We start from the raw sequence: 57,671 nt of genomic DNA, 5'->3' as shown, positions 1-57,671 counted from the left end.
GGCCATATCTTCCAGCTCGGCACCAAGTATTCGGAAGCGATGAAAGCGACCGTACAGGGTGAAGACGGCCGCAACCAGGTGCTGACCATGGGTTGCTACGGCATCGGGGTGACGCGCGTCGTGGCCGCTGCCATCGAGCAGAACCACGACGAACGCGGCATTATCTGGCCAGACGCCATCGCGCCGTTCCAGGTCGCTATTCTGCCGATGAACATGCACAAGTCGTTCCGCGTGCAGGCGCTGGCCGAAGAGCTGTACAACACCCTGCGCTCCCACGGCATCGACGTGATCCTCGATGACCGCAAAGAGCGCCCGGGCGTGATGTTCGCGGATATGGAGCTGATCGGCGTGCCGCACTCTATCGTTATCGGCGACCGTAACCTCGACAACGAAGAGATCGAGTACAAAAACCGCCGCGTCGGCGAGAAGCAAATGATCAAAACCGGTGAAATCGTTGATTTCCTGCTGGGCCAGATCAAACGCTAAACACCGAGCGTCAGCGAATAAAAAACCCGCCTAGGCGGGTTTTTTTATGTCCATGGGGACAGGGGAAGTTAGTTGTTGCTGCAGCTTTTACTGCGGTCGAACGCGATTTTACCGTCCGGCACCACCGCCTTCTCTATCTGCCCCTCTTCCATCGACGGCTGCACGCTGAAGTGCGCGTTGAAAGTCAGAAACACCGGCTCACCGGCATTCTTATTGGCTTTGGCGTAACCTTGCTCCAGCGCGATGTTGTTATCCACCGGGAACGTGATGCCGGTGGCGCAATCTTTGAACACCGCCGCGTCGGCCATATAGGTGTAGCTGCCTTTCATCACCATCGGCGTTTTAGGCAATGGCTTCTCGACCGGCTCCAGACGATAATTCAGCTTGGAGGCGATCGGCGCGCCGCTGCGATCCAGCATCTCAAGACTCTTGCCCACCGGGCGGAAGTAGCGTTTTTCCCCGGTGCTGTCAGTCAGCACCAGCTTATCCGCGGTGCGCGCCCATTTGCCATAGTCGGCGAAGGTCTGATCGCCGTCTTTGGTGCCGCGATAAGTTTCCTGCAGCACAAAGGTGCCGTCCTCATCCAGGAACAGCGCCGTATCCAGCCCGCCGCAATCGGCGCAAGGCAACAGCCCTTGATAACTCTGTGGCATCGCCTGCAGCGGTTGTTCCTTCGGTTGATAATGATTGTTGCATCCCAACAACGAGAGTGCGCCTGCCGCCAAGAACAGGGCTACCGTAATTTTCTTCACAGTTATTCTCCTACTGTGTTCATGTATTCCTAAGTGCGAACCTTGCCACGCAGCGCCTTGGTGGCGCCCTTACGCGCCTTGCCTTCCAAACGGCGCAATTTTGCCCCTTTGGTCGGCTTGGTCGCCTTGCGCATTTTTTCCACCACCATCGCCTGCTGAATCAGCGCGACCAATCTGGCCAACGCCGCTTCGCGATTCAATTCCTGACTGCGATACTCTTGCGCCTTGATAATCACTACGCCATCAGCGGTAATGAGATGATGATTCAGCGCCAGCAGCCTTTCCTTATAATACTCTGGCAGGCTGGATGCCCGGATGTCAAAGCGCAAATGGATCGCCGTTGAGGTTTTGTTCACGTGCTGGCCACCCGCGCCCTGCGCGCGGATCGCCGTCAATTCCAGCTCATTATCCGGTATGGCTACGTTTCTTGACAGTTCCAGCACCGGTCACACCTGTGCCTGCTGCCACTCGGCAAACTGGATTTCCAGACTATTCTGAGCATCAGACAGCCAAATAGTTCCCTCCTGCAGCGTTGCCTGCAGCGTCATGGTGCGGCTGGCCAGCGCCGTCAGGCGCGCCAGCTGTTCGTCATCGAGGAAGCGCACGCTCAGGTTCTTGTAGCCGGCCACTTTTCCCTGCATCGCCTGCCACCAAACGTGCGCGGCGCGCTCGCCGTAAGCGTACAAGACCACGCGCGGCGACTGGTTGCAGGCCTTGCGGATGCGTTTCTCGTCGGGCAATCCCATCTCGATCCACATTTCCAACCCGTTGTGGTCGTTGCGCTGCCAGATCTCCGGCTCGTCGTCGGCGCTCAGCCCTTTGGTGAACACCAGCCGCTCGTCGGCGTGACAGATCCAGGCCAACAGGCGCAGCATCATGCGCTGCTCATTTTCGGACGGGTGTTGCGCCAGCGTCAGCGTGGCGTCGTGGTAGAAGTGACGATCCATATCAGCAATATTGACCGCGGCTTTATAAATGGTTGCTTTCAGCGCCATGGGTGACCTCATTATTATCCGGCGACAGTGTACTTGATCAGGGCCAAACCCCGCCAGCGCGGCCAGGCTGCGGCAGTGCGAAAGGCGTGCCGGGGTGCTGATAACTCCATAACAGCTGTGCTATAGTCGTCTAGGATAGGATAAAACTCCGAGAGCCTGCGCCTCATCGCGATAGTAGTCTTGATGATGCAGAGGTTCTTAAGGGAGGAAACTGTGCAACAATACTGTGAGTTAGTACGCCGTACTTACGCCGAGATTGGCAGTGGAGATCTTGGCTACGTGCCTGATGCGCTGGCTTGTGCGTTAAAGGCATTGGACGATGTCGCAGCGAACCACGCGCTACCGTCCTCCGTTAGGGAACAGGCGGCCTTTGCCGCCGCTAACTTATTGGTGAGCGACTATGTTGATGAATGATGAGTACCAACCCATCAATTGCGATGACTACGACAACCTGGAACTCGCCTGTCAGCATAAACTTATTCTGAAGCTGGAGTTACGCGACGGAGAAGTGATCGAGGCCAAGGCGATCGACCTGCTGCAAAAGAAACGCGTTGAGTATCTGACCATCGAACAGAACGGCCAGCAGCGCGACCTGCGTCTGGACCATATCAGCAGTTTCAGTCATCCGGAAATCGGTACCGTGGTCGTCAGTCTGTCGGACTGAGCAGCGGTAACCCCATCCCAACAGGGCAGCCCAACGGCTGCCCTCGTCATTTAGGGCTTCAGGCTGGCGTAATAAGCCGCCAGATCGGCGATATCGTCATCCGACAATCCCGACACATAGGCTTTCATCACCTCGGCCTGGCCGCCGTTGCGTTCCCCTTTCTTGTACGCCTGCAACGCGTGCTGCAGGTACATGGCGTTTTGCCCGGCCAGATTCGGGTACATCGGCACCGTCACCTTGCCCTGCGCGCCGTGGCAGGCCGCGCACGCGGCGGCTTTGGCCTGACCGGCGGCCGCATCCCCCGCCGCCAACGCCGGCAGGCTGAACAGGCCGGCGGCCAACAGCGCGATTTCCACAAACTTCATCATTGCTCCTCACGATTATGATTTTTTTCCCAGCGCAGCCGCCACGGGCGTTCGCCTTCCGGCACCTGCCCCGCCTCACAGACGAATACGCCCAGCGCGGCGATCAGCTGCTCATCATAATAAATCAACGGGATGCGTTCACGCTGCCAGGGAGGAATACCCAGCTCCTGCCACAGTTTTTTTATCGGCCGCGAATGGGCGCGCCCCACGATGCGCACCGCGCCCTGCACGCCGCCGAAACGAATGCTAATCTGCTGCGATGGCAGCGGCGCACGCAGCGCCAGATCGCCCTCACCGGCAACCAACTGCCCCATCCCGTCCGGCAACGTCAGCGGCAGGTCAGGCTGCCAGGGCAGATGCACATCGCGCAGCGCCGCCAGCGGCGGCAACAGGTGCAATCGGCCTCGGAAGCGGCGGATCTGATAGGCGCCGAGCTGCAGCTGCGGTTCGGCATCTTCCCGGCTGAGCGCCACCTCATCCCACAGACGCTGCAACTGCTCACGCGCCGGCATGGTAACGTTGAACAATGCGATCCAGCGCCGCAACAGAGCGAAGCGCCGCACCGGCGAACAGGCCGTCAAACCGTCGATCGCCAATGAGCGATCCGCCGCCAACAGGCTTTGCAGCGGTTCCGCCAGCAGCTCGTCCAACAATTGTTCCTGTTCGGCGCACAGGCTGGCGCTACGCGCCACCGCCGAGGCGAAGTGCGGCCAACGTTGATTGAGCTGCGGCAACACCTGCAACCGCAGGAAATTGCGATCGAAGCGCGTGTCCTGATTGCTGTCGTCGTCTATCCAGGCCAAACCGTGGCGTTGCGCGTAATTTTCCAGCGTTTGACGCGAGCAGCCCAGCAGCGGCCGCAACAGCAGGTGCTCGCCCAGCGTGGCGCGCGCCGCCATCGCCGACAACCCCGCCGGCCCGCTGCCGCGCTTGAGCGCCAACAGGAAAGTTTCGCTTTGATCGTCAAGGTGTTGGGCGGTGAGCAGCGCTTCGCCCTCCGCCAATGCTGCACTGAAAGCGGCATAGCGCGCCGCACGCGCCGCCGCTTCGATGCCGCCCTGGCGGGCATCCACCTGCACGTGCGTCACCGTCAGCGGGATCCGCCACTCGGCACACCGGCTGCGGCAATGCTCAACCCAACGGTCGGCAAAGGCGCTCAGGCCATGGTGCACGTGCAACGCACGTAGCTGCAGCGCCGGACGTTGGCGGCGCAACGCCGCCAGCAGATGCAGCAGCACGCTGGAATCCAGGCCGCCGCTAAACGCCACCAGCAGCCGCTGCTGCGCGCCCAGCTGGTCCGCCACCTGCGTCGTTAATTGATCAGTATCCATCGGTAGGCTTTGTCACTTCTACATAGCTGCACGTTAACCCCGCCTACCGCCATCAATCAAGCATTAACCGTCCGGGCCTGGCGTCGCGTCAGCAGCCACCAGCCGCCCAGCACCGTGATCACCGCCAGCGCACATCCGGCCGCTCCCCAGCCGATCTGGGCGAAAATGCGGCCATACGCCTGCATCGCCGCCCCTTCGATGTGATCCTCGGCGGTCTGATTGGCGATAATGCCCGCCAGATAGTTGGCGATCGAACCGGTCGCCAACATATAGATGCCGGTCAACACGCCGGTGGCGCCGGGGATATTCAGCCGGGTGATCTGCGCCATCGCCACCGGATCGATAAACAGTTCGGCAAAGCCCATCACCGCCAAACCGGCGATCATCAGCCCCATCGATCCCGGCCCGTGCAGCCGCGTATTGAGCGCCATCAGCGTAAAGCCGACGCCGATCAACAGCAGACCGAAGGCGAACTTGCACCAGATGCGCAGCGTGCGATCGCCATCGCCGCTCGCCAGCCAGGCCAGCGCCACGCCACCCAGCATCACCGCGCAGGCGTTAACCGACTGGAACAGCGCGGTCGGCACCGTCCAGCCGAACCAGCGCCGGTCAACGAAATGATCGATAAACAGGCTGATGGAGCTGCCGCCCTGCTGGGCAAAAGCCCAGAACAGCGTGCCCAGCAGCATCAGTACGATGATCTGCCACAGCCCCCGCCGCTGGCCGGCGTCCGCGCGCAGCATAATGCGCGCCACCAGCGCCACCGCCGCCACGCACACCAACCCGAGCAAATAGCCGGCCCAGCCGCGTTCAAACAGCAGCGTGAAGAACAGCGGCGACGCCAACAGCGCCGCCAGCAGCCATCCCCAGTGCGGCAGGCCCAGGCTCCTGGCGCGCATCAGCGGTGCATTCACGCCGCGCGTGTGGCGGAAATGGCGTCCGCCCAGCAGAAAAATCACCAGGCCGGCGAACATGCCGATCCCGGCCAGCGCAAAGCCGACGTGCCAGCCATAGCGCTCGGCCGCCAACCCGCAGGCGATCGGCGCCAAAATAGATCCGACGTTGCCGGCGGCGTACAGCAGCGAGAAGCCCCCTTCGCGGCGCGAGTCCTGCGCCGGATACAGTTCGCCCAGCAGGCAGCTGATATTGGATTTGAACAGGCCGTAGCCGCAGATGATGATCGCCAGCGCCAGATAAAGCGACTGGGCGGAGACCGCGCTCAGGCCAAGCACGATATGTCCCAGGGTCATCAGCGCCGCGCCGGCGATCACCGCGACGCGGTTGCCCAGCAGGCGGTCGGCGAGCCAGCCGCCAAGAATAGGAGTGACGTAAACTAACGAAGCGTAAGCGCTGTAGAGATCGATGGCGTGGCTGTCGGTATAGCCGAGTTGGTGGGTCAGATAGAGGATCAATAACGCACGCATGCCGTAAAAGCTGAAATATTCCCAAATTTGTATCGCTACGACATAGTAGATTGCGCGCGGCTGTGAGGGTGTTTTCATGGTGGTCTCCCATCAGTCGGTGAACGACAAAGGGGAAGCGCGAGCGCCTCCCCTCTTATTGGCTGCGGTTATTTCGCCTTCAGCACTTTCACCCGATAACGTCCGTCCGCCTGGCGATAGGCGCCGTGAATGTCGGTTTCAAAGCCCGGATAATGCGCGCCGATTTCGCACAGCATCTGCAGGAACTCCAGCACCGGCCGGCTCTCTTCGGTCAGCATCTCGCCCGGCATCACCAGCGGCACGCCCGGTGGGTATGGGAGGATCATGTTGGCATTGACCTTACCGACCATCTCTTCCAGATAGACCTCTTCCACTTCGCCGTGCAGCTCTTTCTGGAACGCCTGGTACGGATTCATCACCATGGTTGGCAGCACTTCGAACGCGCGGTACATCAGGTCCGGCAAGTTGTGTTGCTCCACCAGGCGGTGAATGTTCTGCGCCAGATCCTGAATGCGCATGTTTTCATAGAAATCAGGCGCTTCCTGATACAGCGAAGGCAGCATGTTTTTCACCCGCAGGTTCAGGTCGAACGAGCGTTTGAAGTCGGTCATCGCGCGCAGCAGGCTGAGCGCCTTGGTTTTATCGATGCCGATGCTGAACAGGAACAGCAGGTTGTAAGGCCCGGTTTTCTCGACGATGATGCCGCGTTCGTCGAGGTATTTCGCCACGATGCTGGCCGGGATGCCGAACGGCTGCATCTCGCCTTCCTTGCTCATCCCCGGGGTCAGGATAGTGACCTTGATCGGGTCCAGATACATGTGTTCGTTGTCGATGTTCTTGAAACCGTGCCAGGCGCTGTCGGAGCGCAGCGGCCAGCATTCCGGCTCATCGATATGCTCCGGCTGCCAGACGTCGAAGAACCAGCCGTCGGACTCGACTTTCAGGCGTTTGATCTCTTTGCGGAACTTGATCGCGCGCTCGATAGAGCCGTTGATCAGGCGCTTGCCGGCGTTGCCTTTCATCATCGCCGCGGCGGTTTCGGTCGACGCCACGATGCCGTAGTGCGGCGAAGTGGTGGTGTGCATCATGTAGGCTTCGTTGAAGGTCTCTTCGTTGATATCGCCCTTCACATGAATCATCGAAGCCTGCGAGAAGGCCGCCAGCAGTTTGTGGGTGGACTGGGTTTCGTAGATCACCTTGCCCTCCACGCGGCCGCCGCTCATGCCGCACTTGCCTTTATAGATCGGATGGAAGTTGGTGTAAGGCACCCAGGCGGAGTCGAAATGAATCGACTTCACGTCCAGAGTGTTCTTGATAAAGTCGGTGTTGTACAGCAAGCCGTCATAGGTGGAGTTGGTGATCACCGCATGCACCGGCCAGGTGGCGTTCGGGGTCTCCTTCACGCGTTTGGCGATGGTGGCGCGCTGGAACTCGCTCTGCGGAATGCCGCCGAGGATGCCGTAGGCATTGCGGGTCGGGCGGAAGTAGATCGGCGTGATGTCGCTCATCATCATCAGGTGAGTCAGCGACTTGTGGCAGTTACGGTCAATCAGCACCGTGCTGCCCGCCGGCGCCGAATACATGCCGACGATCTTGTTGGCGGTGGAGGTGCCGTTGGTCACCATGTAGCTGCGCTCGGCGTTGAACACGCGGGAAATGTACTCTTCCGCCTCTTTGTGCGGGCCGGAGTGATCCAGCAGCGACCCAAGCTCGGACACCGAAATCGAGATATCCGACTTCATGGTGTTCGGGCCGAAGAAATCGTAGAACAGGCTGCCCACCGGGCTTTTCTGGAAGGCTGTGCCGCCCATGTGGCCCGGCGTACAGAAAGTGTATTTGCCTTCGCGCACGTATTTGAACAGCGCCTTGGTCAACGGCGGCAGGATGGTGTCGATATACTCGTCGGTATTCTGTTTGATCTTGGCGGCGATGTCGGTTGCCGCGCCGAGCGCATACTCGAAGAAGCGCACCTGCATGCGCAGATCGTTCAGGCTGACGTCCAACGTGGAATAGGTGTTGGCGAATGCGTACAGCGGCATGTATTCGTTCAGCTGGCTGATCTCTTCGCACAGCTCCAGATTGTATTTGTCCCAGTCAAAGATCACCCCGCACAGACGGGCGTTGTTCTCGATCAGTTTCAGCAGGTCTTCGCGATCGTTAGGGTAAACGATGCGGAAATCCAGACTTTCCAGCGCCTGATGCAGTTCACGGATAGGCTCTTCTTTGAAGTAGACACCCATGTGATTCATGATGGCGATAACGTTCATATGCATTTCTCCTGGCAAAGCAAGCCCCTTCCCGTCGCGGCTGACAGGTCGGAAAGAAAGGGGCTGGGTAAATTCAGTCGGTCAGCGGACGCGAATCAGTGCGCTTTGGCCGTGGTGTTTTCATCGACCGCCGCTGCATTGGCAGCCTGGCGGGTATTCATTTTCCGGGCGTAGAACATCAGGATAATCAGGCTGATGATAAAGGTGCCGGACAGTTCGAAAGAGTTGGCGCCCATCAGCGCGATGAAGCAGAAGCCGCAGCCGCACACCGAAGCGATCAGGCTCAGCAGGTTACGCACGTTGACCCCTTCGAAGCGAATCAGGTCTACGCAGGAGTAGAAGTAAGGCAGCATGGTCAGCAGCACCGCGATGCCGGTCAGCTCGCCGAACAGATCGGAAGCCTTGCCGCCGGCGGAGCTCATCAGGGTGATCAGCACCATCAGCGCGGTCATTTTGCAGCTCGCGAGCAGCAGGCCTTTTTTCGGAATGCCGTTTTTATCCAGCTCGCCGTACACTTTCGGGAAGTTGCCGTCGTTGGCGGCGCGCACCCCGGCCTGGCCGACCAGCATCATCCATGACCCGAGCGAGGTCAGGCAGGCAAAGGCGGTGAACGCGGAAACCATCGGTGCCGCCCAGTTGCCCATAATCGCCGAGGCGCTGATGGCGAACGGCGCGCCGCTGGCGGCCATTTCAGATGCCGGGAACATGCCGCTGATCACCTGGGTGGCGGCGATGTAGATGATGCCCGCCAGGCCGGTGCCAAGCATGGTCGCCAGCGGCACGGTGCGTTTCGGGTTTTTCACCATGCCGGTGCTGACCGCCGCGGATTCCACGCCGATGAACGCCCACAGGCACAGCAGAATACTTTTGATGACCGCATGGCTGTCGGTGGTGCCGGAGGTATTCCAGTTAGCCTGGTAGGTGGCGGCGTCAAACCAGTGCCAGCCGAGGGTGGCGGTTACGATCACCGGGATCAGCACCAGCACCAGGCCCAGGGTGGTCAAGCGGCTGACCCAGGTCCCGCCCAGCATGTTGACGAAGGTGAAGATCCACACGATGGCGATACAGGCGATGCCGGCAGGCACCGGGTTGTTCAACGCCGGGAAGAAGGTGGAGAGATAAGAAACGGCGGTAATGCCGATGGCCAGGTTGCCGATCCAGTTGGCATGGTAATAAAGCACGCCGGTCTGGAAGCCGAACGCCGGGGAAATTTCACCGGCGTAGGCGATAGGGCCGCCCTGCTGCGGGTTTTTGGTCGCGAGGCGGGCGTACACGTAGGCCAGCGACATCGCCCCGATAATCGAGATCACCCATCCCCAAATGGCGATGGATCCGAGACTCGCCAGGTTGGCGGGCAATAAGGCAATCCCGCTCCCCATCATATTACCGGCGACTACGCCGGTGCAGGCAATAAGCCCTATTTTCTTGGGTGAAGCCATGGTCAGTTTCTCCTGATTTACGTTTCTTATAAGCCACACCCATAAATAAAAGATTTTAATGAGCCGGCTTGATAGTCAGGATGCTAACCATCGGCAGAAATAAAGTCCTAAAGATAAAGTGAGATTACGCTCATGATCATACAAATGATAACCTGAGGTTTTTGATTAACACATCAAGATAAAAAGGTAAGCTAAAGAAAAGATAAACATCGTTAAAAAACAGGATAATAACTAGGTTAATCACGAATAACAAACGGCAGAAAAGGAACGATATTGCGCAGCAAAATAACACAATGGCGCAACATTTCTTCACCAATAAATAACGCCGCCGGAATTCCCTGAGAATAATGGCGGCGTGGTTCTGGTGAATTATTGGCGCTGATAGTTATTTAAATAAGGCACCACGTTGGTCAATGACGTCTGGAATACGCCATTGGTGATCCAATGCAAGGTATCTTCACCGGGGCGCAGGTTGAACGCGGTAATATAAGAATCCGCCGCCAAATGATTCTGCCCCTGCATTTCATACACTTTGCCCAGCAGCACATAATTCAGCCACGACATTTGCAACTCAATCCCCAGCTCGATCGCCCGGTGCGCATCGTCAATGCGTCCCTGCGCCAGCGCATCAACCGCCAGAACTTGCTGCACGATCGGCGTATTTTTCAATTCGGGGATCGTCGCCAGATGGCTGATATCGGCGCGCAATTGCGCCAGCCCCTGGCTGTCGAACGGTTGATAAGAGTTGCGCAGCACATCCACCAGCGCTTTTTCCGCCAGCAGGTAGTGGAAATTCGGCGCGCTTTTAATCAGCTCGCTCAGCTGCGCGCTGGCGCGAGTCAACGAATCGGCGTCGCCGTGGATCAACAATTGATGCGCCTGGTAGAAGCGCTGCAGCAGCGGCCCGTTATCCGGCAGCAGCTGCGCCAGACGCTGTTCCAGCTGCGGCGGCCAGGGCTGTTTCAGCGCGGCGGACAGGCTGGCGAGGAAGTCGCTTTGGATCTTCAGCTGGTTATCGGCGGTAATGAAGTAACGCTTGTCCAACATGATTGAGCTGTCGGCGTTATCCACCAGCCGCACGGACAGAAAACACTGCTGGGCGCGGTAGTGGCGCTGATTGACGAACTCGATATACAGCGACTTGCCCGAGTTGCTGGGGCCGGAATAGTTGTAATTGGTTTGGTCGTGCACCAGGAAGGTCGAGTAGGTGTTGAGCGAATCGGTGATCAGCTCGCTGACGCCCACCACATAGGAGAGCTGCGGCATCCAGTTGCTGCAGCTCTCGCCGCCCTGAATGCGGATATCGATATCGCGCGGGTTAAGCAGCACCGGCATGGTCGATACCGGCACGCGTTGCGACAACGTGGCGATGCCGACAAACGCCACGCAGACGCTGAGCGCCGCCAGAAACGCCAGCCACACCCAGAACGTCGAGCGGCGATAAAAGCGCGGCTGCTTTTCGCCGGGCGCGGCAACCGGCGTTCGGGTCCGGCTCGGCGGCACGTACGGCGTATCGTCTTCATCATCGCTGCCGTCTTCCGGCTCATGCATGATCACCGCAATCTGCGGCGCCGGCGCAGGGGCGGGCTGCGACTCCCCGTCTTCACACCAGATCACCGAAGCCGCCAACTTATACCCGCGCTTAGGCACGGTGATAATGTATTCCGGACTGTCGCTGTCGCCGTCTTTCAGGTATTTGCGCAGTTCTGAAATGCATTGGGTCACCACGTGATTAGTGACGATATTGCGCTTCCAAACGCTATCGATCAGCTCGTCGCGGCTCAACACCACATCGGGGTGCCGGGCGAAATAGCACAGCATGTCGATCAGGCGCGGTTCCAGCGTTTTCTGGCGGCCGTCACGGCTGATGGTGTTGTCGGCAGGGGTAACCAGCCACTCCCCGACGCGAAAAGCAGGCTCTTGCATGGCGGAAATAACTCTGTAGGCATGTGGGGCAAGGGCGCGATCATAGCATAATCGCCCCCGGCTGTGGCCGCCGGGAGGCGATTAAGCCGTTAACTCTCGTATAATTCTAACGGTAAACCATCGGGATCGCTGAAAAAGGTAAAACGAGATTGAGTATAAGGATCGACGCGTACCGGTTCGCAGGCGACGCCGGCCGCCTGCAGATGGGCGATGGCTTGGTCTATATCGTCAACGCTGAACGCCAGATGGCGCAGGCCGCAAGCCTCCGGGCGGCTGACGCGGGCCGGCGGCGAAGGGAAAGAAAACAGCTCGAGGGTGTATTGCCCGTTGAGCGCCAGATCCGCTTTCCAGGAGTCACGCTCCTCGCGGTAAACTTCACTCAGCAGGGTAAAGCCGAGAATGTCGCAATAGAAATGCTTACTGGCGGTGTAGTCCGCGCCAATGATCGCGATGTGATGCACCTGACGTAATGCCAGCATAGAAACCCTCTCCTGTTCATTCTGATGGTGCACGGTATCCGGCGGCGATGAGGCCGTCAATGAGGAAGCCCGGCGCATCTTTCCAAACCGCCGGGCGCATTATGGCCTTATGGCTGCGGGGCTTTCAGCACCTTCACCAGATAGCGTCCGTCCTCCGTCAGCTTGGCGCCGTGGATATCGGTTTCAAAACCGGGATAGCGCTCGCCGATCGAGCACAGCATCAGCAGGAAATCGAGCACCGCCCGGCTCTCTTCGGTGATCATTTCCCCCGGCATCACCAGCGGCACGCCCGGCGGATAAGGCAGGATCATATTGGCCGCCACTTTGCCCACCAACTGATCCAGCTCGCAGGTTTCCACATTGCCGCGCACCTGCTCCTGGAACATCTGGTGCGGCGTCAGCTTCATTTCCGGCAGCACGTCAAACGCCCGCTGCATCAGGCGCGGCAGATCGTGTTGGCAGATCAGGCGATGAATACCGGCGGCCAGCTCCTGGATGCGCATATGGCGATAGAAATCCGGATCCTCGGCGTACAGATCCGGCAGCATGTTCTTCACCCGCAGGTTGAGATCGTAGGCGCGCTTGAAGTCGGTCAGGCCGCGCAGCAGGCTCATCGCCTTGGTTTTATCGATGCCGATGCTGAACAGGAACAGCAGGTTGTACGGCCCGGTCTTCTCCACCACGATGCCGCGCTCGTCGAGGTACTTCGCCACCAGCGCCGCCGGGATCCCCTCTTCCTCCAGCGCCCCCAGCTCATTCATGCCCGGCGTCAGGATCGTCACCTTGATCGGATCGAGATACATATGATCGCGATCGGTCTGGCCGAAACCGTGCCAGTTATCGTCCGGATCCAGCGGCCAGCACTGCGCTTCATCGATCTCTTCCGGCTGCCAGATATCGAAGAACCAGCTGTCGCTTTCCTCGCGCAGCCGCTGCACTTCACGGCGAAAATGCAGCGCGCGCTCCACCGAACGGTTGATCAAGCGGCGCCCCGGATTGCCGCGCAGCATGGCGGCGGCGGTCTCCATCGACGCCACGATGCCGTAGTGCGGCGAAGTGGTGGTGTGCATCATGTAGGCTTCGTTGAAGGTGCTCTCGTCGTAGTCGCCCTTGATATGAATCATCGAGGCCTGCGAGAAGGCCGCCAGCAGCTTGTGGGTGGATTGGGTTTCGTAGAAAACCTTGCCGGGCACCCGATCGCCGCTCATGCCGCTCTTGCCGTCGTAAATCGGATGGAAGTTGGTGTAAGGCACCCAGGCGGAGTCGAAGTGGATCGACGGCACCTCCAGCGTCTGCTTGATGTAGTCGGTGTTGTACAGCAGGCCGTCATAGGTGGAATTGGTGATCACCGCATGCACCGGCCAGGTGGCGTTCGGGGTCTCCTGCACCCGGGCGGCGATGCTGGCGCGGGTAAACTCGCGCTGCGGAATGCCACCGAGGATGCCGTAGGCGTTGCGCAGCGGGCGCAGATAGATCGGCACGATATCGCTCATCATCAGCAGGTGGCACAGCGATTTGTGGCAGTTGCGGTCGATCAGCACCGTGCTGCCCGCCGGCGCTGAATACATGCCGACGATCTTGTTGGCGGTGGAGGTGCCGTTGGTGACCAGATAGCTCTGCTCGGCATTGAAGGTGCGCGCGATGTACTCTTCGGCCTCCAGATGCGGGCCGGTGTGATCCAGCAGCGACCCGAGCTCGGTGACCGAAATCGAGATGTCGGCCTTCAGGGTATTGGCGCCGAAGAAGTCATAGAACAGGCAGCCCACCGGGCTTTTCTGGAACGCGGTGCCGGCCATGTGGCCCGGCGTGCAAAAAGTGTACTTTCCTTCGCGCACGTAGTTGAACAGCGCCTTGGTCAGCGGCGGCGTAATGGTGTCGATGTATTCCGCCGTGTATTGCTGGATGCGCTGCGCGATATCGTCTGCCGCATTCAGGCCATACTCGAAGAAATAGAGCACCATGCGCATTTCATGCAGGCTGACGTCGAAGGTGGAGTGAGTATTGATAAAGGCGTACAGCGGCAGGTATTCGTTCAGCTCGTTGATCTCGCTGCACAGCTCCAGGCTGTAATCGTCCCAGTCGAAGATCACGCCGCAGATGCGGGCATTGGCTTCGATCAGCTTCAGCAGGTCACCGCTGTTTTTGGGGTATACCAGCTGGAATCCCATCGCGCCCAGCGCCGCGTGGAGCTCGCGGATCGGCTCATCTTTGTAGTAGACGCCCGTCGGGCCCATGATGGCGATGATATTCATCGGCAGCTCCTGTCAGTTAACGGCCAAGTCTCTATAACACCACGAAAATCCGGCGGTGTGTAGCCAAAAAAAAACCGCCCGGAGGCGGTTTATTACCGTGAAGATCGCAACTCAGCAGTAGCCGTAGTTCATCAGACGCTGGTAGCGACGGTTGAGCAACTCTTCGTCGTTCAGGCCATCCAGATCTTTCAGATCGGCCAGCAGCTGCGCTTTCAACGCGGCGGCCATCGCCGGCACGTCGCGGTGCGCGGAACCCAGCGGCTCCGGGATCACCGAGTCGATCAGCTTCAGCTCTTTCAGACGCGGCGCGGTGATGCCCATCGCTTCCGCGGCCAGCGGCGCCTTGTCGGCGCTCTTCCACAGGATGGAGGCGCAGCCTTCCGGCGAAATCACCGAGTAGGTGCTGTACTGCAGCATGTTCACCTTGTCGCCCACGCCGATCGCCAGCGCGCCGCCCGAGCCGCCTTCACCGATGACGGTGCAGATGACCGGTACGTTCAGGCGCGACATCTCACGCAGGTTGCGCGCGATGGCTTCCGACTGGCCGCGTTCTTCCGCGCCCACGCCCGGATAAGCGCCCGGGGTATCGATAAAGGTGATGATCGGCATTTTGAAGCGGGCGGCCATTTCCATCAGGCGCAGCGCCTTGCGGTAGCCTTCCGGCGCCGGCATGCCGAAGTTGCGGCGGATCTTCTCTTTGGTCTCACGGCCTTTCTGGTGCCCGATGATCATCACCGGGCGGCCATCCAGACGCGCAATCCCCCCGACGATCGCTTTGTCGTCGGCGTAAGCGCGATCGCCCGCCAACTCTTCGAAGTCGGTAAAGATATGTTTGATATAATCCAGGGTATAAGGACGGCGCGGGTGGCGTGCCAATTGGGCAATCTGCCAGGCCCCAAGATCGGCAAAAATCTTGCGCGTCAGCTCAACGCTCTTTTCACGCAGGCGCTGAACCTCTTCGTCCAGATTAATATCTAATTTTTCGTCTTGACGGCTGACTGCAGTCAGCGAGTCAATTTTCGCTTCCAGCTCTGCAATCGGCTGTTCAAAATCAAGAAAATTCAGACTCATAGCATTCCTATTTTAGTCAAATTCCAAGTCCACCTGCTCATTGCCTACCAACGTCCGCAAGTCTATCAACAAGCGGTCGGTGGGCGTCACGCGCCAGGTTGCGCCAAAACGCAGCTTGGCTCGCGCATCTTCCCGTTGATAGTAGAGATGCACTGGAATCGTCCCCGAGCGATGGGGTTCCAACGACTGACGGAGACGGTTCAAAAGCTGGTCATCAATTTGCCTGTCAGTCAGCGAGATAGCAAGCCCGCGAGCGTATTTTTCCCGGGCTTCACTGATGTCCATTACCTCGCGGGCCATCATTTTAAGCCCGCCGCTAAAGTCATCAAAGCTGACCTGTCCACTGGCGATAAGGATACGGTCTTTTTCCAACAAATGCTGGTATTTTTCTAACGCTTCGGTGAATAGCATCACTTCCAGACGGCCCGAACGGTCATCCAGCGTACAGATGCCGATGCGGTTGCCGCGCTTGGTCACCATCACCCGCGCGGCGACCACCAACCCGACGGCGGTAGTCATTTTGCCCCGATCCGTCGGGTGCATGTCTTTCAAACGCTGGCCACCGGCGTAACGTTCGATCTCCTTGAGGTATTGGGTGATCGGGTGGCCGGTCAGGTACAGTCCCAGCGTTTCCCGTTCACCGTCCAACACCACCTGCTCCGGCCAGGGCGCGATGTTGGCGTAGGATTGCTCCACCTGCTCCGGCGCTTCCGCCAGCACGCCAAACATGTCCACCTGGCCGATAGCTTCGGCTTTCGCATGCTGATCCGCCGCTTTCAACGCGTCGCCGAGCGAATTCATCAGCGCGGCGCGGTGTGGCCCAAGGCGATCGAACGCCCCGGACATGATCAGTTTTTCCAGAATGCGGCGGTTCAGTTTCTTGATGTCGGAGCGCGCGCAGAGATCGAACAGGTCTTTGAAATAACCTTGCTCGCCGCTGTTGCGCGCTTCGATAATGGCTTCGATCGGCCCTTCCCCCACGCCCTTGATGGCGCCGATGCCGTAAACGATCTCGCCGTCGTCGTTGACGTGGAAGTGATACAGGCCGCTGTTGATGTCCGGCGGCAGGATCTTCAGCCCCATGCGCCAGCATTCGTCCACCAGACCCACCACTTTGTCGGTGTTGTCCATATCGGCGGTCATCACCGCCGCCATAAACTCGGCCGGATAGTGCGCCTTCAGCCACAGCGTCTGGTACGACACCAGCGCGTAGGCGGCGGAGTGCGATTTGTTGAAGCCATAACCGGCGAATTTCTCCACCAGGTCGAAGATTTTCACCGACAGTTCGCCGTCGATGCCGCGCGCTTTGGCGCCGTCTTCAAAGCCGCCGCGCTGCTTGGCCATTTCGACCGGGTTCTTTTTACCCATCGCACGGCGCAGCATGTCCGCGCCGCCCAGCGTATAGCCGGCCAGCACCTGGGCAATCTGCATCACCTGTTCCTGATACAGGATGATGCCGTAGGTCGGCTCCAGCACCGGCTTGAGCGACTCATGCTGCCACTGAATGTCCGGGTAGGAGATCTCTTCGCGGCCGTGTTTGCGGTCGATGAAGTTATCCACCATGCCCGACTGCAGCGGCCCCGGACGGAACAGCGCCACCAGTGCGATCATGTCTTCGAAGCAGTCGGGCTTCAGACGTTTGATCAAATCTTTCATGCCGCGCGATTCAAGCTGGAACACCGCCGTGGTTTCCGAACGCTGCAGCATGTCGAAGCTTTTCTTGTCGTCGAGCGGGATGGCGGCGATGTCGATCGGTTCCAGCCCGGTCTTGGCGCGCCGGGCGTTGATCATCTCCAGCGCCCAGTCGATGATGGTCAGGGTGCGCAGACCGAGGAAGTCGAACTTCACCAGCCCGGCGTATTCCACGTCGTTCTTGTCGAACTGGGTCACCGGGTGGTTCCCTTCGGCATCGCAGTACAGCGGCGCGAAGTCGGTGATCTTGGTCGGCGCGATCACCACGCCACCGGCGTGTTTACCGGCGTTGCGCGTCACCCCTTCCAGCTTGCGCGCCATGTCGATCAGCGCTTTGACCTCTTCGTCGGCCTCGTAAATCTCCGGCAGCTGCGGTTCGGCGGCGAAGGCTTTCTCCAGCGTCATGCCCGGATCCGGCGGCACCAGTTTGGAGATGCGATCGACGAACCCGTACGGGTGCCCCAACACGCGGCCTACGTCGCGGATAACCGCTTTCGCCGCCATGGTGCCGAAGGTGATGATCTGCGATACCGCTTCGCGGCCGTACATCTCCGCCACGTGCTCGATTACCTGGTCACGTTTCTCCATGCAGAAGTCGACGTCGAAGTCGGGCATCGAGACACGTTCCGGGTTCAGGAAGCGTTCGAACAGCAGGTCGAATTCCAGCGGATCGAGGTCGGTGATTTTCAACGCATAGGCCACCAGCGAACCGGCGCCGGAGCCTCGCCCTGGGCCCACCGGCACGTTGTTGTCCTTCGACCACTGGATAAATTCCATCACGATCAGGAAGTAGCCGGGGAACCCCATCTGGTTGATCACTTTCAGCTCGACGTCCAGACGCTCGTCGTATTCCGGGCGGCGCTGCGCGCGCACGTCAGGATCGGGGAACAGGAACTCGAGGCGCTCTTCCAGCCCCTCTTTCGATTTGAGTACCAGGAAGTCCTCGGTACTCATATCGCCGGTCGGGAACTGCGGCAGGAAGTACTCGCCGAGGCGAATGGTGACGTTACAGCGTTTGGCGATTTCGACGCTGTTCAGCAGCGCTTCCGGGATGTCGGCGAACAGCTCGCACATCTCGTCTTCGCTGCGCATGTATTGTTGCGGGCTGTAGTTGCGCGGCCGCTTGGGATCGTCCAGCGTAAAGCCGTCGTGGATGGCGACGCGGATCTCATGGGCGTCGAAGTCATCTTCCACCAGGAAACGCACGTCGTTGGTGGCCACCACCGGCAAACCGCGCTCGGTGGCCAGCGCCACCGCCGCATGCAGATAGTTCTCTTCGTCCGGGCGGCCGGTGCGGATCAACTCCAGGTAGTAGCAGTCGGGGAAATATTGCTGGTAGAAATCCAGACACTGATCCACCTGCGCCTGGTTGCCGCGCAGCAGGAACTTGCCGACGTCGCCCTGACGCGCGCCGGAAAGCAGGATCAGCCCTTCGCGATGTTCAATCAGCCAGTCGCGATCGATGATCGGGCCGGCGGCGCCGTAGCCGCGCTGATAGGCGCGGGAAATCAGCAGCGTCAGGTTCTGGTAGCCTTCGTTGTTGCTGGCCAGCACCGTCAGCTGAGCGAGTTCGTCGCCCAAGACTTCGCTTTGCACATGGAAATCCGCGCCGATGATCGGTTTGATCCCGGCGCCGTGCGCGCTGCCGTAGAACTTCACCAGCCCGCACAGGTTGGTGAAATCGGTGATTGCCAGAGCAGGCATGGCTAACGCGGCGGCTCTTTTCACCAGCGGCGCCGTCTTGGCCAATCCATCAATCATGGAGTAGTCACTGTGGACGCGCAGGTGAATAAAACGAGGTTCGGCCATCTCCAGATACCTGATTGAAGGGGCTCAGCGTGCTGAGCCCGGGTTAATGCTATCGTCGAGCCGGTCAGGCTCGCAGGCTACAGCGCGAGCGCCCTTTTCACCGGCGCGAAGCTGCGGCGATGATGCTCGGTGGCGCCCAGCGCGGCCAGCCGCTCCAGGTGGAAGGCGGTCGGGTAGCCTTTATGCTGCGCGAAACCGTAGTCCGGGAACTCGCTGTCCAGCTCGGCCATTTCGCGATCGCGCGTGACCTTCGCCAGAATGGACGCCGCGCTGATCTCCGCCACGCGGCTGTCGCCCTTCACCACCGCCTGCGAACGCATCGGCAAGCTCGGGCAACGGTTACCGTCGATTAAAACCATGTCCGGCGCGATATGCAACCCGGCCACCGCGCGCTGCATCGCCAACATGGTGGCGTGCAAAATGTTCAGCTGGTCGATTTCCGCCGGTTCGGCGCGCCCCAGGCTCCAGGAGAGCGCTTTGGCGACGATTTCGTCATACAGCGCCAGCCGGCGTTTTTCACTGAGCTTTTTGGAGTCCGCCAGCCCGACGATCGGCTGCGCCGGATCGAGGATCACGGCGGCGGTGACCACTGCGCCGACCAACGGGCCGCGGCCCACTTCGTCCACACCGGCAATCAGCGTGGCAGCGGGATAGATAAAGGGTTCAATCATGCTTTCGCCAGCTCCAACACAGCCTGAGCGGCCTGTTCGTCCGCACCGCAACGGATGCTTTGGTGCAAGGTAAGGAAAGTCTGTTTCAACGCGTCGGTTTCCGGGCTCTCTTCCAGCAGCGGCATCACGGCGGCGGCCAGTTTGTCCGGGACGCAGTCATGCTGCAGCAGTTCGGTGACGATCTCCCGCCCCGCCAGCAGATTCGGCAGCGAGACATAAGGCGTTTTCACCAGCTTCTGCGCCAACCAGAAAGTGAACGGCTTCATGCGATAGCCCACGACCATCGGGCACTTGGCCAGCATGCATTCCAGCGCCGCCGTGCCGGATGCCAGCAGCGCCGCGTCGCTGGCGATCATCGTTTCACGCCCCTGCCCATTCAGCAGGTGTACGGTCAGATCCGGCGCCACTTCGGCCTTGATGCGCTCAAACTGCTCACGCCGTTTGGCGTTGACCAGCGGCACCACCACTTCCAGCTCGGGATAACGCGTGCGCAGCAGCTGCGCGGTTTTGAGGAAGTCGGCGCTCAGCATCTCGACTTCGGCGCCGCGGCTGCCCGGCAACAAGGCCAAACAGCGCGCCTGCGGAGCGATGCCAAGCTGAGCGCGCGCCGCCAACCGATCGGGCTGCAGCGGCATGGCGTCCGCCATGGTGTGACCGATAAACCGGCAGGGGACGTTGAAACGATCGTAAAACGCTTTTTCGAAAGGGAGAAAGGCCAGCACCAAATCGGTGGCTTTGCCTATTTTGAAAACGCGCTTTTGTCGCCAGGCCCACACGGAAGGGCTGACATAGTGGATGGTGCGAATGCCGCGCTGCTTGAGGCGGCCTTCCAGCGTGATGTTGAAGTCCGGCGCGTCGATGCCGACAAACACGTCCGGCCGCAGCTCACCGAAGCGGCGGGTAAGATCCTTGCGAATCTTCAACAGGCGTGGCAAGCGCTCGAGCACTTCCACCACGCCCATTACCGCCAGCTCTTCCATTTCGTACCAGGCTTCGCACCCTTCGGCCTGCATCAGCGGGCCGGCGACGCCAACGAAACGCGCGTCAGGGATCTGCGCTTTGAGCGCACGGATCAAACCGGCGCCGAGAATGTCACCGGAGGTTTCTCCGGCGACCAATCCGATAGTCAATGGACGATTCGACATAACTCAGCGAATGATGCCACGGGTAGAACGGGTGAAGAAATCGAGGTACTGCTGCGCCACCGGCTGCTCTTTGGCCAGGGCTTCGATTTCCGCTTTCGCTTCATCCAGCGTTTTTTCGCTGCGATACAGGATTTTGTAGGCGTTGCGGATCGCCTGCATTTCATCCTTGTCAAAACCGCGGCGCTTGAGGCCGACCGCGTTGACGCCGAACGGCGTAGCGTGGTTGCCCTGAGCGATGACGAACGGAGGCACGTCCTGAGCGACACCGGAACAACCGCCTACCATCACATGCGCGCCGATAATGCAGAACTGATGGATCGCCGTCATGCCGCCGATGATGGCGTGATCGTCGATTTCCACATGCCCCGCCAGCGTGGCGTTGTTGGCCAGCACGCAAGCGTTGCCAACTACGCAGTCGTGGGCGACGTGCACGTTGACCATCAGCAGGTTATCGTTGCCCACTTTGGTCAGGCCGGTGCCCTGCGCGGTGCCGCGGTGGATGGTGACGCTTTCGCGGATGCGATTGCGATCGCCCACTTCCACACGCGTCGGCTCGCCCGCGTATTTCAGATCCTGATTCACTTCGCCGATAGAGGCGAACTGATAAATCTGGTTATCGCGGCCAATCTTGGTAATGCCGTTCACCACCACGTGGGATTTCAGCACCGTGCCGGCGCCGATTTCCACCTGGGAGCCGACGTAGCAGAAAGGGCCGATATGCACGCCGGCGCCAATCACGGCGCCTTCTTCGACTATCGCGCTAGGATGGATAAAGGCGGTTTGGTCAATCACGGATTAAGCCTCCCGGCTGCGGGCACACATCATGGTTGCTTCGCAGACAATTTTACCGTCAACGGTCGCCACGCCTTTGAAGCGAGTCAGACCGCGGCGAGTTTTCTCGAAGGTGACTTCCATGACCATCTGATCGCCTGGCACCACAGGGCGCTTGAAGCGAGCTTCATCGATACCAGCGAAGTAATACAGCTCGCCCGGTTCCAGTTTGCCGACGCTTTTAAACGCCAGGATGCCGGTGGCCTGCGCCATGGCTTCCAGGATCAATACGCCTGGGAAAATCGGTTTGCCAGGGAAGTGGCCCTGGAAAAACGGTTCATTCACCGATACGTTCTTCACCGCACGCAGATATTTGTGCTCTTCAAACTCGAGGACGCGGTCGACCAGCAAGAACGGGTAACGGTGAGGAAGCAGATCCAAAATTTCTGCAATATCCAGAGTATGAGTGTCAGTAGTCAAAATACTCTTCCTGTCTCTAAAAACTGATGGCATCAACAACACGGCCTGCGCTGACCCCAAAAGGAGATCATCATGCAGGCCGCAAATTAACATCTCTTTGCGCTTTTGGTCTCACGACCAACGCGTTTCGTTTTGTACCCGCGAGAGCGGGCGGCAATGACTAGTCTTTTCCGACTTTACGTTCGACAGCTTTCAAGCGCTTGCTGATCTCATCGATATTCATTACCAACGCAGCGGTTTTACGCCAAACCTTGTTAGGCTGCAACGGAATGCCCGAAGAGTATACCCCAGGTTCGGTGATTGGTCGCATAACCATTCCCATTCCGGTAACAACAACCTTGTCGGCAATTTCCATGTGACCGTTGATCACGCTGGCGCCGCCAATCTGGCAGTAGCGGCCGATTTTCAGGCTGCCGGCCATGATCACACCGCCGGCGACGGCGGTATTGTCGCCAATCACGACGTTATGTGCAATCTGGCATTGGTTGTCGATGATAACACCATTCCCGATTTGGGTGTTATCCAAAGCGCCGCGGTCAATGGTGGTGCAAGCGCCGATTTCGACGCGATCGCCGATAATCACCGTGCCCAACTGAGGGATCTTGATCCACTCGCCGCGCTCATTCGCATAGCCGAAACCGTCTGCGCCGATCACGGTGCCCGACTGAATCAGGCAGCGCTGGCCGATTTCGACCGCATGATAAATCGTTACGTTCGCCCACAGACGCGTTCCCGCGCCGATGCGTGCGTGTTTGCCGATGAAGCAGCCCGGGCCGATAACCACGTTATCGCCAAGCACCGCACCCGACTCGATCACCGCGTTCGCCCCAATGGCGACGTTCTGCCCCAGCTGCGCTTCAGGCGAGATCACCGCGCTTGGCGCGATATCCTGAGCCGGCGACGGCGTGGTGTCCATCAGCTGCGCCATGCGCGCATAGGTCAGGTAAGGGTTCTTAACCACCAGCGCCGCAGCACGGCAGTGTGGTAAATCCGCTTCGGTAAGCACCACGGCGCTTGCCTGGCAGGAAGACAGCTGCTCTTGATAGCGGCTGTTTGACAAAAACGTGATTTGGCCAGGCTGTGCCGAATGCATAGAAGCAATGCCGGTGATGACGAGATCGCCATCACCGTGCAATTGTGCATCCAACTGCTGCGCTAAATCAGCCAGTCGAATTGAAAGCATGTGTTATTTAACCTGTTTCAGCACGTCAGCAGTGATATCTTTGGAAGAGTCTGCATAGGCAACGGCGTTGGCGTCGATCACCACGTCATAACCGCCTTTGCTCGCGACAGATTTCACCGCGTCCTGAATGCGGCTCAGGATCTTGTTACGCTCTTCCATCTGGCGACGACGGTTGTCCTGCTCGAAAGCCTGGGCTTTCTGAGAGAACTGCTCGCGCTGCGCCATCACGTCTTTTTCCAACTTGCTGCGGTCGCTGGCTTTCATGGTAGCGCCGTCACGCTGCAGACGTTGCATTTTGGTCTGCAGGCTACGTTCCATGTTCTGGAGTTCGCTTGCACGGCCTTTAAACTCGTTTTCCAGCTGTTTAGCGACCGCTTCGCGGGCCGGCAGCTGTTGGAAAATGCTGGAGACGTTAACGACAGCGATCTTATCTGCTGCCTGAACGCCAGCTGAAGCAGCCATTGCTAAACCGAGGCCTGCGGCACACAACCACTTTTTCACTATAAACTCCTTACCATCACCCATTTGTGTCATATGACACTGAAGTACACAATTTGCCAGACTTGTCCCACCAAACAATGAGAATCATCTCCCTCTGCCGGCGGGCGCCTGGCCATTGCGATTCTTAATAACTGTTATGCCCAGAGGCGAGACCCGTTACCAGGTCTTACCGATGTTAAACTGGAACTGTTCGGACTTGTCGCCTTCGTATTTCTTGATCGGGTTGGCGTAAGAGAACACCAATGGCCCCAATGGCGACATCCACTGCAGCGCGATACCGGCGGAAGAACGAATATTGCTGGCCTTGCTGTAGTCCGGCACGCCGTACATCAGCGTCTCGTTGGTATTCTTCCACTTGGTATCCCACACGGTACCCGCATCGATGAACAGCGACGTGCGCACAGAGTTGGCGTATTTCTCGCTGATGAACGGCGTTGGGGTGATCAGCTCCAGGCTGGCGACCGCCATGGCGTTACCGCCCACCGCGTCATCCGAACCACAGATGCTCTGACGATCGGTGGTGCTGCCGGCGTTGAACTGGCACTGGTACGAATTGGAGTTGTAGTACACCGCCTTCGGACCAATGGTGTTGGACTGGAAGCCACGCACGGTGCTCGAACCACCGGCGTAGAAGTTCTCGTAGAACGGCATTTCCTTGCCGCCCAGCCCATCCGCGTAACCCAGGCGGCCGCGACCCAACAGCACCCAGGTGCGGTCGTCGTTGATCGGCACGTACTGTACGCTGTCCAGCGTCACCTTGTAGTATTCGTTGTCCGAGCCCGGAATGGTGACCTTGCCGTTCAACGTGGTGCGGTTACCCGAAGTCGGGAAGTAGCCGCGGTCCAGGTTGTTGTAGGTCCAGCCCAGGTTCAGGGTAAAGTCGTCCGTCGAGTAGCTGGCGCGGTCGGTCTTGTTCGCATCCACACCCATCGAGTCGAGGTAACGCCACATGGCGATCTGCGGCTGCATGTTCGACAGGCCGTTGTGGACATAGCCCAGGCCGGTGCGCAACGAGTTATTTTCGTTGATCGGGAAGCCCAGCGTGCCGTCAACACCGTAACTCTTGTTGGTGTAGTCGGACAGATCCGCGTTATCCGCTTTAAAGTCGTTGTAGAAGACGCGGCCGCCCAGGCTCACACCGTCAACGGTGAAGTACGGGTTGGTGACCGAGAATTCGGTGTACGTCTGGTAATCGTTCTTGGTGCCGCTGATGCCGACCGAGTAGCCGGTACCCAACCAGTTATCCTGCTGCACGCCGGCCTGGAAGCTGACGCCGCTCTCGGTGCCGTAACCGACGCCGAAGTTAAAGGTACCGGTGTTGCGTTCTTTTACCTTATAGGTCACGTCGACCTGATCGGCGGTGCCCGGCACGCGCTGGGTTTCCACGTCAACCGTTTCGAAGTAGCCCAGACGGTTCAGACGCTCTTTGCCCTGCTCGACCTGCTCGTTGCCGAGCCAGGCGCCTTCCATCTGGCGCATTTCGCGGCGCAGTACGGAATCCTTGCTGGTGTCGTTGCCTTCGAACTTGATGCGACGCACGTAGAAGCGGTTGCCCGCGTCAACGTTGACGTGCAGTTTGACGGTTTTATCCGCGTCGTTGATCTCCGGCTGGGTGCCGACGCGCGGGTAGGCGTAACCATAACGACCCAACATCGTTTTGATGTTGTCTTCCATTTTGGTCACTTTGCTGCCGTTATACAGCTCGCCCGGCTCGATTTTGGTGATCTGAGCGACTTCCGCCGAGTGGCCGGCCAGGTTGCCGTTCACGATAACATCAGAAAGCTTGTACTGATCGCCTTCGGTGATGTTGATGGTGATGTAGATGCCTTTTTTATCCGGCGTCAGGCTCACCTGGGTAGAATCGATGTTAAAGCGGGCATAGCCGCGATCCAGATAGAAGCTGCGCAGGGTTTCGAGATCGCCCGCCAGTTTTTGCTTCTGGTATTTGCGATCGCCGACCAGGTTCCACCACGGCACTTCATCACGCAGTTGGAAGCGCGAGATCAGTTCATCGTTGGTGAAGGCATGGTTGCCGACGATGTTGATTTGTTGAATCTTGGCGGAGACCCCTTCCGTGAACACCAGTTTCAGGTCGACACGGTTGCGCGGCAACGGCGTGACCACGGCTTTCACCGAGGCGCTGTATTTACCGACGCTGTAATAGAAGTCTTCCAACCCTTTTTCAATGCTGGAAATCGTGGTGCGGTCGAGCGCCTCGCCCACCCGGACGCCGGAGGCTTCCAGGTTTTGCTTGAGCATGTCATCCTTCACCGACTTGTTGCCGGAGAAAGTGATGCTGGCGATGGTAGGACGTTCCTTCACCTGCACGATCAAGGTATTACCATCGCGCAGTACGCGCACGTCCTCGAAGTTGCCGGTGGCAAACAAGGCACGAATGGTATTACTGATGTCATCGTCAGTGACGGTATCGCCGACGCGAACCGGCATGTTGAGTAACGCCGCACCGACGGCAACTCGCTGCAGGCCTTCGAAATGAATGTCTTTCACTACGAACCCGTCTGCACCGTATACGGTGGCGCTGCCAAACAGCAGCGACGCTATGAGCAACTTTTTCATCGCCATCGTTGTTATGCGTTCTTCCTAACCTATCCCCGCCCCTAAAGGCGGGAAAAATCATTGAAAAGTGCAAGACCCATCAACAACACCAACACGATCGAACCTATGCGGTAGCTGTAGTCCTGTACTCGCTCGGAAACCGGCCCACCCTTCAGCTTTTCTATCGCCAGGAAGAGGAGATGCCCACCATCTAACACCGGTAATGGGAACAGATTGATGATCCCCAGGTTGACGCTAATCAACGCCAGGAACATCAGATAATACACGAATCCGACTCCGGCTGACGCCCCAGCTCCCTGTGCAATCGAGATCGGGCCACTCAGGTTGTTCAGCTTTACATCACCGGTTATTAATTTGCCCAGCATGTTGACCGTCAGCCGCATCAGCTGCCAGGTCTTGTCGCCGGCCTGATACAGCGCCGGGAACGGTCCATACTGGCGAATCGTCTTATACTCTTCCGGCAGCGGCAGCACCTTTGGAATGATGCCTGCAAACCCCACCGATTTGTCTTTTCCCACCGGCTTTGTATCCGGTATCAGCGTCAAAGACAAGGGGGCGCCGTTTCTTTCAATCTCCAAAGCCAGCGGTTGCCCCGGGCCATCGTGGATACGCTTCACCAGCGTCTGCCAACGACCCAACGGCTGACCATCGACTTTAACGATCCTGTCCCCCGCTTGTAAACCCGCCTTTTGCGCCGCCGAGTTCGGCTGCACTTCCGCCAACACGGATTCGATCTGCGGGCCGCGCGGCATAATCCCCAGCGCGACAACGGGATCCTGCTTGTCCGGTTCAAAGTTCCACTGGCGCAAGTCCAGGGTTTTGGTCACCACCTGCGAAGAGCCGAACGGCGCTACGCCGACTTCGGTTTGCGCATCGCCAATCTTCGCCACCAGCGCCAGACGAACTGACTCCCAATCAGGCGTTTCGATGCCGTCAACCGACTTTAGTTCCATGCCAGACGAAATTTCAGCCTTGGCGGCGATCGATTGCGGCGCGATTTCGCCGATCACCGGACGGAAACTCGGCACGCCGATGATGAACACCAGCCAGTAGGCAAGGATAGCAAACAGGAAGTTGGCGATGGGGCCGGCGCTGATGATGGCCGCGCGCTGCCAGACGGTTTTATTGTTGAAGGCCTGGTGGCGCATCTCCGGCGCCACCGACTCCACGCGCTCGTCCAGCATCTTCACGTAGCCGCCGAGCGGGATCAGAGCGATAACGTACTCGGTGCCCTGGCGATCGGTTCGGCGCCACAGCGCCCGGCCAAAGCCGATGGAGAAGCGTTCAACGCGCACGCCGCAACGACGGGCAACCCAAAAGTGTCCGAACTCATGCACGGTAATCAAGATACCGAGCGCAATCAGAAACGCCACCAGGTTCCAAAGCACGCTGACCATCATCCCTCACTTTCCGTCATCGACGGATTAAAACACCAACAGCATCAGGCAGGCAAACACCGGCACCGCCGCGGTCAGGCTGTCGATACGATCCAGTATGCCGCCATGACCGGGAATCAAATGCCCGCTGTCCTTGATGCCCGCTTCGCGTTTGAACATGCTTTCGGTCAAATCGCCCAGCACCGAAGCCAGCGCGGCGATCACCGAACAGGCCAGCAGCGTGGTCGGCACCACGTTCAGCGGCGCGTAGCGGCCGAACAGCCACGAGATCACCGCCGACGTCAGCAACCCGCCGATCAAACCTTCCCACGTTTTGCCCGGTGAGACCTTCGGCGCCAGCTTATGCTTGCCGAACAGCTTGCCGAACATGTAGGCACCGGAATCTGCGCCCCACACCAGCAACATCACGTACAGCAGCCACCAGGCGCCGGTAAACGGGTTTTGCTCGTAGCCGAACTGGCGCAGCGCCAGCATGCCCCAGAAAAACGGCACGATGGTCAGCAGGCCAAACAGCAGGCGCAGCGGGCGCGAATTGCGCCAGATAGCGGCCGAGCCGGGATAGAACAGCACCAACAGCAACGCCGCCAGCCACCAGGCCAACGACAGCCACAGCGAGCCGCTTATCTGCGGCACGGATTGATGGTAAGCGGGGACGCTGAGCATCATCAGCGCAAGCAGAAAACCGCACAGTATCGCCAACCAGATGCGCTGCGAACGGGAGGTAAAACCGGCCAATTGGCCCCACTCCCAGGCAGCTAACATGCACACGACGAGCGTTACCAGAGCAAAGGCCAACGGCGGCAACAGGAACAGCGCCGCGATAACGATCGGGATTAAAATCAGAGCAGTTATGAGGCGATACTTCAGCAAAAGTTCTCCCTAGGACGCATCGGCGCCGTTAGGTGTTGTTCCCCCGAAGCGGCGCTCACGTTGTGCAAATGCATTCAGCGCACCTTCAAAGACAAGTTCATCGAAATCAGGCCAGAGCACATCAGTAAAGTAAAGTTCAGCATAGGCGATTTGCCACAGCAGGAAATTACTGATGCGATGCTCGCCACCGGTGCGGATAACCAGATCCACCGGCGCCAGGTCGCTCATGCAAACCCGCTCGTTCAATAATTCCTCGCTGATCTGATCCGGGTGCAACTCGCCTACCCGTACCTGTTCGGCCAGTTCCCTTACTCCCTGAATGATATCCCAACGGCCGCCGTAGTTGGCAGCGATATTGAGCGTCAGGCCATCGTTATTTTCCGTCAGAGCTTCAGAGCGGCGGATCCGCTCCTGCAAACGCGCGCTGAATCGGCTGATATCGCCGATCACTCGCAGCCTGACGTTATGTTTATGCAGGCTTTTTACTTCACTATCCAAAGCGCGGACAAAAAGCTCCATCAGGGCAGAGACTTCCTGCACCGGACGGTTCCAGTTTTCGCTGCTGAAGGCATAAAGCGTGAGCGCATCTAAATGGTGGCTGGCGGCAAAACTGACCGCGCGGCGAACCGATTTCACCCCTGCTTTATGACCGAAGACACGTAACTTGCCCTGACGTTTGGCCCAGCGTCCGTTACCGTCCATGATAATGGCGACATGGCGCGGCCCCGGGGAAGATGGATTAGCCTCTTGTTGGTTTGCGGACGACATAACTCGTACTTATTTCCTCAATAGAAATATAACTGCCTTTCCGGAACATCAGGCCCTTACGCGCAAAAAAAGCCGTGTGCCCGACACGGCTTTCAGCCTGCCCTTGCGACACCCGGCGCAGCCGGGCCGCCATTGACGCACAAGGCGCCAATCGGGCCATAATTCAACGGTATAACCGCTGACAGGTGGCGCAGACTATACCACCTCAGCGGGGCATGAACAAACGGCCCCGCTGCGGCGCACGCGAATTACGAGCAAAATCGGATAATCACCGTGATCGGCCGCACAACGCGCGAACCCGCTCCTCAGCGGCGGCGCGCGCCTGACGGTCAATGTCTAAGACCGCTTCGATGCTCGTCGGTTCCTGCAGCGCGAGACGTTCCACCACCTGGCGATTGACCGCCGCGATATCGGTAAAGCGAATCTGCTGCTGCAAAAATGCCGCCACGGCGATTTCGTTGGCCGCGTTCAGCGCGGTGGTGGCCGCCTGGCCGGCATCAAACGCTTCGATCGCCAAATACAGGCAAGGATAACGCTCACGCTCCGGTTCGGCGAAGGTCAGCGAACCGATACGGCAGAAGTCCAGCGCTTCCACACCGGAATTCACACGCTGCGGATACGCCATCGCGTGAGCGATTGGCGTGCGCATATCCGGCGTCCCCAACTGCGCCAGCACACTGCCGTCTGCATAGCGCACCATCGAGTGAATCACCGACTGCGGGTGCAGGATCACTTCCATTTGCTCGGCCGAGGCGTTAAACAGCCAGCGGGCCTCAATGTATTCCAGACCTTTGTTCATCATGGTGGCGGAATCCACCGAGATCTTGCGACCCATCGACCAGTTCGGGTGGGCGCAGGCTTGATCCGGCGTCATCGCGGCGAACTGTTCCAACGGCGTGGTGCGGAACGGGCCGCCGGAACCGGTAAGCACGATGCGCGAAACACCATGACTGTCCAGTGAAGAGTATCCCAACTGACGCTGAATGTTCTCAGGCAAACTCTGAAAAATCGCGTTGTGCTCGCTGTCGAGCGGCAGCAGTTGCGCCTGGCTTTGACGCACCGCGTCCATAAACAGACGGCCGCAGGTGACCAGCGACTCTTTGTTGGCCAGCAGCACCTGCTTGCCCGCGCGGATCGCCGCCAGCGTCGGCAACAGCCCCGCGGCGCCGACGATGGCCGCCGTCACTTGATCGACGTCATCCAAAGCGGCCAATTCACAGGCCGCTTGTTCCCCGGCCAACACTTCGGTAGCGACGCCGTTTTCCGCCAGGATAGCGCGCAGCTCGCGCGCGGCGCTTTCATCCGCCATCGCGGCAAACGCGGGCCGAAATTCCATGCATTGCTGCGCCATGACCGCAACATTGCGGCCGGCCACCAGCGCTTTGATCGCAAAACGGTCGAGATTCGCCCTGACCACGGCCAGGGTGCTGGTCCCTACCGAGCCGGTCGAGCCAAGAATGGTCAGTTGCTTCATGAGTTCACTCTGAATAACTGTCTGATGAGATCGGAGGTGCTCCAGTGTGGAACCTTGGACACCGCTTGTCCATGATCTTTCAGTACGATGAAACGGGATCTGCGCCACAAAAAACAAAGCGCCGCCCAGGCGACGCTTTTTTTCTGCGCGATGCTGATTAGAATTCCATCAGCTCTTTTTCTTTCTCCGCCAGCGCGGCGTCGACCAGCTTGATGTAAGCGTCGGTCATTTTCTGAATCTCGTCTTGTGAACGACGCTCTTCGTCTTCGCTGATCTCTTTATCTTTCAGCAGCGCCTTGACCTTGTCGTTGGCGTCGCGACGCACGTTACGCACCGCTACGCGGCCCTGCTCGGCTTCGCCGCGCACGATCTTGATCAGATCCTTACGACGTTCTTCGGTCAGCGGAGGCAGCGGAACGCGAATGTCAGAACCGGCGGAAGACGGGTTGAGGCCCAGATCGGAGCTCATGATCGCTTTCTCAACGGCCTGGCTCAGGCTGCGGTCGAATACGTTGATTTTCAGCGTGCGGGAGTCTTCCACGGTCACGTTGGCCAGCTGACGCAGCGGCGTAGCGGCGCCGTAGTATTCCACCATGATGCCATCCAGAATGCTTGGAGAAGCGCGGCCGGTACGGATCTTGCTGATTTGGTTTTTGAATGCTTCTACGCTTTTTTCCATGCGTGAATCAGCATCTTTTCTGATTTCATTAGTCACGTTGCAAACCCTTGGAAGCTGGTTACTTGGCAGGCGATACTCAAGTATAGCCCGTAATCGTACTCGAAGAGCGCGCGGCGCCTGGCGTCACGCGCTCCGAAAAAGAGGTGTGAACAGCCTTATTTGCTGATCAGCGTACCTTCGTTCTCACCCATCACCACGCGGCGCAGCGCACCGGGCTTGTTCATGTTGAACACGCGGATCGGCAGACCGTGATCGCGGGCCAGCGTAAATGCCGCCAGATCCATCACTTTCAGCTCGCGCTCCAGCACGTCCTGATAGGTTAATTGTTCATACAGCGTCGCATCCGGGTTTTTCACCGGATCGGCGGAGTATACGCCATCCACTTTGGTGGCTTTCAGCACCACGTCCGCTTCGATCTCGATGCCGCGCAGGCAGGCAGCGGAATCGGTGGTAAAGAACGGGTTGCCGGTACCGGCGGAGAAGATCACCACGCGGTTGTTGCGCAGCAGGCTGATAGCCTCTGCCCAGCTGTAATTATCACATACGCCGTTCAGCGGGATCGCTGACATCAGGCGGGCGTTCACATAGGCACGGTGCAGTGCATCACGCATAGCCAGGCCGTTCATCACGGTAGCCAGCATTCCCATGTGGTCGCCCACTACGCGGTTCATGCCGGCTTGCGCCAGCCCCGCGCCGCGGAACAAGTTCCCGCCGCCAATAACTACACCGACCTGAATTCCCAGTTCGACCAGCTCTTTCACTTCCTGAGCCATGCGATCCAAAACGCTGGCGTCGATACCAAAACCTTCTGCACCTTGCAGGGCTTCGCCACTCAGTTTAAGCAGAATACGCTGATATACGGGTTTTGCATTGGTTGCCATGGTGTTCTGTCCTAAGAAGCAGTATTAGTATTGGGGATTTCAGCCGATGAAACGCGCCTGAGGTGAGCATCACGCTGCAGGGCCTGCCACCGGTGTAATTCTGGCTGGATAGTATGGAACCGCCAGACGGCGGTTCCATCGACAGTCATTAAGACTGTTTGCTCATCGCGGCAACTTCAGCAGCGAAGTCGGTTTCGACTTTCTCGATGCCTTCGCCCACTTCGAAGCGAATGAAGTTGGTCACGTCAGCGTTGTGCTCTTTCAGCACCTGAGCAACGGATTTGCTCGGATCCATAACGAAAGGCTGACCGGTCAGAGAAACTTCGCCGGTGAATTTCTTCATGCGGCCTTCAACCATTTTCTCTGCGATTTCTTTCGGCTTGCCGGACTGCATGGCGATGTCCAGCTGAACCTGGTACTCTTTTTCTACCACTTCAGCAGACACGTCTTCTGGCTTCACGAACTCTGGCTTGCTCGCCGCAATGTGCATTGCGATTTGCTTAACCAGCTCTTCGTCAGCGCCTTTAGCCGCAACCAGAACGCCGATGCGCGCGCCGTGCAGGTAGCTGCCCAGCACGTCGCCTTCCAGGGAAGCAACGCGACGAATGTTGATGTTTTCGCCGATTTTTGCCACCAGCGCTACGCGCTCTTCTTCGAACTGTGCTTTCAGCACGTCAACGTCAGTGATTTTGCCGGCCATAGCGGCATCCAGCACTTTGTCGGCGAACGCCTGGAAACCGGCGTCTTTCGCAACGAAGTCAGTCTGGCAGTTAACTTCCAGAATGATGCCGTAGTTGCCTTCGATCTTGGTTTTGATCACGCCGTCAGCAGCTACGTTGCCTGCTTTTTTAGCGGCTTTGATCGCACCGGACTTACGCATGTTTTCGATTGCCAGTTCGATGTCGCCGTTGGATTCAACCAGCGCCTTCTTGCAATCCATCATGCCAGCGCCGGTACGCTCGCGCAGTTCTTTTACCAGGGCAGCGGTAATATCAGCCATTTATTTTTCCTCGGTTATCTCGCGTGGAGACAGTTCTCATTCAGATAAGCAAAGGGGGCCTTTACAGGCCCCCCTAACCAACATATGTCAATACCTGGTTAATAAGGGCTCAGTGACGAGCTTGCCTTATTATTCAGCTTCTACGAAGCCTTCTTCCGCCTGAACGGCCAGATCTTGAGAACGACCTTCACGCACAGCGGCAGCAACAGCAGTCAGGTACAGGTTTACTGCACGGATTGCGTCGTCGTTACCAGGGATGATGAAGTCAACGCCGTCTGGGTTGGAGTTGGTATCAACGATAGAGAATACCGGGATACCCAGGTTGTTGGCTTCTTTGATCGCGATGTGCTCGTGATCGGCATCGATAACGAACAGTGCGTCTGGCAGACCGCCCATATCTTTGATACCGCCCAGGGAGTTTTCCAGCTTGGCCAGTTCACGAGTGCGCATCAGCGCTTCTTTCTTGGTCAGCTTGTCCAGGGTGCCGTCTTGAGACTGGATTTCCAGATCTTTCAAACGCTTGATGGACTGACGAACGGTTTTCCAGTTAGTCAGCATGCCACCCAACCAGCGGTGGTTCACGAAGAACTGGTCACAGCTGTTCGCAGCGTCTTTTACCGCTTCGCTTGCTGCGCGTTTGGTACCAACGAACAGGATCTTGCCTTTACGGGAAGAGATCTTGCTCAGTTCAGCCAGAGCGGCGTTGAACATTGGTACAGTCTGCTCCAGGTTGATGATGTGAACCTTGTTACGAGCGCCGAAGATGAAAGGCTTCATTTTCGGGTTCCAGTAACGGGTCTGGTGACCAAAGTGAACACCAGCCTTGAGCATGTCGCGCATGGAAACAGTTGCCATGATTAAACCTCTATAGATTAATTGGGGTTATGCCTCCACGTATCCCATAACGCCGACCCTGGCGGCGACAAGTCACCTCAGGGCACCCCGGCGGATGTGCCGATACGTGTGTGTTATTTACACAAAATGAGTGCAGTTAAAGTATTTTCGGCTCATTCCCGCCAGGTCACAAGAACCAAGACACGGATCGCCGGCGCGCTTTATACCATAAACCCGCCGCCGACACCAACTTTTGTTGCGTTTCGCCGGGCGTCAGGAAATGAAATTTGGCAGCCCCCGGCCGGGCTGATACCATAAGTCACTGCTTCTTATTGTCGACGATAACGACACCTGCGGACGAATTTCATGGCAATCTCAATTAAAACACCTGATGACATCCAAAAAATGCGCGTGGCCGGCCGCCTGGCCGCCGAAGTGCTGGAGATCATCGAGCCGCACGTCAAACCTGGCGTGACCACCGGCGAGCTGGACCGTATCTGTCACGAGTACATCACCAACGAGCAGCAGGCCATTTCCGCCTGCCTCGGCTATCACGGCTTCCCGAAATCCGTGTGCATTTCGGTGAACGAAGTGGTGTGCCACGGCATCCCGAGCGACGACAAAACGCTGAAAGACGGCGACATCGTCAACATCGACGTGACCGTGATTAAAGACGGTTTTCACGGCGACACCTCGAAGATGTTCATCGTCGGCAAACCGACCATTCTGGGCGAGCGCCTGTGCCGCGTTACTCAGGAAAGCCTGTATCTGGCGCTGAAGATGGTCAAACCGGGCATCCGTCTGCGCACCCTGGGCAAGGCTATCCAGCAATTCGTCGAAGCCGAGAAGTTCTCCGTGGTGCGCGAGTACTGCGGCCACGGCATCGGCGAAGTGTTCCACGAAGAGCCGCAGGTGCTGCACTATGACGCGGACGACGGCGGCGTGGTGCTGCAGCCGGGCATGGCCTTCACCATCGAACCGATGGTCAACGCCGGCGACTACCGCATCCGCACCATGAAAGACGGCTGGACGGTAAAAACCAAAGATCGCAGCTTGTCGGCGCAGTATGAGCATACTATTGTGGTGACTGATAACGGCTGCGAGATAATGACGTTGCGCAAGGATGACACCATCCCCAACATCATTACGCACGAGATGTAAGCACCGCGGCGAACGCCGCGTGCAGAATATCACCAGGCCGGCTTATGCCGGCCTTTTTTATGGGCTGCGCACTATGTCTGACAATCTTCTTCAACAGGCGGCCCCGGCCGTGCCGATGCCGCCCGCCTCCCCCAGCGCCTACGGCGACGACGAGCTCACCTGCCCGGTGCTGAAACAGCGGCTGGAACAGTTTCAGCTGTGGCTGGCGGCGGCGTTCGACGCCGGCTCCAGTGCAGAAAGCCTGGTGGCGGCGCGCAGCGACTTCATCGATCGCCTGCTGCGCCGGCTGTGGACGTTCTACGGCTTTGAAGATATCCCGGAAACCGCGCTGGTGGCGGTCGGCGGCTACGGCCGCGGCGAGCTGCACCCGCTGTCGGATATCGACGTGCTGGTGCTCAGCCAGCGCCGGCTGACAGAGCAACAGTCGCAGCGGGTCGGCGAATTCATCACCCTGCTGTGGGATCTCAAGCTGGAAGTGGGCCACAGCGTGCGCACCCTGGAAGAGTGTCTGCTGGAAGGGCTGGCGGATCTGACCGTGGCCACCAACCTGATCGAATCGCGCATGATCTGCGGTGACGTCGCGCTGTTCCTGCAGATGCAAAAACATATCTTCAGCGACGGCTTTTGGCCTTCGCCGCAGTTTTTCCACGCCAAGATCAACGAGCAGCAAGAACGTCATCAGCGCTACCACGGCACCAGCTATAACCTGGAGCCGGATATCAAAAGCAGCCCCGGCGGCCTGCGCGACATCCACACGCTGCTGTGGGTGGCGCGCCGCCACTTCGGCGCCACCTCGCTGGACGAAATGGTCGGCTTCGGCTTTCTCACCCAGGCCGAACGCAACGAGCTGAACGAATGCCAGAGCTTCCTGTGGCGCATCCGCTTTGCGCTGCACCTGGTGCTGCCGCGTTACGACAACCGTCTGCTGTTCGATCGCCAGCTCAGCGTCGCGCAGCTGCTGCGCTATGAAGGCGAAGGCAACGAGCCGGTCGAGCGCATGATGAAAGACTTCTACCGCATGACGCGGCGCGTCAGCGAGCTGAACCACATGCTGCTGCAGCTGTTCGACGAAGCCATCCTGGCGCTGGACGCCACCGAAAAACCGCGTCCGCTGAACGACGATTTCCAACTGCGCGGCGATCTGATCGATCTGCGTGACGAAACGCTGTTCATCCGCGAGCCGCAAGCCATCATGCGCATGTTCTACCTGATGGTGCGCAACCGCGAGATCAAAGGCATTTACTCCACCACCGTGCGCCAGCTGCGCCACGCGCGCCGCCACCTGAAACAGCCGCTGTGCACCATCCCGGAAGCGCGCGATCTGTTCATGGCCATCCTGCGCCATCCCGGCGCGGTGTCGCGCGCGCTGGTGCCGATGCACCGTCACAGCGTGCTGTGGGCCTATATGCCGCAGTGGGGCAAGATCGTCGGGCAGATGCAGTTCGATCTGTTCCACGCCTATACCGTCGACGAACACACTATCCGGGTGCTGCAGAAGCTGGAGAGCTTCGCCGATCCGCAAACCCGGCCGCGCCATCCGCTGTGCGTGGAGCTGTATCCGCGCCTGCCGCACCCGGAACTGCTGCTGCTGGCGGCCTTGTTCCACGATATCGCCAAAGGGCGCGGCGGCGATCACTCGATCCTCGGCGCGGAGGACGTGGTGGAGTTCGCCGAGCTGCACGGCCTCAACTCGCGAGAAACCCAACTGGTGGCCTGGCTGGTGCGCTGCCACCTGCTGATGTCGGTCACCGCGCAGCGCCGCGATATCCAGGATCCGACGGTGATCCAGCAGTTCAGCAGCGAAGTGCAGAGCGAAACTCGCCTGCGCTACCTGGTATGCCTGACGGTGGCGGATATCTGCGCCACCAACGAAACCCTGTGGAACAGCTGGAAGCAGAGCCTGTTGCGCGAGCTGTATTTCGCCACCGAGAAACAGCTGCGCCGCGGCATGCAAAACAGCCCGGATCTGCGCGAACGCGTGCGCCACCACCGGCTGCAGGCGTTGGCGCTGCTGCGCATGGACAACATCGACGAAGAGGCGCTGCACCGCATCTGGAGCCGCTGCCGCGCCGACTATTTCCTGCGCCACTCGCCGAATCAGCTGGCCTGGCACGCCCGCCATCTGCTGGCCCACGATTCCACCCAGCCGCTGGTGCTGGTCAGCCGCCAGGCGACGCGCGGCGGCACCGAGATCTTCATCTGGAGCCCGGATCGTCCTTATCTGTTCGCCGCCGTTGCCGGGGAGATGGATCGCCGCAACCTGAGCGTGCACGACGCCCAGATCTTCACCAACCGCGACGGTATGGCGATGGACACCTTTATCGTGCTGGAGCCGGACGGCAGCCCGCTGGCGCAGGATCGCCACGCGGCGATCCGCCAGGCGCTGCTGCAGGCCATCACCCAGCGTGAGTACCAGCCGCCGCGCGTGCGCCGCCCCTCTTCCAAGCTGCGCCACTTCAGCGTGCCGACCGAGGTCACCTTCCTGCCGACCCACACCGATCGCCGCAGCTACCTGGAGCTGACCGCGCTCGACCAACCCGGCCTGCTGGCGCGGGTGGGCGAAGTGTTCGCCGATCTGGGGCTGTCGCTGCACGGCGCGCGCATTTCCACCATCGGCGAGCGGGTCGAGGATTTGTTTATCCTGGCCGACGGCGAGCGGCGCGCGCTCGACCAAGAAACGCGCAGAAAGTTGGAGCAACGGTTGACAGAGGCCCTCACCCCAAACGATAAAATGTGATACAAGTAACTTTTTACCGACAACATCAGGAAAGAGAACAGCATGCAGCAATTACAGAACGTTATTGAAAGCGCCTTCGAACGCCGTGCGGACATCACCCCGGCGAACGTAGACACCGTAACGCGCGAAGCGGTAAACCAGGTGATCGGCCTGCTGGACAGCGGCGCCCTGCGCGTCGCCGAGAAGATCGACGGTCAATGGGTCACCCACCAGTGGCTGAAGAAAGCCGTGCTGCTCTCTTTCCGCATCAACGACAACAAGGTGATGGACGGCGCGGAAACCCGCTACTACGACAAAGTGCCGATGAAATTCGCCGACTACGACGAAGCGCGCTTCCAGAAGGAAGGCTTCCGCGTCGTGCCGCCGGCCACCGTGCGCCAGGGCGCGTTCATCGCTCGCAACACCGTGCTGATGCCGTCTTACGTTAACATCGGCGCCTACGTCGACGAAGGCACCATGGTCGACACCTGGGCCACCGTCGGTTCTTGCGCGCAGATCGGCAAAAACGTTCACCTGTCCGGCGGCGTCGGCATCGGCGGCGTGCTGGAGCCGCTGCAGGCCAATCCGACCATCATCGAAGACAACTGCTTCATCGGCGCGCGTTCCGAAGTGGTGGAAGGCGTGATCGTGGAAGAAGGCTCGGTGATTTCGATGGGCGTCTACCTCGGCCAGAGCACCCGCATCTATGACCGCGAGACCGGCGAAATCCATTACGGCCGCGTGCCGGCGGGTTCGGTGGTGGTTTCCGGCAACCTGCCGTCGAAAGACGGTTCTTACAGCCTGTACTGCGCGGTGATCGTCAAGAAAGTCGACGCCAAAACGCGCGGTAAAGTCGGCATTAATGAGTTATTGCGTACTATCGACTAAATTGAAATAGCGGGTGATTCACCCGCTATTTTTTTGTCTGCGTTTCGCTGGCAGTCACAGTCGCAGATCTCGCTTTCCGCCATAATCGCAGTCGTGGAATATAACGATCACATCTAAAGAGGGCGCAGTATGTACGATAACTTGAAGAGTTTGGGCATCAATCAACCGGAAGACGTCGATCGCTATAGCCTGCGTCAAGAGGCCAACAACGACATCCTCAAGATCTATTTCCGCAAGGACAAGGGCGAGTTCTTCGCCAAGAGCGTGAAGTTCAAGTATCCGCGCCAGCGTAAAACCGTGGTGGCGGACAACGCCGGCCAGGGCTACAAGGAAATTCACGAGATCAACCCGAACCTGCGTTACGTGATCGACGAGCTGGATCAGCTGTGCCAGCGCGATCAGGTGGAAGTGGATCTGAAGCGTAAAATCCTCGACGACCTGCGCCATCTCGAAGGCGTGGTGTCGCACAAGATTGCCGAGATCGAAGCCGATCTGGAAAAACTCACCCGCGGCAAATAATGCGGATCGGCTGACCCGCATCATCGTTAAGGCGCCCTGTTACGGCGCCTTTTTACGTTATGACTGCAGCAGCGTGCCCCACTGCTCGACCCACGGGCAGGCGGCCACTTCCGGCTCCGGCTGTTCCATCGCATCGATTTCCAGCACTTCGCCAACGCGGGTGGCGCCCTGTTCCTGCAGCAGCGCATCGAACGTGCGCCCGGCGCCGCAGAAGTGGTCATAGCTGCTGTCGCCGAGGGCGATCAGCCCATAGCGCAGCTCCGGCTGATAGCCAACCTGATCGCGGATAGCGTGGAACAGCGGCGCGATGCTGTCCGGCAGATCGCCCTGCCCGGTGGTGGAGGTGATCACCAGCGCGTAGTGCTGACGATAAAACTGCCAGGCCTCCAGCGTGCCCTCTTCGAACAGTTTGACCTCATGGCCCTGCTCGCTGAGGATGTTTTGCGCCTCTTCCGCCACCAGCAGCGAATTGCCGTAGACCGTTCCCACGAAGATACCAACCTGAGCCATGGCTCCTACTCCCTTCATTACCTTTAAAAATTGTCAGCTATCCTGACCGTTAGCCGCGCTAAACTCAACCCCGGCAAGTTCAGGGAATACCCCCGCCCAGCCGAACTGCGCCATCACCCCTTGCCAGGCCTCGTCCCAGCGCGCCGTTACCTGCAGCGGCTCGCCGGTCACCGGGTGCGTCAGCTGCAGATGGCTGGCGTGCAGCATCAGGCGCGGGCAACCGAAATGCTGCGCCATCCCGCGATTCTGCCGCAGATCGCCGTGCTTGCTGTCGCCGATGATCGGGTGGCGCAGGTGCGCCATATGGCGCCGCAGCTGATGTTTGCGGCCGGTTTCCGGCTGCAGTTCCACCAGACTGTAACGCGCGCTGTCGTAGCGGCCGACGGCCACCGGCATCTCTACCTGCGCCAACGGCCGGTAGTGCGTCACGGCCGGCTGCGGCCCCTTGTCGGCATCGGCATGTTTATCGGCGATTTTATCCAGCTCCGCCGTCAGCGGGTAGTCGAGGGTCGCCTCCTCCTGCACGTAACCGCGCACCACCGCATGGTAGGTTTTCTGCACCTGATGCTGCTCGAACTGCTGCGACAGCAGGCGCGCCACCTCGCTGGAGAGCGCCATCAGCAGCACGCCGGACGTCGGGCGATCGAGACGGTGCACGGTAAAGACGTGCTTCCCGAGCTGATCGCGCACCGTCTGCATCATAAAGCGAGTTTCATGACGGTCCAGCCAACTGCGGTGCACCAACCAGCCCGACGGTTTGTTCACCGCCACCAGGTGTTCATCCTGATACAAAATCTCAATCACATCGCATTCCCAGGTCAATAGCCGTTTCGGGCGCGAGTATAACAGGCATGAGACGCAACGCTAGTTCACCCATTCGATGGTCACCAGGCGCGTATCGGCGCGGCCGCGATCGTCCACCGCCCGAATGCGGTAGCGCCCGTTGTTGATCGGCCGCCAGTCGATCGGTTTTTTACTGGCGCTGCTGCCGAGATAGATATCGTCGACGAACCAGTACACCGTCTTGCTGTCGGCGTCCGTCACCGCATTGAAGGCGATTTTGTCCCGTCCCTGTTGCGACTGGCGCAGGGTATAAGTGGTGTTTTTCAACGGCGAGGTGATGCGCGGCGCGTTGCCGCCGACGGCGATGCCGTTGTCCTTGCAGCGATTGACCGGCGGCGCCCGCTTCGGCAGCCCGGCCTGGGCGAACACGTTGGCCAAATCGGAAGGCCAGAATTCAAAAATTTCGGTGCGGGTCTGCGCCGCGTCATACGGCGGGCAAACAACCTCGCCGCTGTGAATATCCAGCACCACCGGCCGGTAGACGCTGTCTACCTTGATCGGCGACTTGCCGGGAATGAACCAGGTCTTGCCCTTTTGCTGGCACCACGGCGTCGGCAGATCGCCGCTGGCGAGACAGATGTCTACCCGCCGCAGCCGCTTGGGGAACGGATGTTTCGGTTCCCGCAGGGCGGGATAGCTGGCGTTGACGCTGTCGATGATATTGAAAAACAGCGGCGCGGCCGCCTCGGCGCCGACCAACGCATTGTTGCCGCGCCCATCGAAGTTGCCTTCCCACACCACCAGCACGTAAGGGCCGAAAATCCCGACGCTCCAGGCGTCGCGAAAGCCCCATGAGGTGCCGGTCTTCCAGTACACCGGCAGCGACGAAGAACGCTGCGCCAGCGTATCGCCCGGCCGCCGGTGCTGGCGCAGCATATCCAGCGTGATGAAACTGGCCTCCTCGCTCAACAGCCGCACCGGCCTCGGTTCACCCTCGTTCAGCCGCAATCGCAGCGGCCGCAGCTCGCCGCGGTTCGCCAGCAACGCGTACAGCTTCGCCAGCTCCTGCGCCGTCACCTCGCCGCCGCCCAGCACCAGCGACAGTCCGTAGTGGCTCTCATTGGCCATATTGGCGACGCCGGTCAGGCGCAAAAACTGATAAAAGGTCGGCTGACGCAGCTGTGAGGCGACATAGACCGCCGGGATGTTACGGCTGAAATTCAGCGCGTCGGTGGCGGTCACCGGGCCGAGAAAACGCCGGTCGAAATTTTCCGGCGCATAGGCGCCGAACGACGAAGGCACGTCTTTCAGAATGGTCATCGGATGCAGCACGCCCTGCTCCATGCCCAGCGCGTAGATGAACGGCTTCAGCGTCGATCCCGGCGAACGCTTGGCGTTGGTGCCGTTCACCTGCCCCTGGATCGGACGATTGTAATAGTCCGCCGAGCCCACCAGCGCGCGCACCCCCATATCGCGGCTGTCCACCAGCAGCACCGCGGCGTTTTGGATGCCGCGGCTGCGGTTGCGGGCGATAAAAGCGTTGACCTGCCGTTCGACCAGCCGCTGCAGCCCGGCGTCCAGCGTCGTGTCTACGCGGGTATCGCGCTGCACCAGTTGCTGCGTCTGCAGGCGCAGCTGTTCGATAAAGTGCGGTGCGATATAAGGCACTTGTTCAGGCTGCCGCAGCGCCAACGGCAGGCGGAACAGCGTTTGCTGGCTGGCGTCGGTGGGGTAAACCCGCTGCCAACGCTGGAACAGACGATTGCGCGCCTGCGTCAATGCGGCACCGAGCACGCCGGTTTTCGGCTCCAGACGGTAGCTGGGTGACTGCGGCAAGACCGCCAGCGTCAGCGCCTCCGGCAGAGTCAACTCCCGCGGCGGCTTGGCGAAATAGATCAGGCTGGCGGCGCCGATGCTTTCAATGTTGCGGCCGTAGGGCGCGTAATTCAAATAGGCTTCCAGGATATCGCGCTTGGAGTAGCTCAGTTCCAGCTGCACCGCACGCAGCACCTGCAACACCTTGCCGCCCGGCGTACGGGTATTGAGATGCCAGCGCATCCGCGCCAGCTGCATGCTGATGGTCGAACCGCCCTGCATTTTGCCGCCGGCGACATAGCTGCGCCAGAAACCGCGCATCAGGCTGACAGGGTTAAAGCCGGGGTTATAGTAGAACCAACGATCTTCGTGCAGCAGCAACCCGCGCACCGCCAGCGGCGACACTTGCTCCAGCGGGGTCCACAGCCGGTAGCGATCGTCGTTGGCCAGCGTAATGCGCAGCAGTGCGCCGTGCCTGTCGTAATAAACGGAAGACTGCGGCAGCCCCTGCCACAGGGGCGGATGCGGCCACAGCCGAATTGCGGTCAACAGCAGCGCCAGTAAAAACACCGCCATCAAGCCGTTTTGCAGCACGCGCCCGGTCAGGATCTTCATACGTTCTCAGCATTCCGGCGCCAGACGCTGGCCTGGCGCCGGATACGGCCTAGTCGTTGCCCGCCGGCACCACCACCAGCTTGCCGCCGCCGGCCGACATGGCCTGCACTTCTCGGTCATACATGGCTTCGCCGTAGGCCGGTGGAATAATAAAGCTGCCGGTATTGGTGGCCTTGATCTGATAGACGAACTCCTGCACCTCGGTGCCGGCGCTGCCGTAGATAATCACCCGATCTTCACGGATGTCGCTGTAATCCGGCGCCCAGGTGGAGCCGGTGGCGGCCAGCGGCGACTGCCAGCCGCCGCGATCGTCGCTCTCCTCACCGGCATCGGCCGGTTCCGGCGGCGTCTGCTGCACCACTTCGAACCCGCCCGGCAGCAGATCGACAATCGCCAGGTTGCTCTGCCCCTCTTTCGAGTTGGCGCGCACCTTCAGATGGACGTTGATCTTCTGCCCCAGCGTCACCTGCGTCACCGGTTTGCCCTGTTCGTCGGTGTACTCGCGGACGATCTCAATCCCGCGCGACAGCGCTTTTTGCGGCGCGTTCAGATCGTAACCGGCCTGCGTCACCACATACCAGGCCGGCGCATTGCCGCCGTTGGTGAAGCGCACGGCGGTGGCATCAGCGTTGAACTGCCCCTGAACGAATAGCCCCTGCAGCTCACTGATGCGCTGTGGCTCACCGCCGGCTTTATCTACCTGCACGATGCCTAATGCGTCCGCATTGGCGGATTGCGCCGCCACCTGGGCCGAATAGCTTTCCAGCGCCAGAATGCTCATCGCGGAAGAGTAGGTGGTGTAACGCTCTTCCTTCAGCGCCTTGACCATGTTCTCCAGCACCTGCGGCGGAATCGACGCCACCTTCTCCGGGAAGTGACGGGTAATCAGATACAAACGCGTTGCATCTTGCACCAGCGGATCGAAATAGTTCTGCGTCCACCAGGCGCTGTCATAGGCTTTGCTCAGTTGCTGCCAGCTGGGTTGCAACAGCGCGGCGGCTTCGTCGTCCATCTTCAACAAACGATAGGAAGAGGCCAGATACAGCGCGCTCAGATCGGTTTTCCACCCTTCGCCATAGCGTTTTTGCAGCGTATCCTGCACGGCCGCCAGCGAGTTGGTGGTCACTTCGCCCTGCAGCGTCAGCAGGTAGACCGCCCAACTACGCAGGCGCAGCAGATACAGATCATCGAAACCGCTGGCCGCCAGCTCGCGCAGCGCGCCGTTAGCTTCGTCCAGCATGCCTTCCGGCAGGGCGTAACCCGCCGCTTTGGCTTCGAGCAGATATTGCACCACATAAGGCGTGACGAAAGGATCGGCATCCGGCGACGAACGCCAGGCGCCGATCGCCCCGCTGTCGTTCTGACGGGCGCGCAGCACGCCCAGCAGGTTGCGCAGCTGCTTGCTGACTTCCGCCTGGCTCAGGCTGCCTTTCATCTCTGGATGGCGGCTCTGCAACATCAGCGGAATGGAACGGCTGACGATCTGCTCGGAACAGTAATACGGATAATCCGCCAGGTATTGCGCCAACCCGCTGGTCAGCACCAGCGGCGAATTCGACACCGCCGCCCGGCGCTGCGCGAAAGCGTCGAACATCTGGCGCAGGCCATCGACGTTCTGGCTGCCGCCGCTCATGCGCCCCATCACCGATTGAGTACGGTACGGCGCCGCCGGCCGCACCGAGGTGCTGACGGTGCGACGGCTGGCCTGGTCGCCGTAACGGGCGTCGAACACCAGCGGCGCATCGCCCAAAACGGCTTTGGCGCGCAGACGGAAGGCGATCACGCCCTCGCGTTTTTCCGCCAGCGTCAGGCTTTGCGTCGCGTTGCCCACCACCTCCAATTGCGGCGGCGGCGTCAGCAGGACGTTGATGGCTGCCGACTGGCCGTTCAGCCCTTCGAGGTTGTTGCTGACGCCCACGCTGACGTCGAACTCATCGCCCGGCGCCACCATCGCCGGCACGTTCGGCGTCATGATGAAGCTGTCGCGCACCGTAGCGGCGGTTTGCGCCTTGCCGATTTTCTCCGGCGTCACCGAAATCGCCATGACGCGGATCTTGCCGTTGAAGTAATCCGGCACCGGATAGACGAACTGTTTCTCGCCGCTGACCTCGGTAATGCCGGACCAATAGGCCACCGGCTTATCGCGCTTGCGCTTGAACGGGTTGAGGTTGAGATCCAGCCCTTCGCCCGCATCGCCGCCCGGCGCCGCGGTCAGCGCCATCAGCTTGCTGAATTCCGGCAGGATCAGATCGAGGATCTGCGAGCTGCTCACGTTCAGTTCGCGCTTGCTGAAGAAGAACTCCAGCGGATCCTTCAGGCGATAACGCGCCACCTGCAGAATACCCTCATCGACGGCGAACAGCGCCACCTGCTGCGGCGCATCGGTCTTGACCGTCATCGTCAGGTTTTCACCCGGTTTGATGACCTCCGGTGCCGTCACCTCAAGGCTGTTTTGGCGCGCCTTGATACTGATCTTGAACGGCATCACGCCATAGCTCAGCGGGCTCATGAAGATCTCGCTGGAGTTGATGTCGCGCACGAACTGCACGTTGATGTAGCCGTTGCCCTCCATGCCGGCCGGCACGCGGATCGTCTGCACCGAGCTGGTGGTGTCGGTGTGGAACCACTGCCAGGCGTAAACCTTGTCCTTCTCGATGGTGATCAAGCCGCTGCCGGTATAGGGCGCGTTAATCGCCACCTCGATCTCTTCACCGGGCTGGTATTCCGCCTGGTTGAGTTTTAGCTTCAGTTCGGCGTTGCGATCCAGCGAACGACTCAGGTTGGCGTTGCCGGCCACGCTGTAGGCGACGCGGTTGAGCGTCTTGCCCTGCGCATCTTCGATCACCAGCACGAAGTCGCCCGGCTTATCGGTCGCCAGCCGCAGATCCGCGCCCTGATCGCCCAGCGCCAGCGGCTGTTCCGAGAGCTGCACTTCCTTCATCTTCGACTGGTATTTGTAAACGCCCGAATCCTGTTTGGTCAGCACCGAAATGTATTTCTGTTCGATCAGCACCTGCTTCAGGTTCGGCATGGCGATCTGTTTCAAGGCCGGATCAATGGCGATCACGTTCAGATGCCGCTCCGCATCGCGATTGATGTAGCCCAGATCGCCGTCGGCCTTCACCCCAATCAGGTAATCGTAAGGCGAAACCAGCGTACGGGCGGTAGCCGCCACCGAGCGACCGCCGCCGGCAACGAACGCCTCCGACAACAGCTGCAGCTGATAAGTGGCGTCGGCGTAAGATTTCAGATCGAGCGGAATATCAGCCGCGCCGTGTTCATCGGTGGTGCGATCTTCCAGCTCGGTTTCGAACCCGTCGCTGTTTTGTCGGTTTTCGTAGAACGCATAATCCGGGAAGCGATCGAAGCTCGGATACATTGGCCGCAGCGTCAGCCTGGTGGTCACACGGCGATCTTGCGCCGGGGTGCCGAACAGGTTCTGCACATCGATGCTGGCCTTCAGCTCAGACGGCTTGACCCAGCCTTGCTGGCGGTCCGGCGTCAACGCCAGCTTCACTTTCAGTTGATCCGGCTCGAACTCCTTCACATTGACTGCGGTATGGCCGAGCAGCGTGGAGGTGTCGTTGTTTTTGCCGATCAGATACAGATAAACGTTCCACTCGCCGGTGGGCGAGTTTTCATCGGTGGTATAGCTCAGTTCGTTGAAACCGCTGGCGCCCAGCGTCAGCGGCACGGTGGACATCAGCTTGTCGCGCGGATCGCGAATTTCGGCGCGCACCGGCACGCCGGCGAGGCCAACGCGCCAGTCGGCGGCGCGAGTGATCAGGCCGATATTGAAGGTGTCTCCCGGCCGATACACGCCGCGGTCGGAGAACAGGTAGCTGCTGAGCGTGCGCGGATCGGTCGGCGTTTGTTCACCGGCAACGTCGAAGCGCGAGAAATCCAGCCCGCGATCGTTATAGCTGCCGGTCGGCAGGAAGGAGACATCCCCTTCTTTCTCCACCAGGAACATCACCGGCTGGCGCTCGTTGGTGTACACATCCAGCGCCGGGAAACGCACGTGGCCGTCGGCGCCGGTGGTTTGGCTGAGCAGCGTCACGCCGTTTTTGGCCACCACAGATACGTTGGCGCCGCTGACCGGCGCACCGCTTTGGATCGACTGCACGAAGACGTCGCGCGTCTTATCCTGCGAGCTCTTGGCGACGATGCCCAGATCGGTCACCACCACAAAACGCGAATCGCCGACGTCGGGCTGCTCTTCCCCTTCGCTTTCATCTTGTTCCTGCTCCTGCTCGGCACCCGCCTCTTCCGCCGCCGGTTTGCGATTCGGCTGCCATTCCGACAGCGTCAACAGAAACACCCCACGATGGGAACTGGCGTTGGTGGAGAGATAGCGGGAAAGATCGATGCCCTGATAGTTCACTTCCCCCGGCCGCTCGTTGTTGAGGGCCGTCTGGTATTTGAAATGCTCGGTGAAATACTCATCGTTGAGCCGGTTGAATTCCGTGGACGAGTATTCCCGGCTTTTGAAGGAAACAATGTGCTGCAGCTGACTCGGGATCACCCGCTTGATGTCCAGCCGCAGGCCCGCCACGTTGCGCGCCGCCACGCTGATCTGCTTGTCGCCGTTGACCGACAGCAGCGAGCCCTGCGACATGAACTGCAGCGATTTCGGGAACTCCGGCACTTCGACCACCCGATAAACCTTCTTCGGCATTTTGTAACCGCCGGCGGAGATCAGCTGGTTATCGATCTCGAGCAGCATAAAGCGGTGCGCCGGGGCGTCAAAACGGAAGCTGAACTGCGGCTGATAGGCCTCTTCCGCCTCGTTAAGCGTCAACGGCAGCGGCGTCGCCTGCGCCAGCACGTTCTTGCCGACGCTGTCTACCGTCCATGGGTAAAAGTCTTCAGCATCATTGGCGGCCTCGGCATCGCTCGGATCGTGCTGCGGCAGCAGCCAGGCTTTCGCGGCTCGCGCCAGCTCTTTATCCTTCACCGCATCGCTGAAACCAACCACCAGCGCACGCTGCCCTTTGCCGCCGTCGGTGTCCACCACCTGGGCGCTGGCGTCGCTCAGCGCCAGGCTGTACAGGGTAGGAACCTTGACCCAGTTGCTTTTCGCCTCTTCGACCGCGTTGCCGGCCGCCGTCGATTTAACGCCCTTGCCGACGGTCAGATGTACCGCGCCGCCCTGATCCAGCGCCTGCAGCGGCTCGGAATGCACCCAGGCGTTCAGTTTTTTCTCGTCATATACCAGAGAGAAATTCAGCTTCTTCTCGGAGGTGGCGCTGCCTTCTTTCAATCCCAGCGAAATCTGTTTTTCAAAGCTGGCGACGTCGACCGGCGCGTTGAACTGCAGATTGAAAATCGCGCTGCGTTTCTGCGCATTCTGCGGATCGCGGTAGTACTCGGCCTGCCCCAGACGGTAGCCGAACGCAGGCACGGTGAAGGCATAGCGGGTTTTGGCGAGTTTGACCTGCGGCGCCAGCAAGGTAGCGGGCTCGAGGGTCACGTCATATTTCGCGCCCATCGGCAGCGGCTTTTTCGGCGTGAACACCAGCGTCGATTCATTGTTCCACGCCCACTGCCCTTCCGCCGTCGGTTTGAGGGTGATGCCGGCGCTCACGGTTTTGCCCACCGCGGCGATCGGCGCGACCGAGCCGCTGAAGGCCAGACTCACCGTTTGTGGCGCTTGCCGGGCGGCGGTGTAATCTATCGGCGCGGGGTTAGCCAGCGATGCGCTGACCTCCTGAACCACCATCGGCGCCGGTTCGATCGGCTGAGGCCGATTTTGCCACCAGTGCCAACCGTAAAACGCGCCGCCCGCGGCGCCTGCCAGCAGCAGCAGGCCCAGACCGATCGCTTTCGGATGTTTATCCACGCCGCTTTCCAGCCGCAGAAAACCGCGCGGCAGCGCAGCCCACCAGGCCGGCGCGCGCCAGCTGAGGTTGCCGACCAGCGGTCTCAGCAACCGCCCCAACAGCGACAAGACCCCACCCAACAGGCGGCAAACGCCCTTAACCAGGGTAAAAGGCAAACGAAGGATAAACCTTAATAAATCCATTATTGCAGCACCTCATCATCCTAATGCAGCCCCCGGTCAACCGCCGCGGTTTAACCGAGCCGAAAGACGCCGTCGGCTCTCCTGCCCGGCATCCGCGCGAGTACTCTACACTGCCGGGCGGCAAAAATCTGCGCGCCGCCGGCGAATTACGGCTCTTTATTCAACATCAAATCCAACTGCTGCAGCAGCACCAACAGCGGCAGACTGCTCGGCTCACGCTCCTTCAACGCCTCCTCGAAGTAAGGCGTGATGGCAAAACGCGTCGGCAGCGGCGCTTCGGCGTCCAACAGCGCATACATGCGCGGCAGAAACACCCACTGCAGCCAAGCCTCGGCCGACATGCTGTCGATGCAGAACGGCTCGGTGCTGGAGAAAGCCTCAGGCTCGGGCGGCGCGGCCTGCCACAAGGCCAAATCGCGCATGGATTGTTCAATCGCCTGCAAACTGCGGCGAACCTGATTATGTATACTCATCTGCATTCCCGATCTCTTTTCATCATGATATTCAGCTCGCTGGCTGAAAGGCGGCAAAGCATAGCATTTTTATAGCCCAAATTTGGCGCGCCCGAGACCGGCTGCCGTTTTTATCTGGTGGCGTGCGCCGCCGCGCGGCACAATAGGCCCACCGAATTCACCACACAGATAAAGATTCATGTCCGTAATAACAGAGAAAAAAAATCACGCGACGCCCGGTAAGGCCATGCTGGCCTCGGTCACCGGTTACGCCATGGACGGGTTTGACCTGCTGATCCTCGGCTTTATGCTGCCGGCCATCAGCATCGAATTAGGATTAACCTCATCGGCCGCCGGCTCGCTGGTCACCTGGACGCTGATCGGCGCGGTGCTGGGCGGCGTGATCTTCGGCCATCTCAGCGATCGCTTCGGCCGCATCCGGGTGCTGACTATCACCATCCTGATGTTTTCCCTGTTCACCGGCCTGTGCGCCGTGGCGCAAGGCTATTGGGATCTACTCGCCTATCGCACGCTGGCGGGCATCGGGCTGGGCGGCGAGTTCGGCATCGGCATGGCGCTGATCGCCGAAGCCTGGCCGGCGGAGAAACGCAACCGCGCTTCAGCCTACGTCGGCATGGGCTGGCAGTTGGGGGTGCTGGCGGCCGCTTTCCTGACGCCTTTGCTGCTGGAACATATCGGCTGGCGCGGCATGTTCCTGGTCGGCCTGCTGCCGGCGCTGGCGTCATTCCTGATCCGCCGCACGCTGGGCGAACCGGAGGAATTCGTGCGGCAAAAAGACGCCGGGCAGCCGCTCTCCTTCCTTCAGCGTTTGCGCCTGCTGTTTAAGGATCGCGCCACCAGCAAGGCCAGCATCGGCATCTTCATTCTCTGTTCGGTGCAGAACTTCGGCTACTACGGGCTGATGATCTGGATGCCGACTTATCTGGCGAAAAACTTCGGCTTCTCGCTCACCAAGTCCGGCCTGTGGACGGCGGTGACGGTGGTCGGCATGACGTTCGGCATCTGGCTGTTCGGCGTCCTGGCCGACCGCTTCGCCCGCTGGAAGATTTTCGTGCTGTATCAGGTCGGCGCGGTGGTGATGGTGATCGGCTACGCCCAGTTGAGCGATCCGATGCTGATGCTGTTCGCCGGCGCAGTGATGGGCATGTTCGTCAACGGCATGATCGGCGGTTACGGCGCGTTGATTTCCGATACCTACCCGGTGCAAGCACGCGCCACCGCGCAAAACATCCTGTTCAATCTGGGACGCGGCGTCGGCGGCCTGGGGCCATTGGTGATCGGCGCGCTGGTGACGCAGGTGTCGTTTACCGCCGCCATCAGCCTGTTGGCGGCGATTTACCTGCTGGATATCTACGCCACGCTGTTCCTGCTGCCGAAAAAACAGGGCGCAGGCGATACGCTGGGCGCGATTGGTTAACGCGGAAGAAGGATTGAGACGGGGCGCACGCGAGGCGGAATAGAACAAAAAGTTGGGGGCACTGCGTTAACAGTGCCCCCGGTTCGTTTTATAGCCATCCCGCTACACAGCATGCTCCCTGCTCAATCCTTGAAAACTTTTCCTGCGGCCATCCTGACCAAGTGGTCCTTGCATCATCCTGCAGCATCGTCCTGACGCGGTTCCTCAGCCTTCCTGACCCGCCGACAGTCCTGCGCCGGCTCTCAATCTCCGTCCTGGAGGTGTCCTTGGTTTCAATCCTGAAACATCCTGGGCATCTCCTGACGCCATCCCTCGCTCTTGCCTGAGCGCATCCCTTTCTTCTTCCTGAAGCTGCATCATCCTGATGCTTTCCTGCTCCGCCGGGTCCGTGCCGGTAATGATAAGATCGCTCAAATTTCCCGGAATCACAAGGGTTTGAGAGGTGTCTCACACTAAATTAAGACTAAGAGTTATCCTAAAGAAATTCTAACCAATTGATCTGGATAACAATAATCTCATGGTCCAAAGAGAGGTGAAAAAAATTAAGAGCGATCTCTCACAGCCCGTGTGAGAGATCTCTTACACGACCGACGGCGAATCCGCCGCGCTTCAGTCCAGCACTGGGCGCAGCGCATCGAGGAAATTCCCCAGCGTCGCCGCCAACAAGGTGCGCTTATCGCTGCCGAACTGCTCCAGCACCACGTTGCCGCTGACGTTGCACAGCGACACCATCGTCATCTCGGATTCGGTGGTCGCCAGGAAGAGGGTCGGTGACAATTTGAGGCGCTTTTGCGTCACCAGATGGCCGATCAGATTCTCCTGCAGGCGGATGAAATCCTCTTCGCTCCATACCTGCAGCAGGCTCAGGCGATGCTCCCCAAATTGCGCGCTCATGTCACCGGCGTATTGCTGCGTGTAGAAACGGTGCGCATCCGGCTGCAAACGCAGCTCCAGCGCAGCCTCGACCTTCTCCAGCGTCGCCGCCGGTTCGAAAGGCTGCGGCAACCACAGCACGTCGTCCTCGCGATTCTCCACGATGCAGGGCGACGGCACGCCGTACAGCGCCTCGCTGGCCGGCGCGTGGCCGCGCTCTTGCTGCCACAACTCGACATAGCGTTGAGTGAATTCACGCAGAGCGTGCGATACATCATGGTCCATATTCTTTCTCGCATACGTTAAACTGACGGCCATTGTACCTATCTCTGACCGAGGTGACAGCAGATGTCCTCATATCAAGACCACCAGGCCCTGTCAGGGCTGACGCTGGGCAAACCCACCGCCTATCGCGATCGCTACGACGCCACGCTGCTGCAGGCGGTGCCGCGCAGCATGAACCGCGAGCCGCTGGGGCTGTATCCCGACAACCTGCCCTTCCACGGCGCGGACATCTGGACGCTGTACGAACTCTCCTGGCTGAACGCCAACGGGCTGCCGCAGGTGGCGGTTGGCGAGATCGGCCTCAACGCCGACAGCCTGAACCTGATCGAATCGAAAAGCTTCAAGCTGTATCTCAACAGCTTCAACCAAACGCCGTTCGCCGATTGGGAAACGGTGCGCAGCACGCTGCAACGCGATCTGTCCGCCTGCGCCCAGGGCGAGGTGAGCGTCACCCTGTTCAGCGTCGACCAACTGGAAGGCAGCCCGATCGCTCGTCTGGCCGGCGACTGCATTGACCAGCAGGATATTCGCATCGACAATTATGAGTTCAACGCCGACTACCTGCAGAACGCCGCCGGTGAAGAGGTAGTGGAAGAGCAATTGGTCAGCCACCTGCTGAAGTCCAACTGCCTGATCACCCATCAGCCGGACTGGGGCTCGGTGCAGATAAGCTACCGCGGCGGCAAGATCGATCGCGAAGCGCTGCTGCGCTATCTGGTTTCCTTCCGCCACCACAACGAATTCCACGAGCAATGCGTCGAGCGCATCTTCAACGATCTGATGCGCTATTGCCGGCCGCAAAGCCTGACGGTTTACGCCCGCTATACCCGCCGCGGCGGACTGGATATCAACCCGTGGCGCAGCAACGTCGCATTCGCTCCCGAGCACGGCCGCCTGGCGCGCCAATAAGTGCGAAACATTGCTCAACAACTGAGCTAACGAGCGGTTTGTGTTGGTAAAAGCGCAGGGACGGCGGTAAGGTTAAAACGAGGCTGCGGCCGGGCAGAGCGCCCGCTTCGCCGCAGCACGCCAACCATAACGAGATGCTGTTTTGCTGCGTATGGATTACTACCGCCCCACACCGGGTGCAAAGGAGTTACCTTGATTACACACATCAGCCCGCTTGGCTCTATGGATTTATTGTCGCAGCTGGAAGTAGACATGCTGAAGCGCACCGCCAGCAGCGACCTGTACCGCCTGTTTCGCAACTGTTCGCTGGCCGTGTTGAACTCCGGCAGCCAAACCGACAACAGCAAACAGCTGCTGTCGCGCTATGAAACCTTCGATATCAACGTGCTGCGCCGCGAGCGTGGCGTGAAGCTGGAGCTGGTCAATCCGCCGGAAGAGGCGTTCGTCGACGGCCGCATCATCCGTTCACTGCAGGCCAACCTGTTCGCCGTGTTGCGCGACATTCTGTTCGTGCACGGCCAAATCGCCAGCGCCGGCCGTTTCCAACACCTGAACCTGGAAAACTCGGCCCACATCACCAACCTGGTGTTCTCGATCCTGCGCAATGCGCGCACGCTGCATCTGGATGAGGATCCCAACATGGTGGTGTGCTGGGGCGGGCACTCGATCAACGAGAACGAATACCTGTACGCGCGTAAGGTCGGCAGCCAGCTGGGCCTGCGCGAGTTGAACATCTGCACCGGCTGCGGGCCGGGTGCCATGGAAGCGCCGATGAAAGGCGCGGCGGTCGGCCACGCGCAGCAGCGTTACCGCAACAGCCGCTTCATCGGCATGACCGAGCCGTCAATCATCGCCGCCGAGCCGCCTAACCCGCTGGTGAACGAGCTGGTGATCATGCCGGACATCGAAAAACGTCTGGAAGCGTTCGTGCGCATCGCGCACGGCATCATCATCTTCCCGGGCGGCGTCGGCACTGCCGAAGAGCTGCTGTACCTGCTGGGAATCCTGATGAACCCGGAGAACAGCGAGCAGGTGCTGCCGCTGATCCTGACCGGGCCAAAAGAGAGCGCCGATTACTTCCGCGTGCTGGACGAGTTCATCATGAACACGCTGGGCGACGCCGCGCGCCGTCACTACACCATCATCATCGACGATCCGGCGGAAGTGGCACGGCAAATGAAAAAAGCCATGCCGCTGGTGAAGGAGAACCGCCGCAACACCGGCGACGCCTACAGCTTCAACTGGTCGATCCGCATCGCACCGGATCTGCAGCTGCCGTTCGAGCCGACCCACGAGAACATGGCAAACCTCAATCTGTATCCGAACCAGCCGCCGGAGCAATTGGCCGCCGCGCTGCGCCGCGCCTTCTCCGGCATCGTGGCCGGCAACGTGAAGGAAAACGGCATCCACGCCATTGAGCAGTTCGGCCCGTACAAGCTGCACGGCGAACCGCAGATGATGAAGCAGATGGACAGCCTGCTGCAGGGCTTTGTCGCCCAGCACCGCATGAAGCTGCCGGGCAGCGCCTATGTGCCCTGCTACGAAATCGTCGCCTGATCCTCAATCCCGGGCGGCGTAACGGCCGCCCTGTTTTTTCTGACCTTGCCGCCCATGATGATACACCTACTGATTGTCGACGCCCTGAACCTCATCCGCCGCATTCACGCCGTACAGGGCTCCCCTTGCGTCAACGCCTGTCGCCACGCGCTGCAGCAGTTGCTTCAGCACAGCCGCCCGACCCACGCGGTGGCGGTATTTGACGAGGACGACCGCAGCGAAAGCTGGCGTCACAAAATTCTGCCGGACTACAAGGCCGGGCGCTCGCCGATGCCGGAAAACCTGCAACAGGAGATGCCGCAGCTGCGTGAGGCCTTCGCCGAACTGGGCGTCGCCAGCTGGCATTCACCCGGCAACGAGGCAGACGATCTGGCGGCCACGCTGGCGGCGAAGGTCGCCGGCGGCGGCCACCAGGTGACCATCGTCTCCACCGACAAAGGCTATTGCCAACTGCTGGCGCCGAACGTACAGATCCGCGATTACTTCCAGAAACGCTGGTTGGATATGCCTTTCGTGCAGCAGGAATTCGGCGTGCTGCCGCAGCAACTGCCGGACTACTGGGGGTTAGCGGGGATCGGCAGCAGCAAGATCCCCGGCGTGGCCGGCATCGGGCCGAAAACCGCCGTGCTGCTGTTGCAGCAGTCGGGCAGTCTGGACGGGATCTATCAGCACCTGGAGCAGGTGCCGGAGAAATGGCGCGGCAAGCTGGAGCAGCACCGCGAGCTGGCCTACGTCAGCAAACAAGTCGCCACGCTGCGCACCGATCTGTCGCTGGACGGCAACCTGCAGCAGCTGCGACTGCCGATACAATAAGGGCGCTGCAAGCAGCGCCCTTCATCAGGTTTAACGCGATTAATCGCGCTCGTCGCGGCGGCCCGGCACCGCCGACCACATGCGGCGCACGTGTACGGTGATCTCTTCGCGGTCGTGATACAGCTGTTTGGCGTGCACTTCAGCGCTGATGCCGGCGGCGCTCAGCGCTTCGCGGATGCTCATCAGGTTTTGCGACACTTCCTCGTAGCGTTTTTTCATCGGCAGTTTGAGGTTAAAGATCGCTTCGCGGCACCAGCCTTTCACCAGCCACTGAATCATCAGGCTGGTCACCTTCGCCGGTTTTTCCACCATGTCGCACACCAACCAATAGATCTTGCTGCTGTTCGGCTCGAACTTGAAGCCGTCGGCGCGGTGATGCGTCACCTGGCCGGTTTCCATCAGGCTCGGCGCCATCGGGCCATTATCCACCGAATGCACCATCATGCTGCGCTTCACCAGCTGATAGGTCCAGCCGCCCGGGCAGGCCCCCAGATCGACCGCATGCATGCCGCTGGCCAGGCGCTCGTCCCACTCGTCGGCGGGGATGAACACATGGAACGCTTCTTCCAGTTTCAGCGTCGAACGGCTCGGCGCATCGGCCGGGAAGCGCAGACGCGGAATACCCATGTAGAACGGCGAGTTGTTGTTGCTGTAGGAGTAACCGACATAGCAGCAGCCCGGCGCGATGAAGAACACGTGCACCACCGGGCGAGTCGGGTTCTCCCGCGCCATCAGCACCTTCTGCTCACGCATCGCGGCGCGCAGCGGCACCGTCAGCTTGCGGCAGAATTTCATCAGCTCTTTGCTTTCGTTGGTGTCCGGCACTTCCACCCGCAGCTCGCCGCCGCGATCAACCACACCGATCAGCATGCCGACGATCGGCGATACCCGATCTTCCGGCGACAGATCGCGCAGCAGCTCACCCACCACGAGCATTTGGCGGGCGAAAATCAGTTCGCGGAACGGAATCTCCCGCGCCAGGCGGTCGGCATCGTCCGGCTGATAGCATTCGAACAACACGTAACCGCTGTGCTCTTTTACCCGCGCAAAGCCGTAAATCTCCAGCTGGGCGGCTTTATCGGTGATCTCCGCCGCACACTCTTTTTCGAAGCCGGGGCGGCAGTACAACGCAATCTTATTCATGGCGCTCGGCCTTTTTCCTCAGACGCAAAGCGCCAATCAACATCAATATCCAGCCGATCAAGAAGCACACGCCGCCAACCGGCGTGATATATACCCAGACCTTCAGGTGCGACAGCGCCAGACAATAGAGGCTGCCGCTGAACAACACGGTGCCGAACGCCAACAGCGCTCCGCTCCAGTAAAACCACAGGCTCACGCGGCGCTGCATCGCGACCGCCAGCGCCAGGATGGCCAGGGTGTGGAACCCCTGATACTCCAGCCCGGTGCGGATCCAGGCCATTTCGTTGGCGCCCAGCGTGCCGCTTAACACATGCGCGCCGAATGCGCCCAGCGCGACAAACACAAAGCCGCTGATAGCGGCGAAAACCAGCATGGAACGGCTGCTCATCGTGATCTATCCCATTAAAAATCACCGGCCGCGGCAAGGCGGCGGCCGGCCTTATTGTTCGTAGCGGAAGCGGAACTTCTCTTGTTCGCTGGCGGCACGCGCCAGGATCCACTGCCGGAAGGCGGCTATTTTACCCAGTTCTGCCTGGCTGTCATGACATACCAGATAAAAAGCATTTTTACTGACCAACACATCGTTGAACGGGCACACCAGACGACCGGCTTCAATCTCGGTTTGCGCCATCACGTTGTTCACCAGCGCCACGCCCTGACCGTGCACCGCCGCCTGCACCACCATGGCGCTGTGGCTGAAGATTGGCCCCTGCTGCACGTTGATGTGCTGCAACCCCAGCTGGCGCGTATAGGCCAGCCAGTCGCGACGTGAAACGTCATGCAGCAGCGTATGATAAGCCAGATCGTCTGCGGTTTTCAGCGGATGATCGCCGGTCAGCAGGCTCGGCGAACAAACCGGCAGCAAATATTCCGCATACAGGCGCTCGGCGCGCAGCCCCGGCCAATTGCCGCGGCCATAGAAAATCGCCACGTCGACGTCGTCCGCCAGCTTGTCCTCTTCACGGTCC

General features: G+C 59.7%; 48 protein-coding genes (2 of these 48 only partly in view). 11 read left to right on the top strand and 37 right to left on the bottom strand.

All coding sequences use genetic code 11. The features are described from left to right. Positions 1-486, top strand: partial view of a proline--tRNA ligase gene (proS, locus tag ACUTQY_RS06575; RefSeq protein ID WP_033644896.1) — the 3' portion only. 1,233 nt of this gene lie to the left of the window's left edge; only the last 486 of its 1,719 coding nucleotides appear in the window; its start codon lies beyond the left edge, outside the window; its stop codon occupies positions 484-486. Between the two features lie 68 nt (positions 487-554). Here proS and nlpE read toward each other — a convergent pair whose 3' ends face one another. The 3 genes from nlpE to ACUTQY_RS06560 are packed head-to-tail and all read right to left on the bottom strand — an operon-like array spanning position 555 to position 2,233. Further along, a complete protein-coding gene (gene nlpE, locus ACUTQY_RS06570; protein WP_033644894.1) occupies positions 555-1,238 on the bottom strand; it encodes an envelope stress response activation lipoprotein NlpE in 684 nt (227 codons plus the stop codon). A 29-nt stretch (positions 1,239-1,267) separates the two neighbouring features. Then, a complete protein-coding gene (gene arfB, locus ACUTQY_RS06565; protein WP_033644893.1) occupies positions 1,268-1,681 on the bottom strand; it encodes an alternative ribosome rescue aminoacyl-tRNA hydrolase ArfB in 414 nt (137 codons plus the stop codon). Positions 1,682-1,684: 3 nt separating this feature from the next. After that, positions 1,685-2,233, bottom strand: a complete 549-nt coding sequence (locus tag ACUTQY_RS06560; protein WP_033644891.1) for a YaeQ family protein — start codon at positions 2,231-2,233, stop codon at positions 1,685-1,687. 213 nt (positions 2,234-2,446) lie between these two features. Here ACUTQY_RS06560 and ACUTQY_RS06555 point away from each other — a divergent pair, with 213 nt between their 5' ends. Both ACUTQY_RS06555 and rof read left to right on the top strand, forming a co-directional pair. Next, the gene (locus tag ACUTQY_RS06555; RefSeq protein ID WP_033652508.1) at positions 2,447-2,647 is read left to right on the top strand and encodes a YaeP family protein; all 201 of its coding nucleotides are present in this window, start codon (positions 2,447-2,449) and stop codon (positions 2,645-2,647) included. Next, positions 2,634-2,897, top strand: coding sequence for a Rho-binding antiterminator (rof, locus tag ACUTQY_RS06550; RefSeq protein WP_004931991.1), 264 nt, complete (start codon positions 2,634-2,636; stop codon positions 2,895-2,897). Before ACUTQY_RS06555 ends, rof begins: the two co-directional genes overlap by 14 nt. A 50-nt stretch (positions 2,898-2,947) precedes the next feature. On the opposite strand, the gene ACUTQY_RS06545 is transcribed toward rof, so the two are convergent. The 25 genes from ACUTQY_RS06545 to rpsB form a co-directional block, all read right to left on the bottom strand. Next, complete coding sequence (locus tag ACUTQY_RS06545) at positions 2,948-3,262, bottom strand: c-type cytochrome (protein ID WP_025304017.1); 315 nt, start codon at positions 3,260-3,262, stop codon at positions 2,948-2,950. Then, positions 3,262-4,593, bottom strand: coding sequence for a tRNA lysidine(34) synthetase TilS (gene tilS, locus ACUTQY_RS06540; RefSeq protein ID WP_046687710.1), 1,332 nt, complete (start codon positions 4,591-4,593; stop codon positions 3,262-3,264). The genes ACUTQY_RS06545 and tilS overlap by 1 nt, the downstream gene beginning before the upstream one ends. 56 nt (positions 4,594-4,649) lie before the next feature. Beyond that, positions 4,650-6,095 carry a dipeptide permease DtpD gene (gene dtpD, locus ACUTQY_RS06535; RefSeq protein WP_046687711.1) on the bottom strand — a complete coding sequence of 482 codons (1,446 nt, stop codon included), beginning with the start codon at positions 6,093-6,095 and terminating at the stop codon, positions 4,650-4,652. A 68-nt stretch (positions 6,096-6,163) separates the two neighbouring features. Continuing rightward, entirely contained in the window at positions 6,164-8,302 is a 2,139-nt protein-coding gene (gene cadA / locus ACUTQY_RS06530; RefSeq protein WP_033635725.1) for a lysine decarboxylase CadA, read from the bottom strand. 95 nt (positions 8,303-8,397) lie between these two features. Beyond that, entirely contained in the window at positions 8,398-9,741 is a 1,344-nt protein-coding gene (cadB, locus tag ACUTQY_RS06525) for a cadaverine/lysine antiporter (protein ID WP_033644886.1), read from the bottom strand. Between the two features lie 369 nt (positions 9,742-10,110). Next, positions 10,111-11,667: a lysine decarboxylation/transport transcriptional activator CadC gene (cadC, locus tag ACUTQY_RS06520; protein WP_033644885.1), complete on the bottom strand. Its 1,557-nt coding sequence runs from the start codon at positions 11,665-11,667 to the stop codon at positions 10,111-10,113. An 89-nt stretch (positions 11,668-11,756) separates the two neighbouring features. After that, the gene (locus ACUTQY_RS06515; protein WP_033644884.1) at positions 11,757-12,146 is read right to left on the bottom strand and encodes a VOC family protein; all 390 of its coding nucleotides are present in this window, start codon (positions 12,144-12,146) and stop codon (positions 11,757-11,759) included. A 107-nt stretch (positions 12,147-12,253) separates the two neighbouring features. Continuing rightward, positions 12,254-14,398, bottom strand: coding sequence for a lysine decarboxylase LdcC (locus ACUTQY_RS06510; protein WP_033644883.1), 2,145 nt, complete (start codon positions 14,396-14,398; stop codon positions 12,254-12,256). A gap of 111 nt (positions 14,399-14,509) precedes the next feature. Continuing rightward, positions 14,510-15,469: an acetyl-CoA carboxylase carboxyl transferase subunit alpha gene (accA, locus tag ACUTQY_RS06505; RefSeq protein WP_004931972.1), complete on the bottom strand. Its 960-nt coding sequence runs from the start codon at positions 15,467-15,469 to the stop codon at positions 14,510-14,512. 12 nt (positions 15,470-15,481) lie between these two features. Then, complete coding sequence (gene dnaE / locus ACUTQY_RS06500) at positions 15,482-18,970, bottom strand: DNA polymerase III subunit alpha (protein ID WP_046687712.1); 3,489 nt, start codon at positions 18,968-18,970, stop codon at positions 15,482-15,484. A 77-nt stretch (positions 18,971-19,047) separates the two neighbouring features. After that, positions 19,048-19,641 carry a ribonuclease HII gene (rnhB, locus tag ACUTQY_RS06495; RefSeq protein ID WP_019455763.1) on the bottom strand — a complete coding sequence of 198 codons (594 nt, stop codon included), beginning with the start codon at positions 19,639-19,641 and terminating at the stop codon, positions 19,048-19,050. Then, positions 19,638-20,786 carry a lipid-A-disaccharide synthase gene (gene lpxB, locus ACUTQY_RS06490; RefSeq protein WP_046687713.1) on the bottom strand — a complete coding sequence of 383 codons (1,149 nt, stop codon included), beginning with the start codon at positions 20,784-20,786 and terminating at the stop codon, positions 19,638-19,640. Before lpxB ends, rnhB begins: the two co-directional genes overlap by 4 nt. Before the next feature lie 3 nt (positions 20,787-20,789). Then, complete coding sequence (gene lpxA / locus ACUTQY_RS06485) at positions 20,790-21,578, bottom strand: acyl-ACP--UDP-N-acetylglucosamine O-acyltransferase (RefSeq protein ID WP_342188426.1); 789 nt, start codon at positions 21,576-21,578, stop codon at positions 20,790-20,792. A 3-nt stretch (positions 21,579-21,581) separates the two neighbouring features. Next, entirely contained in the window at positions 21,582-22,037 is a 456-nt protein-coding gene (fabZ, locus tag ACUTQY_RS06480; RefSeq protein WP_004931962.1) for a 3-hydroxyacyl-ACP dehydratase FabZ, read from the bottom strand. Positions 22,038-22,197: 160 nt separating this feature from the next. Beyond that, positions 22,198-23,220 carry a UDP-3-O-(3-hydroxymyristoyl)glucosamine N-acyltransferase gene (lpxD, locus tag ACUTQY_RS06475; RefSeq protein WP_025304030.1) on the bottom strand — a complete coding sequence of 341 codons (1,023 nt, stop codon included), beginning with the start codon at positions 23,218-23,220 and terminating at the stop codon, positions 22,198-22,200. Positions 23,221-23,223: 3 nt separating this feature from the next. Next, complete coding sequence (skp, locus tag ACUTQY_RS06470; RefSeq protein ID WP_004931958.1) at positions 23,224-23,721, bottom strand: molecular chaperone Skp; 498 nt, start codon at positions 23,719-23,721, stop codon at positions 23,224-23,226. A gap of 156 nt (positions 23,722-23,877) precedes the next feature. After that, entirely contained in the window at positions 23,878-26,304 is a 2,427-nt protein-coding gene (gene bamA / locus ACUTQY_RS06465; protein ID WP_046687714.1) for an outer membrane protein assembly factor BamA, read from the bottom strand. Between the two features lie 35 nt (positions 26,305-26,339). Then, positions 26,340-27,695, bottom strand: a complete 1,356-nt coding sequence (gene rseP / locus ACUTQY_RS06460) for a sigma E protease regulator RseP (protein WP_025304033.1) — start codon at positions 27,693-27,695, stop codon at positions 26,340-26,342. Between the two features lie 27 nt (positions 27,696-27,722). Further along, entirely contained in the window at positions 27,723-28,565 is an 843-nt protein-coding gene (gene cdsA / locus ACUTQY_RS06455; protein ID WP_033644875.1) for a phosphatidate cytidylyltransferase, read from the bottom strand. A gap of 9 nt (positions 28,566-28,574) precedes the next feature. Beyond that, positions 28,575-29,333 carry a (2E,6E)-farnesyl-diphosphate-specific ditrans,polycis-undecaprenyl-diphosphate synthase gene (gene ispU, locus ACUTQY_RS06450; RefSeq protein ID WP_033644874.1) on the bottom strand — a complete coding sequence of 253 codons (759 nt, stop codon included), beginning with the start codon at positions 29,331-29,333 and terminating at the stop codon, positions 28,575-28,577. Positions 29,334-29,601: 268 nt separating this feature from the next. Further along, complete coding sequence (ispC, locus tag ACUTQY_RS06445) at positions 29,602-30,807, bottom strand: 1-deoxy-D-xylulose-5-phosphate reductoisomerase (protein WP_046687715.1); 1,206 nt, start codon at positions 30,805-30,807, stop codon at positions 29,602-29,604. Between the two features lie 157 nt (positions 30,808-30,964). Then, complete coding sequence (frr, locus tag ACUTQY_RS06440) at positions 30,965-31,522, bottom strand: ribosome recycling factor (RefSeq protein WP_025160240.1); 558 nt, start codon at positions 31,520-31,522, stop codon at positions 30,965-30,967. 119 nt (positions 31,523-31,641) lie between these two features. Then, entirely contained in the window at positions 31,642-32,367 is a 726-nt protein-coding gene (gene pyrH / locus ACUTQY_RS06435; protein ID WP_004931940.1) for a UMP kinase, read from the bottom strand. A gap of 148 nt (positions 32,368-32,515) precedes the next feature. Then, on the bottom strand, positions 32,516-33,367 hold the full coding sequence (gene tsf, locus ACUTQY_RS06430; protein WP_033644872.1) for a translation elongation factor Ts: 852 nt from the start codon (positions 33,365-33,367) through the stop codon (positions 32,516-32,518). 129 nt (positions 33,368-33,496) lie between these two features. Next, entirely contained in the window at positions 33,497-34,222 is a 726-nt protein-coding gene (gene rpsB / locus ACUTQY_RS06425) for a 30S ribosomal protein S2 (RefSeq protein WP_016929891.1), read from the bottom strand. Between the two features lie 345 nt (positions 34,223-34,567). Between rpsB and map the strand changes: the two genes are divergently transcribed. From map to ACUTQY_RS06405, 4 genes are all read left to right on the top strand, one after another. Then, entirely contained in the window at positions 34,568-35,362 is a 795-nt protein-coding gene (gene map, locus ACUTQY_RS06420; protein WP_028127527.1) for a type I methionyl aminopeptidase, read from the top strand. Between the two features lie 73 nt (positions 35,363-35,435). Next, positions 35,436-38,099 (top strand): bifunctional uridylyltransferase/uridylyl-removing protein GlnD, encoded by a 2,664-nt coding sequence (gene glnD / locus ACUTQY_RS06415; RefSeq protein WP_033652507.1) that lies wholly within the window; start codon positions 35,436-35,438, stop codon positions 38,097-38,099. Positions 38,100-38,141: 42 nt separating this feature from the next. Continuing rightward, positions 38,142-38,966, top strand: coding sequence for a 2,3,4,5-tetrahydropyridine-2,6-dicarboxylate N-succinyltransferase (dapD, locus tag ACUTQY_RS06410; protein ID WP_004931932.1), 825 nt, complete (start codon positions 38,142-38,144; stop codon positions 38,964-38,966). A gap of 129 nt (positions 38,967-39,095) precedes the next feature. Beyond that, a complete protein-coding gene (locus ACUTQY_RS06405) occupies positions 39,096-39,485 on the top strand; it encodes a DUF3461 family protein (protein WP_004931929.1) in 390 nt (129 codons plus the stop codon). A gap of 57 nt (positions 39,486-39,542) precedes the next feature. On the opposite strand, the gene ACUTQY_RS06400 is transcribed toward ACUTQY_RS06405, so the two are convergent. The 5 genes from ACUTQY_RS06400 to ACUTQY_RS06380 form a co-directional block, all read right to left on the bottom strand. After that, positions 39,543-39,995, bottom strand: a complete 453-nt coding sequence (locus ACUTQY_RS06400) for a flavodoxin (protein ID WP_033644870.1) — start codon at positions 39,993-39,995, stop codon at positions 39,543-39,545. Between the two features lie 33 nt (positions 39,996-40,028). Further along, positions 40,029-40,799: a tRNA pseudouridine(65) synthase TruC gene (truC, locus tag ACUTQY_RS06395; protein ID WP_042785783.1), complete on the bottom strand. Its 771-nt coding sequence runs from the start codon at positions 40,797-40,799 to the stop codon at positions 40,029-40,031. A gap of 60 nt (positions 40,800-40,859) precedes the next feature. Continuing rightward, the gene (pbpC, locus tag ACUTQY_RS06390; protein ID WP_033644869.1) at positions 40,860-43,208 is read right to left on the bottom strand and encodes a penicillin-binding protein 1C; all 2,349 of its coding nucleotides are present in this window, start codon (positions 43,206-43,208) and stop codon (positions 40,860-40,862) included. A gap of 49 nt (positions 43,209-43,257) precedes the next feature. Then, positions 43,258-49,233 (bottom strand): alpha-2-macroglobulin, encoded by a 5,976-nt coding sequence (locus tag ACUTQY_RS06385; protein WP_046687716.1) that lies wholly within the window; start codon positions 49,231-49,233, stop codon positions 43,258-43,260. Between the two features lie 146 nt (positions 49,234-49,379). After that, positions 49,380-49,706, bottom strand: a complete 327-nt coding sequence (locus tag ACUTQY_RS06380; protein WP_033644943.1) for a YqcC family protein — start codon at positions 49,704-49,706, stop codon at positions 49,380-49,382. Between the two features lie 178 nt (positions 49,707-49,884). Between ACUTQY_RS06380 and ACUTQY_RS06375 the strand changes: the two genes are divergently transcribed. Then, positions 49,885-51,123, top strand: a complete 1,239-nt coding sequence (locus tag ACUTQY_RS06375) for an MFS transporter (protein ID WP_033644867.1) — start codon at positions 49,885-49,887, stop codon at positions 51,121-51,123. Between the two features lie 609 nt (positions 51,124-51,732). On the opposite strand, the gene syd is transcribed toward ACUTQY_RS06375, so the two are convergent. Continuing rightward, positions 51,733-52,281, bottom strand: a complete 549-nt coding sequence (syd, locus tag ACUTQY_RS06370) for a SecY-interacting protein (protein WP_033644866.1) — start codon at positions 52,279-52,281, stop codon at positions 51,733-51,735. A gap of 63 nt (positions 52,282-52,344) precedes the next feature. On the opposite strand from syd, the gene queF reads away from it, so the two are divergent. The 3 genes from queF to xni all read left to right on the top strand — a co-directional run bounded on the left by queF (position 52,345) and on the right by xni (position 55,560). After that, positions 52,345-53,190, top strand: a complete 846-nt coding sequence (gene queF, locus ACUTQY_RS06365; RefSeq protein ID WP_046687717.1) for an NADPH-dependent 7-cyano-7-deazaguanine reductase QueF — start codon at positions 52,345-52,347, stop codon at positions 53,188-53,190. A gap of 192 nt (positions 53,191-53,382) precedes the next feature. Further along, a complete protein-coding gene (gene ppnN, locus ACUTQY_RS06360; protein WP_019455737.1) occupies positions 53,383-54,747 on the top strand; it encodes a nucleotide 5'-monophosphate nucleosidase PpnN in 1,365 nt (454 codons plus the stop codon). 54 nt (positions 54,748-54,801) lie between these two features. Continuing rightward, entirely contained in the window at positions 54,802-55,560 is a 759-nt protein-coding gene (gene xni, locus ACUTQY_RS06355) for a flap endonuclease Xni (RefSeq protein WP_046687718.1), read from the top strand. A gap of 39 nt (positions 55,561-55,599) precedes the next feature. Here xni and rlmM read toward each other — a convergent pair whose 3' ends face one another. The 3 genes in view from rlmM to ACUTQY_RS06340 are tightly spaced (at most 51 nt apart) and all read right to left on the bottom strand, a layout consistent with a single transcriptional unit that may run on beyond the window. Beyond that, positions 55,600-56,703, bottom strand: a complete 1,104-nt coding sequence (rlmM, locus tag ACUTQY_RS06350) for a 23S rRNA (cytidine(2498)-2'-O)-methyltransferase RlmM (protein ID WP_342188430.1) — start codon at positions 56,701-56,703, stop codon at positions 55,600-55,602. Further along, positions 56,696-57,091: a DUF423 domain-containing protein gene (locus tag ACUTQY_RS06345; protein ID WP_004931896.1), complete on the bottom strand. Its 396-nt coding sequence runs from the start codon at positions 57,089-57,091 to the stop codon at positions 56,696-56,698. Before ACUTQY_RS06345 ends, rlmM begins: the two co-directional genes overlap by 8 nt. 51 nt (positions 57,092-57,142) lie before the next feature. Next, positions 57,143-57,671, bottom strand: partial view of a transcriptional regulator GcvA gene (locus tag ACUTQY_RS06340; RefSeq protein WP_004931894.1) — the 3' portion only. The gene runs 389 nt beyond the window's last position; only the last 529 of its 918 coding nucleotides appear in the window; its start codon lies beyond the right edge, outside the window; it ends in the stop codon at positions 57,143-57,145.

The sequence above is a fragment of the Serratia sp. TSA_130.1 genome, from assembly GCF_052691795.1.
The sequence above is the reverse complement of the archived record's forward strand: the minus strand, read 5'-3'. Positions and strand labels throughout refer to the sequence as shown.

What these genes read in the sequence shown, in the direction of transcription:
- tilS (WP_046687710.1), bottom strand. Translation starts at nt 4,593, where the DNA reads ATGGATACTGATCAATTAACGACGCAGGTGGCGGACCAGCTGGGCGCG.
- ACUTQY_RS06375 (WP_033644867.1), top strand. Translation starts at nt 49,885, where the DNA reads ATGTCCGTAATAACAGAGAAAAAAAATCACGCGACGCCCGGTAAGGCC.
- dapD (WP_004931932.1), top strand. Translation starts at nt 38,142, where the DNA reads ATGCAGCAATTACAGAACGTTATTGAAAGCGCCTTCGAACGCCGTGCG.
- dtpD (WP_046687711.1), bottom strand. Translation starts at nt 6,095, where the DNA reads ATGAAAACACCCTCACAGCCGCGCGCAATCTACTATGTCGTAGCGATA.
- ispU (WP_033644874.1), bottom strand. Translation starts at nt 29,333, where the DNA reads ATGTCGTCCGCAAACCAACAAGAGGCTAATCCATCTTCCCCGGGGCCG.
- ACUTQY_RS06345 (WP_004931896.1), bottom strand. Translation starts at nt 57,091, where the DNA reads ATGAGCAGCCGTTCCATGCTGGTTTTCGCCGCTATCAGCGGCTTTGTG.
- queF (WP_046687717.1), top strand. Translation starts at nt 52,345, where the DNA reads ATGTCCTCATATCAAGACCACCAGGCCCTGTCAGGGCTGACGCTGGGC.
- lpxD (WP_025304030.1), bottom strand. Translation starts at nt 23,220, where the DNA reads ATGCTTTCAATTCGACTGGCTGATTTAGCGCAGCAGTTGGATGCACAA.
- xni (WP_046687718.1), top strand. Translation starts at nt 54,802, where the DNA reads ATGATGATACACCTACTGATTGTCGACGCCCTGAACCTCATCCGCCGC.
- ACUTQY_RS06510 (WP_033644883.1), bottom strand. Translation starts at nt 14,398, where the DNA reads ATGAATATCATCGCCATCATGGGCCCGACGGGCGTCTACTACAAAGAT.
- dnaE (WP_046687712.1), bottom strand. Translation starts at nt 18,970, where the DNA reads ATGGCCGAACCTCGTTTTATTCACCTGCGCGTCCACAGTGACTACTCC.
- ACUTQY_RS06380 (WP_033644943.1), bottom strand. Translation starts at nt 49,706, where the DNA reads ATGAGTATACATAATCAGGTTCGCCGCAGTTTGCAGGCGATTGAACAA.
- cadC (WP_033644885.1), bottom strand. Translation starts at nt 11,667, where the DNA reads ATGCAAGAGCCTGCTTTTCGCGTCGGGGAGTGGCTGGTTACCCCTGCC.
- tsf (WP_033644872.1), bottom strand. Translation starts at nt 33,367, where the DNA reads ATGGCTGATATTACCGCTGCCCTGGTAAAAGAACTGCGCGAGCGTACC.
- rof (WP_004931991.1), top strand. Translation starts at nt 2,634, where the DNA reads ATGTTGATGAATGATGAGTACCAACCCATCAATTGCGATGACTACGAC.
- syd (WP_033644866.1), bottom strand. Translation starts at nt 52,281, where the DNA reads ATGGACCATGATGTATCGCACGCTCTGCGTGAATTCACTCAACGCTAT.
- rnhB (WP_019455763.1), bottom strand. Translation starts at nt 19,641, where the DNA reads ATGATTGAACCCTTTATCTATCCCGCTGCCACGCTGATTGCCGGTGTG.
- rseP (WP_025304033.1), bottom strand. Translation starts at nt 27,695, where the DNA reads ATGGTCAGCGTGCTTTGGAACCTGGTGGCGTTTCTGATTGCGCTCGGT.
- lpxB (WP_046687713.1), bottom strand. Translation starts at nt 20,786, where the DNA reads ATGTCGAATCGTCCATTGACTATCGGATTGGTCGCCGGAGAAACCTCC.
- ACUTQY_RS06400 (WP_033644870.1), bottom strand. Translation starts at nt 39,995, where the DNA reads ATGGCTCAGGTTGGTATCTTCGTGGGAACGGTCTACGGCAATTCGCTG.
- map (WP_028127527.1), top strand. Translation starts at nt 34,568, where the DNA reads ATGGCAATCTCAATTAAAACACCTGATGACATCCAAAAAATGCGCGTG.
- cadB (WP_033644886.1), bottom strand. Translation starts at nt 9,741, where the DNA reads ATGGCTTCACCCAAGAAAATAGGGCTTATTGCCTGCACCGGCGTAGTC.
- ACUTQY_RS06385 (WP_046687716.1), bottom strand. Translation starts at nt 49,233, where the DNA reads ATGGATTTATTAAGGTTTATCCTTCGTTTGCCTTTTACCCTGGTTAAG.
- bamA (WP_046687714.1), bottom strand. Translation starts at nt 26,304, where the DNA reads ATGGCGATGAAAAAGTTGCTCATAGCGTCGCTGCTGTTTGGCAGCGCC.
- ACUTQY_RS06515 (WP_033644884.1), bottom strand. Translation starts at nt 12,146, where the DNA reads ATGCTGGCATTACGTCAGGTGCATCACATCGCGATCATTGGCGCGGAC.
- ACUTQY_RS06560 (WP_033644891.1), bottom strand. Translation starts at nt 2,233, where the DNA reads ATGGCGCTGAAAGCAACCATTTATAAAGCCGCGGTCAATATTGCTGAT.
- ACUTQY_RS06405 (WP_004931929.1), top strand. Translation starts at nt 39,096, where the DNA reads ATGTACGATAACTTGAAGAGTTTGGGCATCAATCAACCGGAAGACGTC.
- cadA (WP_033635725.1), bottom strand. Translation starts at nt 8,302, where the DNA reads ATGAACGTTATCGCCATCATGAATCACATGGGTGTCTACTTCAAAGAA.
- rlmM (WP_342188430.1), bottom strand. Translation starts at nt 56,703, where the DNA reads ATGAATAAGATTGCGTTGTACTGCCGCCCCGGCTTCGAAAAAGAGTGT.
- accA (WP_004931972.1), bottom strand. Translation starts at nt 15,469, where the DNA reads ATGAGTCTGAATTTTCTTGATTTTGAACAGCCGATTGCAGAGCTGGAA.
- glnD (WP_033652507.1), top strand. Translation starts at nt 35,436, where the DNA reads ATGTCTGACAATCTTCTTCAACAGGCGGCCCCGGCCGTGCCGATGCCG.
- ACUTQY_RS06545 (WP_025304017.1), bottom strand. Translation starts at nt 3,262, where the DNA reads ATGAAGTTTGTGGAAATCGCGCTGTTGGCCGCCGGCCTGTTCAGCCTG.
- ispC (WP_046687715.1), bottom strand. Translation starts at nt 30,807, where the DNA reads ATGAAGCAACTGACCATTCTTGGCTCGACCGGCTCGGTAGGGACCAGC.
- pyrH (WP_004931940.1), bottom strand. Translation starts at nt 32,367, where the DNA reads ATGGCAACCAATGCAAAACCCGTATATCAGCGTATTCTGCTTAAACTG.
- pbpC (WP_033644869.1), bottom strand. Translation starts at nt 43,208, where the DNA reads ATGAAGATCCTGACCGGGCGCGTGCTGCAAAACGGCTTGATGGCGGTG.
- rpsB (WP_016929891.1), bottom strand. Translation starts at nt 34,222, where the DNA reads ATGGCAACTGTTTCCATGCGCGACATGCTCAAGGCTGGTGTTCACTTT.